This is a genomic window from Actinomadura sediminis (genome assembly GCF_042675525.1).
Classification (GTDB): Bacteria; Actinomycetota; Actinomycetes; order Streptosporangiales; family Streptosporangiaceae; genus Spirillospora; species Spirillospora sediminis.
Map to the genome: position 1 here is coordinate 1 of NZ_JBHTJA010000035.1, position 54,791 is coordinate 54,791.

At 74.3% G+C, this 54,791-nt stretch carries 54 protein-coding genes; 21 read left to right on the forward strand and 33 right to left on the reverse strand.

What is annotated here, in order from left to right:
* Together ACFQ11_RS18530 and ACFQ11_RS18535 are read right to left on the reverse strand one after the other, a co-directional pair.
* On the reverse strand, positions 1-236 hold a 236-nt coding region (locus tag ACFQ11_RS18530; RefSeq protein ID WP_378300152.1), incomplete at its 3' end, for a hypothetical protein.
* The gene (locus tag ACFQ11_RS18535) at positions 233-808 is read right to left on the reverse strand and encodes an RNA polymerase sigma factor (protein WP_378300154.1); all 576 of its coding nucleotides are present in this window, start codon (positions 806-808) and stop codon (positions 233-235) included. The genes ACFQ11_RS18530 and ACFQ11_RS18535, both read right to left, overlap by 4 nt.
* Before the next feature lie 166 nt (positions 809-974).
* Here ACFQ11_RS18535 and ACFQ11_RS18540 point away from each other — a divergent pair, with 166 nt between their 5' ends.
* The 3 genes from ACFQ11_RS18540 to ACFQ11_RS18550 are packed head-to-tail and all read left to right on the forward strand — an operon-like array spanning position 975 to position 4,334.
* Positions 975-2,174 carry a PP2C family protein-serine/threonine phosphatase gene (locus tag ACFQ11_RS18540; RefSeq protein WP_378300156.1) on the forward strand — a complete coding sequence of 400 codons (1,200 nt, stop codon included), beginning with the start codon at positions 975-977 and terminating at the stop codon, positions 2,172-2,174.
* Positions 2,171-3,904: a sensor histidine kinase gene (locus ACFQ11_RS18545; RefSeq protein WP_378300158.1), complete on the forward strand. Its 1,734-nt coding sequence runs from the start codon at positions 2,171-2,173 to the stop codon at positions 3,902-3,904. Before ACFQ11_RS18540 ends, ACFQ11_RS18545 begins: the two co-directional genes overlap by 4 nt.
* Entirely contained in the window at positions 3,885-4,334 is a 450-nt protein-coding gene (locus ACFQ11_RS18550) for a response regulator (RefSeq protein WP_378300160.1), read from the forward strand. Before ACFQ11_RS18545 ends, ACFQ11_RS18550 begins: the two co-directional genes overlap by 20 nt.
* On the opposite strand, the gene ACFQ11_RS18555 is transcribed toward ACFQ11_RS18550, so the two are convergent.
* Positions 4,318-5,505, reverse strand: coding sequence for a PP2C family protein-serine/threonine phosphatase (locus ACFQ11_RS18555; protein WP_378300162.1), 1,188 nt, complete (start codon positions 5,503-5,505; stop codon positions 4,318-4,320). The genes ACFQ11_RS18550 and ACFQ11_RS18555 overlap by 17 nt on opposite strands.
* A 33-nt stretch (positions 5,506-5,538) precedes the next feature.
* Here ACFQ11_RS18555 and ACFQ11_RS18560 point away from each other — a divergent pair, with 33 nt between their 5' ends.
* From ACFQ11_RS18560 to ACFQ11_RS18570, 3 genes are all read left to right on the forward strand, one after another.
* Complete coding sequence (locus ACFQ11_RS18560) at positions 5,539-6,009, forward strand: MarR family transcriptional regulator (RefSeq protein WP_378300164.1); 471 nt, start codon at positions 5,539-5,541, stop codon at positions 6,007-6,009.
* A gap of 194 nt (positions 6,010-6,203) precedes the next feature.
* On the forward strand, positions 6,204-7,007 hold the full coding sequence (locus ACFQ11_RS18565) for a L,D-transpeptidase (protein WP_378300166.1): 804 nt from the start codon (positions 6,204-6,206) through the stop codon (positions 7,005-7,007).
* 28 nt (positions 7,008-7,035) lie between these two features.
* The gene (locus ACFQ11_RS18570) at positions 7,036-7,707 is read left to right on the forward strand and encodes a choice-of-anchor P family protein (RefSeq protein ID WP_378300168.1); all 672 of its coding nucleotides are present in this window, start codon (positions 7,036-7,038) and stop codon (positions 7,705-7,707) included.
* A 99-nt stretch (positions 7,708-7,806) separates the two neighbouring features.
* Here the strand turns inward: ACFQ11_RS18570 and ACFQ11_RS18575 are convergent, their stop codons facing one another.
* Complete coding sequence (locus tag ACFQ11_RS18575) at positions 7,807-8,265, reverse strand: ATP-binding protein (protein ID WP_378300170.1); 459 nt, start codon at positions 8,263-8,265, stop codon at positions 7,807-7,809.
* A gap of 246 nt (positions 8,266-8,511) precedes the next feature.
* Between ACFQ11_RS18575 and sepF the strand changes: the two genes are divergently transcribed.
* Positions 8,512-8,718, forward strand: coding sequence for a cell division protein SepF (sepF, locus tag ACFQ11_RS18580; RefSeq protein ID WP_378300172.1), 207 nt, complete (start codon positions 8,512-8,514; stop codon positions 8,716-8,718).
* A gap of 118 nt (positions 8,719-8,836) precedes the next feature.
* Here the strand turns inward: sepF and ACFQ11_RS18585 are convergent, their stop codons facing one another.
* The 4 genes from ACFQ11_RS18585 to ACFQ11_RS18600 are packed head-to-tail and all read right to left on the reverse strand — an operon-like array spanning position 8,837 to position 11,454.
* Complete coding sequence (locus tag ACFQ11_RS18585; protein ID WP_378300174.1) at positions 8,837-10,015, reverse strand: acyl-CoA dehydrogenase family protein; 1,179 nt, start codon at positions 10,013-10,015, stop codon at positions 8,837-8,839.
* Positions 10,015-10,656 (reverse strand): carboxymuconolactone decarboxylase family protein, encoded by a 642-nt coding sequence (locus ACFQ11_RS18590; protein ID WP_378300176.1) that lies wholly within the window; start codon positions 10,654-10,656, stop codon positions 10,015-10,017. Before ACFQ11_RS18590 ends, ACFQ11_RS18585 begins: the two co-directional genes overlap by 1 nt.
* Positions 10,640-11,212 carry a VOC family protein gene (locus ACFQ11_RS18595; RefSeq protein WP_378300178.1) on the reverse strand — a complete coding sequence of 191 codons (573 nt, stop codon included), beginning with the start codon at positions 11,210-11,212 and terminating at the stop codon, positions 10,640-10,642. Before ACFQ11_RS18595 ends, ACFQ11_RS18590 begins: the two co-directional genes overlap by 17 nt.
* The gene (locus ACFQ11_RS18600; RefSeq protein ID WP_378300180.1) at positions 11,209-11,454 is read right to left on the reverse strand and encodes a hypothetical protein; all 246 of its coding nucleotides are present in this window, start codon (positions 11,452-11,454) and stop codon (positions 11,209-11,211) included. The genes ACFQ11_RS18595 and ACFQ11_RS18600 overlap by 4 nt, the downstream gene beginning before the upstream one ends.
* A 135-nt stretch (positions 11,455-11,589) precedes the next feature.
* Between ACFQ11_RS18600 and ACFQ11_RS18605 the strand changes: the two genes are divergently transcribed.
* From ACFQ11_RS18605 to ACFQ11_RS18620, 4 genes are all read left to right on the forward strand, one after another.
* A complete protein-coding gene (locus tag ACFQ11_RS18605; protein ID WP_378300182.1) occupies positions 11,590-12,225 on the forward strand; it encodes a TetR/AcrR family transcriptional regulator in 636 nt (211 codons plus the stop codon).
* Between the two features lie 83 nt (positions 12,226-12,308).
* The gene (locus ACFQ11_RS18610; RefSeq protein WP_378300184.1) at positions 12,309-13,613 is read left to right on the forward strand and encodes a phosphotransferase family protein; all 1,305 of its coding nucleotides are present in this window, start codon (positions 12,309-12,311) and stop codon (positions 13,611-13,613) included.
* 68 nt (positions 13,614-13,681) lie between these two features.
* Positions 13,682-15,832: a tetratricopeptide repeat protein gene (locus ACFQ11_RS18615; RefSeq protein WP_378300186.1), complete on the forward strand. Its 2,151-nt coding sequence runs from the start codon at positions 13,682-13,684 to the stop codon at positions 15,830-15,832.
* Positions 15,829-16,008 carry a DUF397 domain-containing protein gene (locus tag ACFQ11_RS18620; protein ID WP_378300188.1) on the forward strand — a complete coding sequence of 60 codons (180 nt, stop codon included), beginning with the start codon at positions 15,829-15,831 and terminating at the stop codon, positions 16,006-16,008. The genes ACFQ11_RS18615 and ACFQ11_RS18620 overlap by 4 nt, the downstream gene beginning before the upstream one ends.
* A 4-nt stretch (positions 16,009-16,012) precedes the next feature.
* Here ACFQ11_RS18620 and ACFQ11_RS18625 read toward each other — a convergent pair whose 3' ends face one another.
* Entirely contained in the window at positions 16,013-16,657 is a 645-nt protein-coding gene (locus ACFQ11_RS18625; protein WP_378300190.1) for an HD domain-containing protein, read from the reverse strand.
* Between the two features lie 128 nt (positions 16,658-16,785).
* Between ACFQ11_RS18625 and ACFQ11_RS18630 the strand changes: the two genes are divergently transcribed.
* The 4 genes from ACFQ11_RS18630 to ACFQ11_RS18645 all read left to right on the forward strand — a co-directional run bounded on the left by ACFQ11_RS18630 (position 16,786) and on the right by ACFQ11_RS18645 (position 19,894).
* Positions 16,786-17,124, forward strand: coding sequence for a PadR family transcriptional regulator (locus ACFQ11_RS18630; RefSeq protein ID WP_378300192.1), 339 nt, complete (start codon positions 16,786-16,788; stop codon positions 17,122-17,124).
* Positions 17,121-18,047 carry an HAAS signaling domain-containing protein gene (locus tag ACFQ11_RS18635; protein WP_378300194.1) on the forward strand — a complete coding sequence of 309 codons (927 nt, stop codon included), beginning with the start codon at positions 17,121-17,123 and terminating at the stop codon, positions 18,045-18,047. Before ACFQ11_RS18630 ends, ACFQ11_RS18635 begins: the two co-directional genes overlap by 4 nt.
* A 340-nt stretch (positions 18,048-18,387) precedes the next feature.
* Complete coding sequence (gene cynS / locus ACFQ11_RS18640; protein ID WP_378300196.1) at positions 18,388-18,837, forward strand: cyanase; 450 nt, start codon at positions 18,388-18,390, stop codon at positions 18,835-18,837.
* Positions 18,838-18,997: 160 nt separating this feature from the next.
* Positions 18,998-19,894 (forward strand): formate/nitrite transporter family protein, encoded by an 897-nt coding sequence (locus tag ACFQ11_RS18645; RefSeq protein WP_378300198.1) that lies wholly within the window; start codon positions 18,998-19,000, stop codon positions 19,892-19,894.
* A gap of 82 nt (positions 19,895-19,976) precedes the next feature.
* Here the strand turns inward: ACFQ11_RS18645 and ACFQ11_RS18650 are convergent, their stop codons facing one another.
* Both ACFQ11_RS18650 and ACFQ11_RS18655 read right to left on the reverse strand, forming a co-directional pair.
* On the reverse strand, positions 19,977-20,357 hold the full coding sequence (locus tag ACFQ11_RS18650; RefSeq protein WP_378300200.1) for a hypothetical protein: 381 nt from the start codon (positions 20,355-20,357) through the stop codon (positions 19,977-19,979).
* Positions 20,358-20,427: 70 nt separating this feature from the next.
* Entirely contained in the window at positions 20,428-22,632 is a 2,205-nt protein-coding gene (locus tag ACFQ11_RS18655; RefSeq protein WP_378300202.1) for an MMPL family transporter, read from the reverse strand.
* Positions 22,633-22,753: 121 nt separating this feature from the next.
* On the opposite strand from ACFQ11_RS18655, the gene ACFQ11_RS18660 reads away from it, so the two are divergent.
* Positions 22,754-23,419, forward strand: coding sequence for a TetR/AcrR family transcriptional regulator (locus ACFQ11_RS18660; protein ID WP_378300204.1), 666 nt, complete (start codon positions 22,754-22,756; stop codon positions 23,417-23,419).
* Between the two features lie 19 nt (positions 23,420-23,438).
* On the opposite strand, the gene ACFQ11_RS18665 is transcribed toward ACFQ11_RS18660, so the two are convergent.
* The gene (locus ACFQ11_RS18665; RefSeq protein WP_378300206.1) at positions 23,439-24,311 is read right to left on the reverse strand and encodes a hydroxymethylglutaryl-CoA lyase; all 873 of its coding nucleotides are present in this window, start codon (positions 24,309-24,311) and stop codon (positions 23,439-23,441) included.
* A 77-nt stretch (positions 24,312-24,388) separates the two neighbouring features.
* Here ACFQ11_RS18665 and ACFQ11_RS18670 point away from each other — a divergent pair, with 77 nt between their 5' ends.
* On the forward strand, positions 24,389-25,036 hold the full coding sequence (locus ACFQ11_RS18670) for a GntR family transcriptional regulator (RefSeq protein WP_378300208.1): 648 nt from the start codon (positions 24,389-24,391) through the stop codon (positions 25,034-25,036).
* A complete protein-coding gene (locus tag ACFQ11_RS18675; RefSeq protein WP_378300210.1) occupies positions 25,020-26,207 on the forward strand; it encodes a CaiB/BaiF CoA transferase family protein in 1,188 nt (395 codons plus the stop codon). Before ACFQ11_RS18670 ends, ACFQ11_RS18675 begins: the two co-directional genes overlap by 17 nt.
* 3 nt (positions 26,208-26,210) lie before the next feature.
* Here ACFQ11_RS18675 and ACFQ11_RS18680 read toward each other — a convergent pair whose 3' ends face one another.
* Positions 26,211-27,773, reverse strand: a complete 1,563-nt coding sequence (locus tag ACFQ11_RS18680) for a serine/threonine-protein kinase (RefSeq protein ID WP_378300212.1) — start codon at positions 27,771-27,773, stop codon at positions 26,211-26,213.
* Positions 27,774-27,907: 134 nt separating this feature from the next.
* Complete coding sequence (locus ACFQ11_RS18685) at positions 27,908-29,647, reverse strand: serine/threonine-protein kinase (protein ID WP_378300214.1); 1,740 nt, start codon at positions 29,645-29,647, stop codon at positions 27,908-27,910.
* A gap of 110 nt (positions 29,648-29,757) precedes the next feature.
* Between ACFQ11_RS18685 and ACFQ11_RS18690 the strand changes: the two genes are divergently transcribed.
* Together ACFQ11_RS18690 and ACFQ11_RS18695 are read left to right on the forward strand one after the other, a co-directional pair.
* Positions 29,758-30,708, forward strand: a complete 951-nt coding sequence (locus tag ACFQ11_RS18690; protein ID WP_378300216.1) for an ATP-binding cassette domain-containing protein — start codon at positions 29,758-29,760, stop codon at positions 30,706-30,708.
* The gene (locus tag ACFQ11_RS18695) at positions 30,705-31,526 is read left to right on the forward strand and encodes an ABC transporter permease (protein WP_378300218.1); all 822 of its coding nucleotides are present in this window, start codon (positions 30,705-30,707) and stop codon (positions 31,524-31,526) included. Before ACFQ11_RS18690 ends, ACFQ11_RS18695 begins: the two co-directional genes overlap by 4 nt.
* Here the strand turns inward: ACFQ11_RS18695 and ACFQ11_RS18700 are convergent.
* From ACFQ11_RS18700 to ACFQ11_RS18780, 17 genes are all read right to left on the reverse strand, one after another.
* The gene (locus tag ACFQ11_RS18700; protein WP_378300220.1) at positions 31,508-34,546 is read right to left on the reverse strand and encodes a BTAD domain-containing putative transcriptional regulator; all 3,039 of its coding nucleotides are present in this window, start codon (positions 34,544-34,546) and stop codon (positions 31,508-31,510) included. The two genes, ACFQ11_RS18695 and ACFQ11_RS18700, sit on opposite strands and share 19 nt — an antisense overlap.
* A gap of 83 nt (positions 34,547-34,629) precedes the next feature.
* Complete coding sequence (locus tag ACFQ11_RS18705) at positions 34,630-35,127, reverse strand: carboxymuconolactone decarboxylase family protein (RefSeq protein ID WP_378300222.1); 498 nt, start codon at positions 35,125-35,127, stop codon at positions 34,630-34,632.
* Positions 35,128-35,213: 86 nt separating this feature from the next.
* A complete protein-coding gene (locus ACFQ11_RS18710; protein ID WP_378300224.1) occupies positions 35,214-36,659 on the reverse strand; it encodes an MFS transporter in 1,446 nt (481 codons plus the stop codon).
* 10 nt (positions 36,660-36,669) lie between these two features.
* Positions 36,670-37,809, reverse strand: a complete 1,140-nt coding sequence (locus tag ACFQ11_RS18715) for a serine hydrolase domain-containing protein (protein WP_378300226.1) — start codon at positions 37,807-37,809, stop codon at positions 36,670-36,672.
* Positions 37,810-37,888: 79 nt separating this feature from the next.
* Complete coding sequence (locus tag ACFQ11_RS18720; protein ID WP_378300228.1) at positions 37,889-38,644, reverse strand: SDR family NAD(P)-dependent oxidoreductase; 756 nt, start codon at positions 38,642-38,644, stop codon at positions 37,889-37,891.
* Between the two features lie 92 nt (positions 38,645-38,736).
* Positions 38,737-39,519, reverse strand: a complete 783-nt coding sequence (locus ACFQ11_RS18725; protein WP_378300230.1) for an ATP-binding protein — start codon at positions 39,517-39,519, stop codon at positions 38,737-38,739.
* A 450-nt stretch (positions 39,520-39,969) separates the two neighbouring features.
* Positions 39,970-40,167 (reverse strand): DUF397 domain-containing protein, encoded by a 198-nt coding sequence (locus ACFQ11_RS18730; RefSeq protein ID WP_378300232.1) that lies wholly within the window; start codon positions 40,165-40,167, stop codon positions 39,970-39,972.
* Positions 40,168-40,183: 16 nt separating this feature from the next.
* Complete coding sequence (locus ACFQ11_RS18735; RefSeq protein ID WP_378300234.1) at positions 40,184-41,056, reverse strand: helix-turn-helix domain-containing protein; 873 nt, start codon at positions 41,054-41,056, stop codon at positions 40,184-40,186.
* A gap of 49 nt (positions 41,057-41,105) precedes the next feature.
* A complete protein-coding gene (locus tag ACFQ11_RS18740) occupies positions 41,106-41,330 on the reverse strand; it encodes a hypothetical protein (protein WP_378300236.1) in 225 nt (74 codons plus the stop codon).
* A gap of 49 nt (positions 41,331-41,379) precedes the next feature.
* Positions 41,380-42,204: an SAM-dependent methyltransferase gene (locus ACFQ11_RS18745; protein ID WP_378300238.1), complete on the reverse strand. Its 825-nt coding sequence runs from the start codon at positions 42,202-42,204 to the stop codon at positions 41,380-41,382.
* Between the two features lie 388 nt (positions 42,205-42,592).
* Positions 42,593-44,074 carry an ABC transporter ATP-binding protein gene (locus ACFQ11_RS18750; RefSeq protein ID WP_378300240.1) on the reverse strand — a complete coding sequence of 494 codons (1,482 nt, stop codon included), beginning with the start codon at positions 44,072-44,074 and terminating at the stop codon, positions 42,593-42,595.
* Complete coding sequence (locus ACFQ11_RS18755; RefSeq protein ID WP_378300242.1) at positions 44,068-44,934, reverse strand: ABC transporter permease; 867 nt, start codon at positions 44,932-44,934, stop codon at positions 44,068-44,070. Before ACFQ11_RS18755 ends, ACFQ11_RS18750 begins: the two co-directional genes overlap by 7 nt.
* Entirely contained in the window at positions 44,924-45,943 is a 1,020-nt protein-coding gene (locus ACFQ11_RS18760; protein WP_378300244.1) for an ABC transporter permease, read from the reverse strand. The genes ACFQ11_RS18755 and ACFQ11_RS18760 overlap by 11 nt, the downstream gene beginning before the upstream one ends.
* A complete protein-coding gene (locus tag ACFQ11_RS18765; RefSeq protein WP_378300246.1) occupies positions 45,944-47,506 on the reverse strand; it encodes an ABC transporter substrate-binding protein in 1,563 nt (520 codons plus the stop codon).
* Between the two features lie 59 nt (positions 47,507-47,565).
* Entirely contained in the window at positions 47,566-48,141 is a 576-nt protein-coding gene (locus ACFQ11_RS18770) for a DUF1707 SHOCT-like domain-containing protein (RefSeq protein WP_378300248.1), read from the reverse strand.
* A gap of 227 nt (positions 48,142-48,368) precedes the next feature.
* Positions 48,369-48,587, reverse strand: a complete 219-nt coding sequence (locus ACFQ11_RS18775) for an EF-hand domain-containing protein (protein WP_378300250.1) — start codon at positions 48,585-48,587, stop codon at positions 48,369-48,371.
* Positions 48,588-48,795: 208 nt separating this feature from the next.
* A complete protein-coding gene (locus tag ACFQ11_RS18780) occupies positions 48,796-51,306 on the reverse strand; it encodes an ATP-binding protein (RefSeq protein WP_378300252.1) in 2,511 nt (836 codons plus the stop codon).
* A gap of 99 nt (positions 51,307-51,405) precedes the next feature.
* Here ACFQ11_RS18780 and ACFQ11_RS18785 point away from each other — a divergent pair, with 99 nt between their 5' ends.
* A complete protein-coding gene (locus ACFQ11_RS18785) occupies positions 51,406-52,920 on the forward strand; it encodes an MFS transporter (RefSeq protein WP_378300254.1) in 1,515 nt (504 codons plus the stop codon).
* Positions 52,921-52,959: 39 nt separating this feature from the next.
* On the opposite strand, the gene ACFQ11_RS18790 is transcribed toward ACFQ11_RS18785, so the two are convergent.
* Complete coding sequence (locus ACFQ11_RS18790) at positions 52,960-53,409, reverse strand: winged helix-turn-helix transcriptional regulator (RefSeq protein WP_378300256.1); 450 nt, start codon at positions 53,407-53,409, stop codon at positions 52,960-52,962.
* Positions 53,410-53,497: 88 nt separating this feature from the next.
* Positions 53,498-54,520 carry a class II fructose-bisphosphate aldolase gene (gene fbaA / locus ACFQ11_RS18795; protein WP_378300258.1) on the reverse strand — a complete coding sequence of 341 codons (1,023 nt, stop codon included), beginning with the start codon at positions 54,518-54,520 and terminating at the stop codon, positions 53,498-53,500.
* Positions 54,521-54,791: the final 271 nt, after the last annotated feature.

Genomic DNA, 54,791 nt, shown 5'->3' on the forward strand with positions numbered 1-54,791 from the left:
GCCCTGCGCACGGCCCTGCGCACGGCCCTGCGGCGCAGGGCCGTGCGCAGGGCCGTGCGCAGGGCCGTGCGGGGGGCCGTGCGGGGGGCCGTGCGGGGGGCCGGCACCGCCCGTCCGGACGGCGTGCCCGCCATCGCCCGCGCCAGCTCGGCGCGCCGGACCTCCGGGTCGACCGGCGCGTCCGGGGACAGTTCGTCCGGGCGCGCCTCGCGCAGCGTCCGCAGCACGTCGCTCATGACAGCTCCTCCCTGATGATCCCCACCCGCGGACGCTCCTCCGGCCCCGTCCGGTCCGGTTCGGCGCCCTCCTCGACCGCGCGGACGAGCCGGCGCCGCGCCCGGTGCAGCCGCACGCGCAGCGCCGCCGCCGAGCAGCCGACGACCCGGGCCGCCTCGCGCGGGGCGAGCCCCTGCCAGGCCACCAGGATCAGCACCTCCCGGTCGGCGTCCGGCAGCGCGGCCATCGCGCGCAGCACCGCGAGGCGCTCGGCGACCTCCTCGGCGACGTCGCCGCCGGGGCGGGCCGCCCGGCGCTCCAGTTCCGCCGCGAACGCCGCGCGCCGGGCCTCGGCCCGGTGATCGGCGCGCAGCACGTTCCGCGCGACGCCGAGGAGCCACGGCAGCGGCGGGTCGGGCACGTCGGCCAGGCGCCGCCACGCCACCGTGAAGGTCTCGCTCACCACCTCGTCCGCGATCTGCCGCCCGGCGCGGCTCGCCGCGTACGCCCACACGCGCTGCCGGCACGCGTCGTACATCGCGGTGAACCGCCGCCGGTCGGCGGCGTCATGATCGGGGGCTTCGTCGGCCACCGTGGGCTCCTCCGTCCGCCGGGTGTGTTCCGTCACGAGGTAGTGGCGCGGGAGGCATCATCGTTACGGGTGTGTCCCGGGCTCACGCGGACTGCCTCTAATATTTGCTCGACTGCAAGGAAGAGCACTGTTCGCAAGTCCTCCCCTGGGGCTAAGGAGCTGAGCCATGACCGCGATACCCAGTCGCGGTGCCGAACGTCTTCTCGGCGTCACCGGCTCCCTGCGCCTGCTGCTCGTCGAGGACGACCCGGGCGACGCGCTCCTGTTCGAGGATCTGCTGACGGAGGTCCGGCCGGGCGTCGAGATCACCGTGGCGCGGACGCTCGCCGAGGCGCTGGAGGGCATCCACCCCGGCCTGGACTGCGTCATCGTCGACCTGTCGCTGCCGGACGCGCAGGAGCTGGACGCGCTGCGGCAGGTGCTCGACCGCGCCCCCGACACCGCCGTGCTCGTCCTGACCGGCCTCGCCGACACCCACGTCGGCGTGGAGGCCGTCGCCGCCGGCGCGCAGGACTACCTCGTCAAGCAGGACGTGGACGGCGCGCTGCTCAGCCGCGCGATCAGCTACGCGATCGAGCGCAAGCGGGCGGACGAGTCGGAGAAGCAGCTCGTCGAGGCGCGGGTGGTGGCGCGGGAGAACGCGCGGCTGGAGCGGGGCCTGCTGCCGGTCCCGATCCTGAAGGACGCGTCGGTGCGGCACCACACCCGCTACCGGCCGGGCCGCGACCGCGCGCTGCTCGGCGGTGATTTCCACGACACGGTGGAGACCGGGGACGGGACGATCCACGCGATCATCGGCGACGTCAGCGGGCACGGCGCGGACGAGGCGTCCCTCGGGGTGCGGCTGCGCATGGCGTGGCGGACGCTCGTCCTCGCGGGGCACGAGGGGCAGCGGCTCCTGGAGACGCTGGACGCGGTACTGGAGCACGAGAGGTGGGGTGACGAGATCTTCACGACGGTGTGCATGCTGACGATCGCGCCCGACCGCCGCTCGGCGCGCGTTCACCGGGCCGGGCATCCGCGCCCGCTGCTGTTCGGGCCGGACGGGGTGCGGGCGCTCCCGGAGGAGCCGCGGGGCCCGGCGCTGGGGCTGCTGCCCGGCCTGGAGTGGCCCGCGCTGGACCTCGAACTCGGGGACGCGTGGGGCCTGATGCTCTACACCGACGGGCTGATCGAGGGCTGCGTCGGGGACGGCGGCGAGCGGCTCGACCTCGAGGGGCTGCTGGACCTCGCGGCGGCGGCGCACGCGCGCGGCGAGCGCGGCGAGACGCTGATCGACGGGCTGGCCGCCGAGGCCGAACGGCTGAACGGCGACGTCCTGGCCGACGACCTCGCGGTGCTGCTGCTCAGCCGGGGAGAACTGTGACGGACCGCGCGACGAACGACACCGCGACGAACGACACCGCGACGAACGACACCGCGAAGGACGACACCGCGAAGGACGGCACGGCCCCCAGCCCCGCGGACGGCGCGCGCGACGGCGCGCACGGGGTCGAGGGCTTCGGCCCGCCGGTCGTCCTGCCGGACACCGAGTACCCGAAGCCGCAGGGACTCAGCCGCGTCAGCCTGCGGAACCTCTACCGGACGGGCGCGCTGGTCCTCAGCCTGCTGCTGGCGGGCGCGTTCGCGCTCGCGGGCGCCGCGCTCTACCAGAACGACCGGGCGCGGGACGAGCTGGTCGGCAAGGTGTCGCAGGGGACGTTGCAGCAGTTCGAGGTCACCTCGTCGCTGAACGCCCAGGACACCGCGATCCGCTCGTTCGCGGAGGACGGCGGGCGGGAGGCGCTCGCCGACTTCCGCGCCGCCGTCGAGCGGGAGACCGCGGCGGCGTCCCGGATGCGGCGGCTGCTGACCGGCGTGTCCGGCGGCGAGGACGTCGTGGCGCTGCTGGACCGGACCCGGGCGGAGGCGGCGGCCTGGCGGTCCGGGTTCGCGGCGCCGCTGATCGAGCGGGGCCCCGGAGCCGGGCTGTCCGACGCGCAGCAGGACCGGGGGCGGCTGCTGTTCGACGCCGTCCGCACCGACGTGCAGCGGCTCCAGCAGGCGATCACGAAGCTGTACGGGGACGCGGTGGACCGGCTCGACGCCCGCGGCCGCGCGACGCTGTGGGGGACGGGCTTCGCGCTCGGGCTCGTCGCCGTGGCGGTCGCCGCGGTGGCGATGCTGATCCGCCGCACGGTGCTGAAGCCGGTCTCGACGATGACCGACCGGGTCCGCGCGGTGGCGCAGGGCGACTTCGCGCATCCGCTGGACGTGTCGGGACCGGCGGAGCTGCACGAGCTCGCCGCGATCATCGACGCGATGCGGCGGCGGATCATCGACGAGTGGGGCACCAGCGTCCGGGCGGCGGGGCAGCTCAACGAGCAGGCCGAGGAGCTGCGCCGCTCGAACGCCGAGCTGGAGCAGTTCGCCTACGTGGCGAGCCACGACCTGCAGGAGCCGCTGCGGAAGGTCGCGAGCTTCTGCCAGATGATCGAGCGGCGGTACGGGGACCAGCTCGACGACCGGGGCCGCCAGTACATCGAGTTCGCGGTGGACGGCGCGAAGCGCATGCAGGCCCTCATCAACGACCTGCTGCAGTTCTCGCGGGTCGGCCGCATCACCCGCGTGGAGGACGCGGTCGACCTGAACGAGGTGGCCCGGCAGGCGGTGTCGAACCTGGACGCGCTGATCGAGGAGACCGGCGCGACCGTGGACGTCGGCGACCTGCCGTCCGTCCCGGGGGACCGCAGCCAGCTCACGCAGCTGTTCCAGAACCTCACCGGGAACGCGATCAAGTTCGCCCGCGCGGACGTCCCGCCGCGCGTCGTCCTCGGCGCCGAGCACCGCGACGGCGAGTGGGAGTTCCACTGCTCCGACAACGGCATCGGCGTCGAACCCCGGTACGCCGACCGCATCTTCCTGATCTTCCAGCGGCTGCACCAGCGCGACGAGTACTCCGGTACCGGCATCGGCCTGGCGCTCTGCAAGAAGATCGTCGAGTACCACGGCGGCCGCATCTGGCTCGACACCGACGCGCGGGGCGATGACGACCCCGGCACCACGTTCCGCTGGACGCTTCCCGAGGGAGATTCCGATGACCGACGGCACGACTGACGGCCCCCGCCCCATCGAGGTGCTGCTCGTCGAGGACGATCCCGGCGACGTCCTGCTCACCACCGAGGCGTTCGAGCACAACAAGGTGCAGAACTACCTCCACGTGGTGGAGGACGGCGAGAAGGCGATGGCGTTCCTGCGCCGGGAGGGCGAGTACGCCGACAAGCCCCGCCCCGACCTGGTCCTGCTCGACCTGAACCTGCCGCGCAAGGACGGCCGGGAGGTGCTGAGCGAGATAAAGGACGACGAGGAGCTGCGCAGCATCCCGGTCGTGGTGCTGACGACGTCGGAGGCCGACGAGGACATCCTGCGCAGCTACCGGCTGCACGCGAACGCGTACGTGACCAAGCCGGTCGACTTCGAGCGCTTCGTGTCGGTAGTCCGCCAGATCGACGACTTCTTCGTGTCGGTCGTCAAGCTCCCCCGCTGACCCGCCGCCCGGTCCAGTCGACGCAGGCGACGACGGCGTCGTCGTCCGGCTCCTGGCCCTCGTGGAACTCGACATAGCCGCGGAGCACGGTGCCGACGGCCTCGGGCGCGGCCTGCAGGCGCGTGTCGCGCAGCGCGTTCAGCAGCGGGGGGCCGCCGAACTGGTCCCCGGACGACGGCGACCGCGCCGAGTGGACGCCGTCGCTGACGACGACGAGGCGGTCGCCGGGCTCGACGGTGAACTCCTCGACCGTGTACCGGGTGTCGCCGAACATCCCGAGGGGGAGCTGCGCGTCGAACCCGATCAGGTCGGCGGACGTCCCGCGCAGTCGGTAGATGCGCGGGGACCCGGCGTCGATCGTCCGGACGCGTCCGGTGGCGTAGTCGAAGTCGAGCAGCAGCGTCGACACGTACCGCTCGCCGCGGTGCCGCGCGTACAGGGCCTGGTCGGCGAGCGTCGCCTGCTCGGCGATGTCGCCGCCGGAGCGGCGCGCGTTGCGGAGCGCGCCAACGGCGAGGTGGGTGAGGCTCGCGGCCTCGGTGCCGGTGCCCATCCCGTTGGTGACGGTCAGCAGGAACCCGTGCTCGGACGCCGACCAGTCGAAGTGGTCGCCCCAGACGGCGTACGCGGGTTCGAGCCGCCCCGCGAACCCGATCTCGGCGGACGCGAACGCGGACGCGGGCAGCAGGTCCCACTGCATCTCGGCGGCCACGGTGAGCCGCGTCCGGCGGCGGAGCCACCGGTACAGGTCGGTGCCGCCGTCCGCGAGGCGCAGGGCCCGCGCGAGGGCGTCGGCGAGTTCGTCCAGCCGGTCCGGTTCGGGCGCGCCGGGCGGCAGCGGGACGGTCAGGACGCCGACGCGGTCGCCCTGCACGGTCAGCGGGACGTGCAGGGCGTCGCCGTCCGTCCCGTCCGCCGCGTCCCGGACGGGGCGTTGCGCGGCGAACGCGCGGCCGGGCGAGGTGTTCGCGATCGGGGTCGCGTCGCCGTCGGGGGCGACCAGCGCGGACTGCCGGTAGTCGGGCAGCAGCACCCTGGCGTCACCGCCGCCCGCGTACCGGCCGAACGCCCGGCCGGCCACCGCGAGCAGCTCGTGCGGGCGCGCTCCCCAGACGGCCCGCTCGACCTCCGCGAAGCCGTCCGGGCCGGTGCTCCGGTCGTCGCCGTTCATCGGGTCGTTCCTCGGGCACCTACAGTAGACGACATGGTCGGCACGCCGGGTGACGAAGCCGCGGAGGACGCGGCCGCCCTCGATGACGCCGCCGCGGTGCTGATGACGGTGTGGTCGCGTGCGCACAACGCGCCGGACGTCCCGATCCCGGCGACGCAGTTGCGGGCGCTGCTCGTCCTGGAGCGCGGCCCGGTCAACGTGAGCAGCCTCGCCGAGCGGCTCGGCGCGCTGGTGTCGTCGGCGAGCCGGCTGTGCGACCGGCTGGAGGCGTCCGGGCTGCTGATGCGCGACCCCGGCCGGGACCGCCGGGAGGTGACGGTGCGGCTCACCGCGGACGGCCAGGAACTGCTCGACCGGCTGCGCGTGCGGCGCCGCGAAGACCTCGCGCGGGTGCTGGCGTCGATGCCGACGTCCGCGCGGGCGGCGCTGCTGTGGGGGCTCACGGAGTTCCACGAGGCGGCCTCGAAGGCCGGGCCGGGGGGCCCGTTCTCGATGCCCGCCTGACTCCCGGGGCCCGGGCGGTCCGCCCGTTCCACCGCACCCGTCACGATACCCACCTTCCTCCCTTAACCCCATTGCCTCCGACAAACCAGAAATAGCCACCTCAATACGAGCGGAATAACCGCTCCGGCGTGGCATTTTCCGAATTCCCGCTACGCGCGCCCTTCCCACTACTAGCATCCCGCACCATGGCGACGATGACTGCGTTACGGAAGCGGGCGATCACGGTGAGTGCGCTCGTCCCGGCCACGGCGCTGCTGCTGGCCGGCTGCGGCGGCGGCCCCGGCCGCGGGTCGGCCGCGGAGCCGTCCGGCGGCGGCCCGTCCACCGGGACGTCCGCGAAGGCGGCCGCGGGCGACGCGGCGGTGCCCGAGGCCACCACGTTCACGACCGTCGAGGGCGCACCCGCCGACGACGGACGGGACGCGACCGACGGCCTCGTCGTGCGTCCGGCGAAGCCGCTGCCGGTGCTCGACCGGCCCGGCGGGCACCGCGTCGCCACGCTCCCCACCGAGCAGCTCGGCGGCCCCACCTGGGTCCCGGTCGTGGAGAGCTCCGGCGACTGGCGGCGCGTCCTGCTGCCCAGCCGCCCCAACCGGGCGTCGGGGTGGATCTCCGCCGCCGGGCTGCGCACCGCGCGCTCGCCCTACCTCGTCACCGTCGAGCTCGGCGAGCGGCGGCTCACGCTGCGCAGGTCGGGCAGGACGGTCGGGCGGTGGCGGGTCGCCATCGGTGAGGCCGCCACGCCGACGCCCGCGGGCCGCACGTTCGTCATGGCCCAGCTCGCGCCGGACGGCAAGAAGCTGGTGCTGCCGCTCGGCGCGCACTCCGACACGCTCGACACCTTCGGCGGCGGCCCGGGCACCGTGGCGCTGCACGGCTGGCACGACCCGGCGGTGTTCGGCCGGGCGGTCACGCACGGCTGCGTGCGGGTGCCGGACGACGCGCTGCGCAAGCTGTCCCGGGTGCCGCTCGGGACGCTCGTCCTCATCAACGACTGATCATCCGCTCCCACGATCGGAGTCTTCCATGCGAGTTTCCTTCAGACGCCTCACCACCGCGGGCCTGCTGGCCACCGGCCTCGCCGCGGCGCTCGCCCCGGCGTTCGCCGCCCCGGCGCTCGCCGAGCCCGGCTCCGGCGGCGCCGCCGGGTCCGCCTACGGGCTCACCCTCAGCGGGCCGCTCGACATCGCGCCCGTGCCCGCCGTGTCGTCCGGCGGCGAGCAGGTCGAGAAGAGCCTGCTGCGCGAGAAGGGCACGAAGTTCGTGCGGGCCGAGGCGCTGGACGTCCGCGCGTCGGCGTCCCGCGCCCGCTCGAAGGTCGCCCGGCTGAGCGTCCCGTCCGCCGACCTGCTGGCCAGCGCGGTCGCGGCCAAGTGCGACGGCGGCCGCGGCTCGGCGCACCTCACCGACGCCCGCATCGCCGGCCGCCGGCTCGACGCGACCCCGCCGCCCAACACCCGCATCCCGGTGAAGGTCGAGGGGGTCGGCGACGCGACCCTCACGCTCAACAAGCAGCGCCGGATGCCCGACGGGCGGATGAACGTCACCGCGATGGAGCTGGCGATGCCGCTGACCGAGGCGACGACGCTGCGCGTCGCGTCCGCCACGTGCGGCCGCGCGGCACCGGACGTCCGGCAGCAGCAGCCCGAGGCGCCCGCGCCCACCCCGGTGCGGCGGGACCTTCCCGTCACGGGCTGACCCCCGACGCCGGCCCGGCGGCGCGCGGCGCGTCCGCCGCCGGGCCGGACCACACGTCCGGCCCCGCCATTCACGCCGGCCTTTCCGGCCGGTGATTCCTCAGCTCGCCGGAACCTCTTCGACGGCCCCGCCGACGGCCTCTTCGACGGCCTCTTCGACGGCGTGTTCGGCCGTCCCGGCCAGCGACTTCTCGAAGTGCACGATCGCGCCGTCGCGATGGGCGCGATCGCTGATCCGGACGTCTTCGGTGAAAGCCCGCATCAACTGCAGGCCCCGCCCGGACTCGGCGAGGGGCGGCGCCGGTGCGCCGCCCCACTGCGCGGGGTCCGCCGCCCCGCCCTCGTCGACGACCTCCACCACGCATCGGGACCCGTCCATCCGGGCCCGCACTTCGTATTCCATCCCCGCCGCCGCGTGCTGCACCACGTTCGCGCACGCCTCCCCGAGAGCCAGCGCGATATCGGCGCGTATCTCGGAGGTGACCCCGAGGCCGCGGAGCGAGGCGTCGAGCGTCCGCCGCACGAGAGGCGCGCTCTCCGCGCTCCTCGGCAACGTCATTTCGAGGACGACCTCCATGGCCAACCGCCTCCGTTCCCTCTAACCTCCAGATTTCCCACCGTCACCACCGGGAAACTCCCGCCCGTCCCGTATCCCGTGCCGCGACCCGATTGGCGCGGGCGCCGACAAATCTTTTTCCTCTCTGCTTCCCTCTCCGTGAAAGAGCCGCCCAATCGCGCGCCGGGCGACCCGCCCGCGAACGTCCTCGCCTGGCGGCCACCGCGCCGCTCGGGGCAGACTGGGGCGGTGGTGAAGACGCTGCGTCCGCAGAACTACAACGAGGTGCTTTACGTCGCGCACTACTTCCGCAAGGGCGTTACCGTGCTGATGGATCTGAGCGATCTCTCCCACGACGAGGCGAAGCAACTCGTGGACTTCGCCGCCGGTCTCGTCTTCGCCCGCCGCGGCGCCCTCGGCCGCGTCGACCGGAGGCTGTTCCTGCTCCAGCCCTGAGAACCGCCCGTGAATGCGGCGGCCCCGCCCGCCGGGGTGCGCGCGGGCGGGGCCGGACGGCCCGGGGGACGCGCCGCGACCGGGCCGCCGGCCGGCCCGGACGGCAGCGTCCGGCGTCTCACCGCATCGCCTTGAGGATGCGGCGGGCGGTGCTCTGGACGTGGACCTCGTCGGGCCCGTCGTAGATGCGCGCCTCGCGGGCGTGCCGGTACATGCGCGACAGCGGGAAGTCGTCGGTGAGCCCGGCGGCGCCGTGCACCTGGATCGCGCGGTCGATCACGTTGTGCAGCATCTTCGCCCCGACGACCTTGATCGCGCCGATCTCGACGCGGGCTTGCGAGCCCGCGTCGATCTGCTCGGCGGCCTGGAGCGTCAGCATCCGGGCGGCCTGGATCTCGGTGTAGGAGTCGAACACGTGCTGCTGCATGAGCTGCTTGGCGGCGAGCGGCTCCCCGAACGCGACGCGGGAGTCCAGCCGGGCGCACATCAGCTCGAACGCGCGCTGCGCCTGGCCGAGCCACCGCATGCAGTGGAAGATCCGGCCGGGGCCGAGCCGGTCCTGCGCGATGACGAACCCGTGCCCGCGCGGGCCGAGCAGGTTGTCGGCGGGCACGCGGACGTCCTCGTAGGCGACCTCGTAGTGCCCGCCGTGCCCGGTGCCGCCGCCCAATCCGAGGACGGGCGTGTCCCGGACGATCCGGTACCCGGGGGTGTCCGTCGGCACGATGATCATGCTGAACGCCCGGTGCGGCGACTCGGCGTCGGGCTCGGTGCGGCACATGACGGTCGTGTACGCGGCCGCGGCGGCGTTCGTCGTGAACCACTTGCGCCCCCGGACGACCCAGTGGTCGCCGTCGAGTTCGGCGGTCGTCTCCATGCCGGTCGGGTCGGAGCCCGCGACGGCCGGTTCGGTCATCGCGAAGCTCGGCGACAGCTCCCCCGCCACCATCGGCGCCAGGTAGCGGTCGCGCCAGCGGGGGCTCGCGTACTTGTGCAGCATCAGCGAGTCCTGCAGCGTGAACGTGCCGAGGGCGATCTGCCCCCACTCGCTGCGGCCCTGCACCTCGTTGACGTACACGTAGTCGAGGAACGGCAGGCCGCCGCCGCCCAGCTCGGCGGGGTGCCCGAGCGCCCACAGCCCGGCGTCCTTCGCCTCCCGCTGGAGCCCCGCGATCGTCTCGCGGGCCGCGTCGCCGCCCGCGTTCAGGACGTCCTCGGCCGGCTCGACCCGCTCGGTCATGAACGCGTGCACCGCGTCGCGGACGTCCCGGACCCGGTCGGGCACCGCGAACAGCATCAGCGCCCCCCGGCGAGGTCGTCGGAGATGTCCCGGTCGCCGTAGCCCTCGGGCGCGGCGATCTCGACGACCGGCTCGGGACGGTCGTCGTACTCGACCCGCAGCGCCTTCGACATCACGGCGTGCATGTCGTACATGCAGGTGATGTAGGTGAACTGGAGGATCTCCCGGTCGGACAGGTGCTCCTTGAGGATCTCGAACACCCGGTCGGGGACGCGGCCGCCGTCCAGGACGAGCCCGTCGGTGTAGGCGAGCAGGGCCCGCTCGAGCGGCGAGTAGCAGTCGGCCGTCTGCCAGTGCGGGATCGCCTCGATCTTCTCCTCGGGCATCTTCAGCGCCCGCATCTGCTTGCAGTGCTGCGAGAAGACGAACTGGCTGCCGCGCGCCCACCCGGCCCGGCACTGCCCCAGCTCCCGCAACCGCGGGTCGAGGGACGCGCCCCGGTACAGCGCGAAGCCGCGGACGGCGTGCCGGAAGACGTCCGGGTCCTGCGCGAACACGGTCCACCAGTCGCCGGGCGTGCCGGTGGCGGTGCCGTGGTCGACGGCCGGGTCGCGGTCGGGGGCGAACAGCCGGTCGTAGAAGAACAGGATCCGTTCGTCGGTGACCTCGGCTCGGGGGACCTCACGCAGGCGCGGCATTGCTCTCCTTCGCGGGCCGCCGGTCGGCGGCCGTCTTCGGGGTGTGGGAGACGTCGGCATCGGTGAAGGCCCGCGTCCAGCACGCGAACTCCAGAAGGATGCCGTCCGGGTCCTGGAAGTAGAACGAGCGGACGAACACCCCGTCCCGCATCTTCGGGGCGACGCCGAACTCGCTGTCGTCGTGGTTGAGGATCGGGCTGACCTCGACGCCCTTCTCCTTCAGCCGCGTCCGGTACTCCTCGAACCTCTCGACGGGGACGTGGAACGCGACGTGGTTCATCGACCCGACGGCGCTGAGCAGCTCGCCCTGTTCGGGGCGGGTCTTCGGCGCGGAGACCCCGGGGACGGCGTCGGGCGCGTCCGGGAACCAGAAGAACGCGACGCAGTCGCCGCCGCCGCAGTCGAAGAAGAAGTGCTGGCCCATGCCGCCCGGCAGCTCGATCGTCTTGATCAGCGGCATGCCGAGCACGCCGGAGTAGAAGTCGATGGTGCGCCGCATGTCGGAGCACACCAGCGCCAGATGGTTGATGCCGCCCAGCTCGAATTCGCGGTTCATGACACCTCCTGAGGCTCGTGGTGGCGGGCCCGCAGGTCCCTCTCGGGGACCTTGCCCGCGACGTTGCGCGGGAGCCCGGGACCCGTCCGGGGCCCCCCACGCGACGCCGGCGACGAGCGCGGCGATCTCCGCCGGGCGCGGTCGCGCGGCCCGGCGGACGTGAGCGCCTCGTCCTCGAAGCGGAGCGCGATCCGGCCGGGGTGCTCGCGCGCCGGGCACTCGACGATGTCGCCGATCAGCATGGGCGACCCGGCGCGCAAGCGGCCATGGCGGCCTCCCGTACTTGACTTGACAGTCATGTCATTTCGCTCGATGCTCGGATCCTGATCCTGAGAGCATGCGGATGTCAAGGGTCCGGGCGAACGGGAAGAAGGAACATGGCGAGCGAGAGCGGAGCGCCGGGCGGGGACGCGGCCGGCGCGGGCGCGCCGCTGACCGAGCGCGGCGCCCGCACCCGCGAGCGCCTCCTGACCGCCGCCCGCGAGGTGTTCGAGGAGCGCGGCTTCCTCGACACCCGCGTCGCGCACATCACCCGGCACGCCAAGGTCGCCTACGGCTCCTTCTACACGTACTTCCCGTCCAAGGAGGCCGTGTTCCTCGAGGTCGCCGACCGGCTCTTCGCCGACATGACGCAGCACGACCTCGTCCCGCTGGAGGGCCCGTCGCCCGCCGCGCGCGTCCGCCGCGCCAACCGCGCCTACTACGAGGCGTACCGGCGCAACGCCAAGATGATGGCCATCATCGAGCAGGTCTCCACGTTCAACGTCGAGTTCCAGGAGATGCGCCGCAAGCACCGCGCCGTCGCGGTCTCCCGCTCCGCCAAGGCCATCCGCCGCTGGCAGGCCGCCGGCCTCGCCCCCGCCGACATCGACCCCGAGATGGCGTCCCGCGCCCTCGCCGCCATGGTCGACCACTCCCTCTACCTGTGGCTCGTGCAGGGCGAGGAACCCGACGACCGCCTCCTCGACACCCTCGACACCCTCTCCATCCGCGCCCTCGGCCTCGACCCCTAGGAGCCCCCCTTGGACCTCGCGGACCGCTTCCTCGCCGCCGCGCGGCGCGCCGCCCGCACGGACGCCCGCACGGACGCCCGCGCATGAGCGGCCCCGGCGACGCGCTCGCCGCCCGGCTCGGCGCCGAGATCGCCGACCTGCACCGGCTGTCCGGCGGCGCCAGCCGCGAGACCTGGTCGTTCACCGCCGGCGGACGCCCGCTCGTTCTCCGCCGCGACCCGCCCGCCGCCCCCGACCCCGCCGCGATGGCGCGCGAGGCAGCACTGCTGTCGTCCGCCGCCGCCGCGGGCGTCCCCGTCCCGGCCCTGGTCGACCACGGGGCCGACCTCGGCGGCGTCCCGTACATGATCATGGAGCGGCTGACGGGCGAGACCATCCCCCGGCGGCTGCTGCGCACCCCGCGCCCCGGGCTCGCCCGCGACCTCGGCGCGATCCTCGCCCGCCTGCACACGATGGCGCCCGTCGACGGCCTGCCCGACACCGATCCCCTCGACGCGCTCGCCGGGTACTACGACGCGTTCGACGAGCCCCGCCCCGCCGTCGAGCTCGCGTTCCGGTGGCTCCGCGAGCACCGGCCCGCCCCGACCGGCCGGACCGTCGTGCACGGCGACTTCCGCAACGGCAACCTCATGATCGACGGCACGGCCGTGACGGGCGTCCTCGACTGGGAGCTGGCGCACGTCGGCGACCCGGCCGAGGACCTCGGGTGGCTGTGCGTGAAGGCGTGGCGGTTCGGGTCCCCGCACCCCGTCGGCGGCTTCGGCCCCCGCGCGGACCTCCTCGCCGGCTACGCCGACGCCGGCGGCACCCCGCCCGCCCCCGAGGTCCTGCACTGGTGGGAGGTCTACGGCACCCTCCGCTGGACGATCCTGTGCCGCCACCAGGCCGAGCGCCACCTCAGCGGCGCCGACCCGTCGATCGAGTACGCCGTCCTCGGCCGCAAGGTGTGCGAGCAGGAACACGACCTGCTCCTCGCCCTCGGGCTGACCGAGCCCGTCACCGTCGCCGACCCCCTCGAGGCCGCGGGCGACGCGGCGTCGGGGGAGTCGCCGCCGCACGACCGCCCGTCCGGCCCGGCCCTGCTCGAGGCCGTCGAACGGTTCGTCCTCGACACCGACCACGGCGACGACCGGCTCCGGTTCCACGCGCGCGTCGCCGCGTCCGCCCTCCGCATCGCGCGCCGCGAACTGCTCCTCGGCGACGCCCACCGGACGGCCCACGCCGCGCGCCTCGCGTCCCTCGGGTGCGCCGACGACGCCGAACTGGCCCTCGGCGTCCGCGCGGGCCGCTTCGACGACCGGACGGACGAGGTCGTCGCGGCCGTCCGCGCCTCGATCGTCGACAAGCTCACCGTCGCGAACCCCCGCCACCTCGCCACCCCGCCCTGACGCCCGCGGCCCGTGTCCGCTTCGGTCGAGTCCGAAAGGCCGGGATCACAGCGACTTATGATCTGGGCATGGACCTCGAACCGGTGATCGGGGCAGCCGGCTTCGTCGTGACCTCCGCCGCCGCGGTGATCGCCTGGGCGCAGCTGCGCCGGACGCCCGCGGCCGGCCGCGCGCTGCCCGCGCCGCCGGGCGGCGACCGGTCCCAGGCGGTGCTGCGGCCGCCGACGGGCCGGCTCCCCGGCCGGGTCCGCGGGCGCGCGGACGTCCTGCGCACCATCGACGCCGCCGCCCGCCGCCCCGACGGCACCGTGCACGTGCTCGGCGGGCTGGGCGGCACCGGCAAGACGACCGTCGCCCTGCAGGCCGCCGACGCGGCCCTCGCCGCGGGCCGGCGCGTCTGGTGGACCTCCGGCGCCGACACCGGCGCGCTCACCTCCGGCCTCCTCGAACTCGCCCGCTCGCTCGGCGCCTCCGCCCAGGACATCGAGGACGCCGCCCAGGGCCGCCGTAACGCCGCCGACGTGGTCTGGGAGTTCCTCGAAGCCCAGCGGGACTGGGTCCTCGTCATCGACAACGCCGACGACCCCGGCGCGCTCACCGTGGACGGCCGCACGGCCGCCGACGGCTCCGGCTGGATCCGTCCGAGTTCGTCCGGACTCGTCCTGGTCACCAGCCGCACCGTGGACCCGCTCGTCTGGGGGCGGCACGCGGTCGTCCACACCGTCGGCCGGCTGCCCGCCGGGGACGGTGCCCGCATGCTGCTCGACCTCGCGCCGCGGGCGGGCACGGAAGACGAGGCACGCGCCCTGTCCGAACGGCTCGGCGGCCTGCCCCTCGCCCTCCACCACGCGGGCCTGCACATTGCGTCCCCGTTCAACCGAGAACGATCCTTCACCGCGTACGCCGATGCGCTCCGCGACCGCTTCCCCGAGCTGATGCGCGCCGGGACGGACGACCGGACGACCGTCGCGCGCACGTGGCGGCTGACCCTGGACGCTCTCGCGGACGACGGCCGTCCGGACGCCGCGGGCACCATGCACGTCCTGGCCCGGCTCGCGGGCGGGCCGCCGTTCCGCTGCGACCTGCTCGACCACCGGACGCTCGGCCCCCGTGCCGCCGAGAACCTGCGCGCTCTCGCGAACACCGGGATGATCACCCTCGCGTCGCACGGTGACGACGGCGCGGAGGCCGTCACCGTGCACCCGCTCGTCGCCGAGGTCCTGCGGCACGAGGACCCCGACCGCCGCGCCCATCTGGAGGCCGCCGCCGGCCTGCTGGCCGCCGCGACCGAACGGCTGGAGCCGCGGAACCCCGACCACGCGGCCGCCTGGGCCTCGCTCGTTCCGCACGTGAGCGAACTTCTGCAGGCCGCCGCCCCCCGTCCCGGCGAGCCGGCGTTGGAGCGGACGGCGGAGACGGCGGCCCGGGTCGCGCAGGCTCTCGGGTGGGCCAGTCAGTACTTCGCCGCACGGAACATCATCGAAGAGGCGATCGGCGCCACCGTGCCGCTGGGGCCGGATTGCCCCGCCGTCCTGGAGCTCAACCTGACCTTGGCGAAGGTGGTCCGGCTACTCGGCGATCCGGAGGGTGCCGAACCGATCGCGCGGGAAGTCTGCGAAGCGCGCGTCCGCCTCTCCGGTTTCGAGGACACGGACACTTTGGCCGCCCACCACGAACTCGGTCTGTGCCTCGCGATGCAAGAGAAGGCGACCGACGCCGAGCAGGTCTACGAAGCGGTCCTCAGGGCCCGGCAGACGATCCTCGGAGACACACATCCCGACACGTTGCAGACCCTCTCGGTGATGGCCCGCATCCCCTATCGCCTCGGGCGGCTGGACGAGGCCGAGCAGGCATTCCGCGAGGTCCATGCGGCACAGACCCGTGCGCTGGGCGCCGACCATCCGAACACTTTGATCACACGCAAGAACATCGCCATGATCCTCGCCGGGAAGCACCTGCTCGACGAAGCCGACGACGAGTTCCGGGCGATCCTGCCCGGTCTTTCCCGTGCCCTCGGCCCGGACCACGGCCACGTCCTGTCGACTCGCCAGCAACTGGCGATGATCCTCGCGGCGCGCGGCAAGACGAAGGCGGCGAAACGGGAGTTCGAGCGGCTCCTCTCGGTACAACGACGTGTACTCGGAGCAAGTCACCCGGGGACGCTCACCACGGAAAGCGCATTGGCCGACATAGGAGTCGACGTGAGGGGCCGCACGTGACCCGTAAGGAACCTTTCCGCAAATCCCGGCGCTCCGCCATGGACGACGAGTGCGTCGAGGTCGGACGGTCCGGCGACGTCGTCAAGGTGCGGGACTCCAAGGCGCCCGGCGCCGGAACCGTCGATCTCCCGGTCGACGCGGCCCGCCGCCTGTTCCGGGCGCTTCGCGGGCGGTGACGGGTCACGCGTCCGCGGCCGGGAGCCACTCGCGGCGGGTGCCCTCGGCGATGAGGGTCCGGGCGTAGCTCCACAGGTCCGCCGAGGCGTCGCCGATGACGGACTTGCGGCGGCGCACGTCGGCGTCGGTGACGCCGGGGGTGCGCCAGGTGCCGCCCTTGTTGTTGTAGTTCAGCAGGAGGGGCTGGAGCCGGTCCATCGCCTTCGCGAACCTCGCCTCCGGCGTGCGCCGCTCCTCGAACTCGTCCCACAGGGCGCGGAACCCGGCGCACTGGTCGTCCGGGAGGAGCGCGAACAGGCGGTCGGCCGCCTCCCGCTCCCGCGCCTCCTGCGTCGCCGCGCCCTCCTCGTCGTACAGGAACGTGTCGCCCGCGTAGATCTCCACGAGGTCGTGCAGCAGGACGAGCTTCAGCGTGCGGCCCACGTCGATCGGCTCGTCGGCGTACTCGGCGAGGACCGTCACCATCAGCGCCAGGTGCCACGAATGCTCGGCGTCGTTCTCCCTGCGGTCGTCCGCGACGAGGACGCTGCGGCGGAGCACGGTCTTGAGCCGGTCGACCTCGACGATGAACGCGATCTGCGCGGCGAGCCGGGACGGGACGTCCGGCGGCTGCGGCACTCGGTCGATGAGGCGGTCGTCGTCGGTCATCGCGTCCTCCGTGATCGTCGTCTCCGGCGAACCTACAACCCGGCCGGCCCGGTACGACACCCATCGGTGCGCCACGCACGTCAACTCGCGATGGACATTAGTGTGCGGCGCACACTATGGTGTGACACGTGACCCCAGACGAGTTGATCCTCACCCAGGCCCAAGAGCTCCGCCGCGGCACGGTCGTCCTGGCCTGCCTGGCGTTGCTGGAGGACGCACAGTACGGCTACGCGCTCCTGGAGACGCTCAACGAGGCCGGGGTCACGGTCGACGGCAACACCCTCTACCCCCTGCTGCGCCGGCTGGAGAAGCAAGGGCTGCTCACCAGCGAGTGGAACACCGACGAATCCCGGCCGCGCAAGTTCTACCGAGTCAGCCCCAAAGGTTCACTCGTACGCGAAGGACTGATGCACGAATGGCAAAGCCTGGTCACCTCGATGTCGCGGCTGACGAAGGAGATCCGGTGAGCGCGCTGACCGAGAGCTACGTGCAGGAGGTCGTCCGGCGGGTCCCGGCCGACCAGCGCGACGACATCGCGAACGAGCTGCGCGCCACGATCGCCGACGCCGTCGACGCGCACGACGCGCCCGACCCGAAGGCCGCGGAACGGGCCGTCCTCACCGAGATGGGCGACCCGATCCGGCTCGCCGCCCGGTACGCCGACCGCCCGCTGACCCTGATCGGGCCCGAGCTGTACCCGACGTACGTGCGGGTCCTCACGGTGCTGCTGGGCGTCGCGCTGCCCGCCGTGACGGCCGTGTCCGTGGTCCTGGACGTCCTGGACGGCGGGGGCATCGGCCCGGCGATCGGCACCGCCGTCGGGACGGTGCTGACGGTCGGCGCGCAGATGATCGCGTGGCTCACCCTCGTGTTCGCCGGCGTGGAGCGGTTCGGCGACCGGCGCCTCGCCCGCCCGTGGACCCCGGACGACCTGCGCGAGGCGTCCCGCCCGGACGCGGTGACGCGCGGCGCCGTCGCGGTCGTGGCGTGGGACGCGCTGCTGCTCGGCCTGATCGTCTGGCAGCGCGCCGCCGAGCCGTACCGCGTGGACGGTGAACGCATGCAGGTCCTCGACCCGGCCCTGTGGTCCGGCTGGATCTGGCCGATCATCGCGGGGTTCGTGGCGCTGATCGCGGTGAACACGGTGCCGATCGTCCGCCGCCGCTGGACCGTCCCGCTGGCGTGCGGCCACGCCGCCGCGCAGGCGCTCGTCACGCTGCCGCTCGCGTGGGTCGTCCACCGGCACGAGATCTTCAACCCCGACCTGCTGGCCGCCCTCGACGACAAGGACTGGACGATCCCCGACACCTCCTACACCGTCATGACCGTGATCATCCTGGTGATCGGCGCGAGCGACACCTACGGCGCCTTCCGCAAGGCGCTCCGCTGAACCCGCCGGGAGGCTCCCCGGGGCGCCTCCCGGCCGAGAACGACCCCATGGAGATCCCCGAAAGCCTGCACCGGCTCCTCGGCCCCGGCACCGCGTGGACGGACGAGCACGAGGGCGCGAGCGGCACGGCGCTGCGGGCGACGTCCGGAGCGGGGACCTTTCCGGGCCGTCCCGGCGGGCCGCCCGTTTCCGTTATGTTGCGGCGGAATTAATAGGGTCCCCCATTTTCAAGCAAGCGTTTCTTCGGCGTTAATAGTTCGTGTCGCGGCACGCATGTAATTGCCGATTCGCGGCGCAGAACGGCACCCTGGCGGAAATCACACTTCTGCAGGGAGCACGAATGACCCCGATCATGAGCAAGTCCGAGGCCGCGCGGCACGTCGCGTCCGCCAGGGTGCGGCGCGGCCTGAGCTGGGCGCGGATCGCCGCGGAGATCGACGCCCCGCTCGTGTGGACGACGGCCGCGCTGCTCGGGCAGCACCCGATGACCCGCGAGCAGGCCGAGCGGGTGTGCGACTTCCTCGACCTGGACGCGGCGGTCGCGGAGAGTCTCCAGCTCCAGCCCACGCGGGGCGCCGATCCGGCGGTGCTGAGCGACCCGACGATCTACCGGTTCGCCGAGGCGCTCTCGGTGTACGGGCCCGCGCTCAAGGAACTCGTGCACGACGAGTTCGGCGACGGGATCATGAGCGCGATCAACTTCCGCGTCGACTTCGCCCGCCGCCCGGACCCCGACGGCGACCGCGTCGTCATCACCTTCGACGGCAAATTCCTCGACTACCGCTGGTGACCTGACAGCCGCCGCGCCGGGCGTGTGAGGCGAACGTAACGCGCCCAACTCGGACCCGTCATACGGCGGGCATCAACGCCGCCGAGACTCAGGTGGTCGGTCCGAATACCCGGAACGGGTCGGTGCTCTTCCGGGCCGTCCACGGCAGAGGAGTGGATTCGTGTCCTATGTGAAACCGCCCGAGCTCGTCCGTTCGATGGTCGACGCGGGCGAGGCGAAGGTCTTCATGTCCGCGCGCGACACCGTGATCCGGGCCTTCATGGCCGGCGCGATCCTCGCGCTGGCCGCGGCGTTCGCCGTCACGATCACCGTGCAGACGGGCGAGGCGCTGCTCGGCGCGGTGCTGTTCCCGGTCGGGTTCTGCCTCCTGTACCTCATGGGGTTCGACCTGCTGACCGGCGTGTTCACCCTGGTGCCGCTCGCGCTGCTGGACAAGCGGCGGGGGGTGACGCTCCGCCTCATGCTGCGCAACTGGGGGCTCGTCTTCCTCGGCAACCTCGCCGGTGCGATCACCGTCGCCGTCCTGATGGCCGTCGTCTTCACCTACGGCTTCTCCACGGACCCGAACGAGATCGGGCAGCGGATCGGCACCATCGGCGAGGGCCGGACGGTCGGGTACGCCGACCACGGCGCGCCCGGGATGCTGACGCTGTTCGTGCGGGCGGTCCTGTGCAACTGGATGGTCTCCACCGGCGTCGTCGCCGCGATGATGTCGAAGTCGGTCTCCGGCAAGGTGATCGGCATGTGGATGCCGATCATGCTCTTCTTCTACATGGGGTTCGAGCACTCGATCGTCAACATGTACCTGTTCCCGTCCGGCCTGATGCTCGGCGGCGACTTCTCGATCATGGACTATCTCGTGTGGAACGAGATCCCGACCGTGATCGGCAACCTGGTCGGCGGCGTCACGTTCGTGGGCCTCACGCTCTACGCGACCCACGGGCGCCCCGGCCCGGAACGCCCGCGGGCGGGCACCGGGAAGGCCGCGGCGGACGAGCCGTCCGCCCGGAAGCCGGCCGCCGACGAGACCGGCGTCCCCGTCAGCGTCGACGCGTAGGACGCCCCGCCGAGCCGTGCGGCCGCCCGCTCCCGGCGTCCGCACGGCTCGGCCCTCCCCGGCCGCCGCCCGCTGCGGCGCGTCAGGCGCCGATGCCGGTCGGCGGCCCCTCCGGCGCCCAGCCGCCGTCCACCTGGCCGATGGACGAGCAGAGCAGGCACGCGAGCGCGAACAGCAGCATCGGCAGGAGCATGAGCAGGCCGAGGACGGCGGTCACGGTCACCGCGCGGTGCCCGGGGTGGCCGCGCCGCAGCCGGACGTGGGCGCCGCGCGCGGCGACGCCCATGGAGGCCAGCGCGAGCGCGGGCGGCGTCCAGTACAGGGGGACGAGTCCCGGGTTCACCGTGACCGTGATGTGCTCGGGTCCCACCTGCCAGAGGACCCAGGCCAGGACGGGCGGCGGCAGCAGCACGAGCGCCGCCAGGACGGCCGGGGGCAGGGGGGCGCGGGTCGTCGTTTCCATGACCGCCAGCGAACCAGCGGCGGCGGCGACCCGGTATCCGGTCACGTACTCGACCGCGGCGCGCGGATACTCACCCCCGGGCCTCCTCGGGGACCTGGGCCCGGACGGGCGCGGGGGGCGGTTCCTCGGCCAGGCCGACGCGGCGGTGCAGGCGGCGCAGCGGGCGCGGGGCCCACCAGTTGGCGCGGCCCGCGAGCCGCATGAACGCGGGGAGGAGCACGCCGCGGACGAGGGTGGCGTCGACGAGGACGGCGAGGGCCATGCCGATGCCGAGCTGCTGGAGGAAGACGACGTCGCCGGTCGCGTAGGTCGCGAACGCGACGGCGAGGATCAGCGCGGCGGCCGTGACGAGGGGGCCGCTGCGCGCGATGCCGAGCGGCACCGAGGCCGCGGCGTCGCCCGTCCGGTCGTACTCCTCCTTGATGCGCGAGAGGAGGAACACCTCGTAGTCCATGGAGAGCCCGTAGGCGATGCAGAACATCAGGATCGGGACGCTGGGCTCGATGGAGCCGGTCGGGGTGAAGCCGAGGAGGCCGGACAGGTTGCCCTCCTGGAAGACCCACACGAGCGCGCCGAACATGACGGACAGGCTCAGCAGGTTGAGGACGGTCGCCTTGAGCGGGGCGAGGACGCTGCCGGTCATCAGGAACAGGACGACGACGGTGACGGCGACGATCAGCCCCGCGACGACCGGGAGCCGGGCGGTGACGGCGTCGCGGTAGTCGGCGAGTTCGGCGGGGTAGCCGCCGACGAGGGCGGGTCCCGGGGCGGGGAGGGCGCGGACGTCCTCGACGAGCCCGACGGCGTCGGCGGCGAGGCGTTCGGACGACGGCACGGCGACGACGCGGGCGCCGCCGGCGGACGTGTAGCGGGCCCCGGCGGGCGCGGGGACGGGGCCGCCGTCCGCGAACGATCCGGCGGGCGAGTCGACGCGGACGATCCCGTCGACGCGCGACAGTTCGGCCGCGTAGGGGCCCGCGCCTTCGGCGTCCCGCAGCACGATCTGCAGGGCGTCGGCCTCCTCGACGGGGAACGAGGCGCGGATCTCGTCGTACATCTGCCGGACGGGCGCCGAGGTGTTCAGCACGCGGTCGTCGGGGAGTCCGAACCGGACGCCGAGGAACGGGGCGCCGAGCAGCAGGACGAGCGCGAGCGCGGTGCCGCCGAGGACGAACGGGCGGCGCATGACGGCCGTCGCGAAGCCGTGCCAGCGGGCGGCGGAACGGTGCGCCGGGGTGCGGCGGGCGACGCGGCGGCCGAGGAGGGCGAGGGCGGCGGGGAGCGGCACGGTCGCGGCGACGACGGCCGCGGCGACGACGGCGACGCCCGCGTAGGCGAACGACGCGAGGAACGGGAACGGGAAGACGAGCAGGACGGCGAGGGCCGCGGCGACGGTGACGCCGCTGAACAGGACCGTCCGTCCGGCGCCCCGGACGGTCGCGACGACCGCCTCCCGCACGTCGTCGTCGCCGTCGCCGCGGGCGGCGAGCTCCTCCCGGAACCGGAAGATCATGAACAGCCCGTAGTCGACGCCGAGGCCGATGCCCATGACGAGGGCGATGTTGGACGCGAACGTGGAGATCTCGGTGAAGGCGAGCGGGATCCGCAGCAGGGCGAGGGAGCCGAGGACGGCGAACAGGCCGGTCGCGAGGGTGACGAGCGCGGCGGCGAAGCGCCGGTAGACGAGCCAGAGCAGCAGCAGCGTCAGCGGCAGGATGATCAGCTCGGCGCGGACGAAGTCGGCGCGGGCCTGCTCCATGACGGTGCGGAACACCTCGTCGCCGCCGCCGACGGTCACCTCGACGGCCCCGTCGGTGCGGGTGAGGTCGGCCGCGAGGTCGGGCAGGACGCCCGTCCGGACGTGGTCGGCGTCGCCCGGGACCCAGGCGAGGACGAGCGCGTGCCGCGCGTCCTCGCTGCGGAGCGTCTCGGTACCGCCCCGGGTCCAGTACGACCAGGCGTCGCCGACGCCGTCGCGGGCGGCGAGCTCGGCGGTCAGCGCACGTCCGGCGGCCGCGGCGGCGGGGTCGTCGACGGTGCCGGTGCGGGCCGTCACGAGGAGCGCGACGTTGGGGCTGCCGGTGCCGTGGTCGCGGGCGAGGGCGTCGCGGGCCCGCATCGACTCGGAGCCGGGCGCCTCGAAGCGGTTGAGCGACAGGGCGCCGATCGTGCCGGCGCCGACGATCCCGGCGAGGACGAGCGCGGCGAGGCCGATCGCGCCGATCAGCCGGGGCCTTCGGGCGACGAACCGGCCGAGGCCGTTCGGTGTGAACACGTGCTCCCCCAGGGGCGACGTTAATATGCGAGTGCCTACTCGTATTTCCTGGGCATAATACGAGCGACTACTCGTATTTGCAATACTCGACGGGTCGCAGGCGGCACGGCGGGAGGACGCGATGAACGGGGACGGCGGGTCCGGCGCGGGCGCGCGGCAGCCGGTGCGGCGGCAGGCGCGCGGGGAGCGCCGCATCGCGCAGATCCTGGACGCGGCGGCCGGGGTGCTCGCCGAGTCGGGCTACGAGGCCGCGACGACGAACCGGATCGCCGCGGCGGCGGGCATCTCGCCCGGCTCGCTCTACCAGTTCTTCCCGAACAAGGAGGCGATCGCGAAGGCGCTCGCCGACCGGTTCACGGCGCAGATGGGCGGCGCCCACCGGACCGCGTTCGAGGCCGCCGACCCGGCCGCGGTGCCGCTCGCCGAGCTGATCGACCGGGTCGTCGACCCGCTGATGGCCTTCAACCTCGCCAACCCGGGCTTCAAGGCGCTGTTCGCGCGCCCCGACATGCCGGCCGAGCTCACCGCCGCCACGCGTCCGATCCAGGACGCGCTGCTCGGACGCGTCGAAGCCATACTCGCCGCGCGCGCACCCGGCCTCGCGGGGGACGACCGGACGCGCGGCGCACGCGTCCTGATCCAGGTGTTCAAGGCGCTCGTCCCCCTGGTGGCGCAGGCCGGGTCGCAGGACGAGCGGGACGCGCTGACGGCCGAACTGAAGCGCGTCCTCGCCGGGTACATGACCGCGCTGGAGGCCCGGGGCGGCGCCCGGACGAGCGGCTCCTGACGGCCGGCGGCCGGCCGCGTCACCCCGGGAAGCCCCCGGCGCGCCCCAGCAGCGCCGGAACCGGCTCGCCGAGCAGCCCGCCCAGCCATGCCCCGGTCGCGGCGACCCGCTCCATGTCGATGCCGGTCTCGACGCCGCCGCGGTGGAGCGCGTAGAGCAGGTCCTCGGTGGCGATGTTGCCGGTGGCGGCGGGCGCGAACGGGCAGCCGCCGAACCCGCCCGCCGACGCGTCCAGCGTGGTCACGCCCTCATCGACCGCCGTGAGCGCGTTGGCATATCCGGTGTTGCGGGTGTTGTGGAAGTGGAACCGCAGGGGGATCCCCGGGGCGGCCTCGCGCGCGCGCCGCGTCAAGTCACGGACCTGAGCCGGGACGCCCACCCCGATGGTGTCGGCCAAGGCGATCTCGGACGCGGCGTGCGCGCGGCGCGCGATCTCCGCGACCCGCTCGGGCGGCGTCTCGCCCTCGAACGGGCAGCCGAACGCGACGGCGATCGTCATGGTCGCGGGCACGCCCGCCTCCGCCGCCGCGGCGGCGATGCCGTCCCACGCGTCCAGCATCTCGGCGACGGTCGCGCCCTGGTTGCGGACGCCGAACGCGTCCGACGCCGGAACGACCACGTTGACCTCGTCCACCCGCGCGTCCAGCGCCCGGTCGAGCCCCCGCCGGTTCAGGACGAGCCCGCTGTAGGACACGTCCTCGCTCCGGGGCACCCCGGCCATGACCTCCTCGGCCCCGGCCATCTGCGGGACGCGCCCGGGGGCGACGAACGACACGGCCTCGATCCGGCGCGTCCCGGCGTCCGCGCAGCGCGCGATGAGGGCGATCCTGTCGTCGGGGTCGAGCACGCGGCTCTCGTTCTGGAGCCCGTCGCGAGGACCGACCTCCACCACCGTTGTATGCAATTCGGCTCCAGACTTGCGGACTTAGCGGCGAATGCGACTATATTGCATGCAACCAAGGAGGCGGCATGGCGCGTGCGGCGGACGTCGCGTACGACGCGGTGCGGCGGATGATCCTCTCCGGGGACGCCGCCGCCGGTTCACGGCTCGGGGAGGCCGAACTCGCCGAGACGCTCGGCCTGTCCCGCACGCCGGTGCGCGAGGCTTTGCAGCGGCTCGGCTCGGACGGCCTCGTGGAGGTCCTCCCCCACCGCGGCGCGCGCGTCGTCGAATGGACCCGCGAGGACCTCGCGGAGATCTTCGAGCTCCGCTCGCTCCTGGAGCCCTACGCCGCCGCCCGCGCCGCGCGCCTCGGGCAGGACCCGGCCGTCCTCGCCGACCTGAACGCGCTCTGCGACGCCATGGAGGCCGCCGCGGCCATCCGCGACCTCGGCGAACTCGCGCGGCTGAACTCCCGCTTCCACGCCGCCCTGATCGACGCCTCCCGCAACAGGCGGCTGCCCGGGATGCTGACGTCCGTCATGCACGCCCCGCTGATCGTCGGGACGTTCCGCCGCTACGCCCCCGCCGAACTGGACCGATCCATGCAGCACCATCGGGAGATCGTCGCCGCCGTCGCGGCGGGCGACCCCGACTGGGCCGAAGCGGTGATGCGCGCCCACATCCGCGCCGCCGCCGGCCGGCTCCGGAAGGACGACGATGAACGCACTCGGTGACCTGCGGGTCGTGGAGATGGGCCAGCTCCTCGCCGGCCCGTTCTGCGGGCAGCTCCTCGGCGACTTCGGCGCCGAGGTCATCAAGATCGAACCGCCGGGCACCGGGGACCCGATGCGCGAGTGGGGCCGCGAGAAGCCGCACGGCAAGTCCCTCTGGTGGCCAATCCTCGCGCGCAACAAGAAGTCGGTCACGCTGAACCTGCGCACGTCCGAGGGCCAGGCCCTCGCCCGCCGCGTCATCGCGCGGGCCGACGTCCTCGTCGAGAACTTCCGCCCCGGCACCCTCGAACGCTGGGGCCTGTCCCCGGACGAGCTCCGCGCCGAGAACCCCCGCCTCATCGTCACCCGCGTCACCGGCTACGGCCAGGACGGCCCGTACGCCCCCCGCGCCGGGTTCGGCTCCATCGGCGAGGCGATGGGCGGCATCCGCTACGTCACCGGCGACCCCGGCAACCCCCCGTCCCGCGCCGGCATCTCCCTCGGCGACGAACTCGCCGGGACGTTCGCCGCGCTCGGCACCCTCGTCGCCCTGCACGCCCGGCACCGCACCGGCCGCGGCCAGATCGTCGACTCCGCCCTCTACGAGGCCGTCCTCGCGATGATGGAATCGCTCGTCCCCGAATGGGACATCGCGGGCTACCAGCGCGAACGCACCGGCTCCGTCCTCCCGAACGTCGCCCCCAGCAACGTCTACCCCACCAAGGACGGACCCGTCCTCATCGCCGCCAACCGCGACACGATCTGGCGCCGGCTCGCCGCACTGATGGGACGCCCCGACCTCGCCGACGACGAACGGTTCGCCACCCACGGCGCCCGCGGGGCGAACGCCGCCGAACTCGACGACCTCATCGGCGCGTGGACGTCCACGCGGGACGCGGACGAACTCCTCGGCCTCCTGCACGAGAACGGCGTCCCCGCGGGCCGCACCTACCGCGCGAAGGACATGCTCGCGGACCCGCACTACAAGGCCCGCGAGGCGATCATCCGGATGGCGCACCCCGAGTTCGGCGACTTCCCGATGCAGAACGTCTTCCCGAAGCTCTCCGACACCCCCGGCGAGGTCCGCGCCCTCGGCCCGTCCCTCGGCGAGCACAACCCCGACGTCTACGGCACCCTCCTCGGCCTGACCCCCGCCGACCTGCAAGCCCTCACGGACGCGGGCACGATCTGACGCCTACTCCCCGACCTTGCGGTAGATGCGGGGATACGGCCCGGCTCCCCTTTTCAGCGTCCCGTCCTCCTGGACGCTGAAGACACGACGGGTCGGCGGGCCGCTGCAGTCGCCTCCGGCCCCGACGCTCCGGACGTCGCGCACGCTCAGCTCGATGACGTGCGGGGCGGCCTCCGTCAGCTCGCCCCTCTGCACGCACAGCGAGCCGGAACCGGTGGTCGTGACCTCCATGACGTCGCCGCCCCGGGGCCCCTGCGTGACGACCACCCGCTGGGAGACCGGCCCGCCGTCGGTGGTCTCGCCCTCCCAGGTCCACGTACCGAGGAACCTCTCCGGAACGTCCCCCGCCCCGGCGGTGCCGACCGTCCCGTCACCCGAAGGCGACGGGGAGGACGTCTCGACGCTATCCCGCGGCGACGGCGCCCCGCCGGCGCTCCACGTGGGCTCCGGCGCCGGGTCGGTCGTCCCCTGCGCGCGCCGCTCCCCCTCGCCGTCCGTCCCCAGGGACCTCACCGCGACGACGAAGAACAAACCGAAGCTCAGGGCGGCCACGGCGACCATCACCAGCACCACCGTCGACCTGCGTCCGGGCGCGAACGGACCGGCATACCCGGTCGGCGGCGCGGTGGGCGGCGCGCCCACGGCCCCCCGGACGCCCGGCCCCGGCCGCTCGTCACCGCGCTCCAGGTCGAGGAGTTCGACCGCGCGCCGCCCCACGGCCTCGACGACCCCGCCGGGCAGCCACGACCCGGAGGCGTCGGGCACCTCGACGGCCGCGGCGATCTCCGCGGGCGACGGCCGCCCGCCCGGGTCCTTGGCCATGCAGCGCTCCGCGAGGTCGCGCAGCTCGCCCGTCATGCCGTCCAGGTCCGGCGGCTCGTTGACGACGCGGTACAGCAGCGCCGCCGCACCGCCCTCGCCGGAGCCGAACGGGTGCCGCCCCGTCGCCGCGTACGCGAGGACGGCGCCGAGCGAGAAGACGTCCCCGGCCGCGGTGACGCGCTCACCGCGCACCTGCTCGGGCGGCATGAAGCCGGGGGTGCCGACGACCATCCCGGTCCCGGTGAGCACGCTGCCGTCGCCGGCGCGCGCGATGCCGAAGTCGATGACGCGCGGGCCGTCCAGCGTGAGCATGACGTTCGACGGCTTGAGGTCCCGGTGGATCACGTCGCGGTCGTGGATCTCGCGCAGCGCCTCGGCGAGCCCGGCGGCCAGCGCGCGCACCGACCGCTCGGGCAGCGGCCCGTACAGCTCGGCGACGGTCTCCTGCAGCGTGGGCCCGGCGACGTAACCGGTCGCGACCCACGGCGTCTCCGAGTCGGTGTCGGCGTCCAGGACGGGCGCCGTCCACGGCCCGCTCACCCGCCGGGCCGCCTCGACCTCCTGCCGGAACCGCCGCCGGAAGTCGGCGTCTCGCGCCAGTTCCGCGTGGACGAACTTCACCGCGACCGTGCGTCCCGACGGAGCCCGTCCGAGGAACACGCTGCCCATCCCGCCCGCGCCGAGCCGGGCCAGCAACCGGTAAGCGCCGACCTGGTGCGGATCGTTCGGCCGCAGATTCTCCATCGGCGGACAACGGTTCCAGCACGCACGATCACGGTCAACCCCGGCGCCGCCGCCGCTGCGGCTGGCCATGACCGAAAGCCTGCGTCATCGTGGGCAGACCGACACCGGGAGAACCATGACCCCTCGGTCCGACCTCACCCGCCGATCTTGTGGAGGGTGTAGGGCCCGCCCCCGAACAGGCTCGGCTTGCTCCTCTTCCATTTCAGGGTGCCGTCGTCCTGGAGGACCAGGGACTGCCTGCCGACCGACGCGCACAGGTCCGACGGGACGCTCTTGGTCACCCGGGTGGTGACCTCCAGGACGTTCGGCGCGGCCGCGACCATCTTCCCCTTGCCCTCGCAGTAACCGTTGGGCCCGGTGGTCCGCGTGGTGACGATGTCGGTGCCCTTCTCGCCCTGCTCGATCACCATCCGCCGCGTCTGGTCGCCCGAGACCTCGCCCTCCCAGGTCCCGATGAACGCCGCCGGGACCGGACCGGCCTCCACCGCACCCGCGTCCTCGTCGTCCGAGGCCGGGGGCGAGGAGGCGGGCGGGGAGGAGGCCCCGCCGGACGGTTCGCCGTTCCCGCCGGCCCGCGGAACGGAGCCGGTCGTGGCCCCGGCGGAGGACGGCCCCGCCTCGTCGTCCGAGCCGGAGAACGACTTCGACAGGAGGACGATCAGCGTCACGATCACCGCGGCACCGGCGATGGCCAGCGGCACCGCCGCCGGGTTGCGGCGGCGGTGCCGGACGGGACCGGGCGGGTGAGTACCGGGCGGATAGGCACCGGGTGGGTAAGTGCCCGGCGGATAGGTACCCGGCGGAGGCGTCCCGGGGGGCACGGCCCCCGGTGGGGGCGTCCCCGGATGCATCGCACCGTGCCCGGGGCCGCCATGAACCCACGGCGAGCCGGGCGGCGGCTCCTGCGAGCGCATCTCGGGCGCGGGCGTGGTGGGCGCGGGCGTGGCGGGCTCTGCCGTCGTTGGGCCCGGTGCGGGCGGATCGTCCCCGCGTTCGAGTTCGAGGAGCTGGACGGCGCGGCGCCCCACGTGCTCGACGAGCGCGCCGGGCAACCACGATCCGGACTCCGTCGCCTCCATGGCCGCGGCGATCTCCGCGGGCGACGGCCGCCCGCCCGGGTCCTTGGCCATGCAGCGCTCCGCGAGGTCGCGCAGCTCGCCCGTCATGCCGTCCAGGTTCGGCGGCTCGGTCGCCACCCGGTACAGCAGGGCGGGGACGCTCGCCTCGCCGGTGTCGAAGGGCTGCCGCCCCGTCGCCGCGTACGCGAGGACGGCGCCGAGCGAGAAGACGTCCCCGGCCGCGGTGACGCGCTCACCGCGCACCTGCTCGGGGGACATGAAGCCGGGGGTGCCGACGACCGCCCCGGTCCTGGTGATCATGGTGCCGTCGGTGGCGCGCGCGATGCCGAAGTCGATGACGCGCGGGCCGTCCAGCGTGAGCATGACGTTCGACGGCTTGAGGTCCCGGTGGATCAGGCCGCGGTCGTGGATCTCGCGCAGCGCCTCGGCGAGGCCCGCCGCGAGCGCCCGCACCGAGTGCTCGGGCAGCGGCCCGTACAGCTCGGCGACGGTCTCCTGCAGCGTGGGCCCGGCGACGTAACCGGTCGCGACCCACGGCGTCTCCGAGTCGGTGTCGGCGTCCAGGACGGGCGCCGTCCACGGCCCGCTCACCCGCCGGGCCGCCTCGACCTCCTGCCGGAACCGCCGCCGGAAGTCGGCGTCTCGCGCCAGTTCCGCGTGGACGAACTTCACCGCGACCGTGCGTCCCGACGGAGCCCGTCCGAGGAACACGCTGCCCATCCCGCCCGCGCCGAGCCGAGCGAGAAGCTGGTAAGCGCCGACCTGGCGCGGGTCATCGGTATGCAGTTCTTCCATGGTGCCCGAAAGATTTCCAGGGCCGTCGCGAAGCGGTCAAGAGGCGTACGGGGCGGGGCGGCGGGCGACGGTGTGAGCGATCTGTGAGGGGGGGTGGGGAGGGTCGGGGTATGGGAGATGCGATCTGGGCCGAGGGCCTGGTCAAACGATTCGGGAAGACGGTCGCGCTGGACGGCGTCTCGCTGTCGGCGCGGGCCGGGACGGTGCTGGGGCTGCTGGGGCCGAACGGGGCCGGGAAGACGACGGCCGTGCGCGTGCTCGCGACGCTGCTCCGGCCGGACGCCGGGACGGCGCGGGTGGACGGGCTGGACGTCGGCCGCGACGCCGCCGCGGTCCGCAGGAAGATCGGCCTGACGGGGCAGTACGCGTCGGTCGACGAGGACCTCACGGCGACCGAGAACCTCGTGCTGATCGGGCGGCTGCTCGACCTGCGGAAGTCCGACGCGCGGGCCCGGGCCGCGGAGCTGCTGGACCGGTTCGAGCTGGCGGACGACGCGGGGCGGCGGGTGTCGACGTTCTCGGGCGGGATGCGCCGCCGGCTCGATCTCGCGGCCGGCATGATGGGCCGTCCCGAGGTGGTCTGCCTGGACGAGCCGACGACCGGGCTGGATCCGGGGCGCCGCGAGGACGTGTGGCGGATGATCCGGGCGATGACGGCGGACGGCCGGACGGTGCTGCTGACGACGCAGTACCTGGAGGAGGCGGACGCGCTCGCCGACCAGATCGTCGTGGTCGACCGGGGGCGGGTCATCGCGGACGGCACCCCGGCGGAGCTGAAGCGGGTCGCGGGCGGGCAGACGATCACGGTGCGGCCCCGGGATCCGGCGCGGCTGGTGGAGGTGGCCGCGATCCTGAACGCGGTGTCGGGGCGCGCGGCCGAGTCGCCGCGCCGGGACGTCCTGACGGTGCCGGTGGACGGCGAGGACGCGCTCGGCGAGACCGTGCGGCGGCTGGACGCGGCGGGCATCGGCGTCACCGAGCTGTCGCTGCGGCTGCCGAGCCTGGACGAGGTGTTCTTCACGCTCACCGGCCACGGCGTGCGCAAGGAGGAGGCGGCATGACGGACACCGTCGTCGGCACCGGCCCGAAGGCGCGTGCGGCGGAGCCGGACGCGCGGCCGTTCGCGCTCGTGCGGCACAGCCTGCTGCTCGCCGGGCGCAGCCTGGTCAAGACGCGGCGCAACCCGGGGATCCTGCTGGACGCGCTGCTCATGCCGATCATGTTCCTGCTGCTGTTCGTGTACCTGTTCGGCGGCGCGGTGTCCGGCTCCACCCAGGAGTACCTGCAGTACATCTTCCCGGGGGTCCTGGTGATGACGATGGTCCTCGCCGGGATGATCTCGGTCGGCGTCGCCATCAACGTGGACATCAAGAAGGGCGTGTTCGACCGGTTCCGGAGCCTGCCGATCGGACGGTCCGCGCCGCTGGTGGGTCTCGTGATCAGCGACGGCCCCCGGTACGTCGTCACCGGCGTCGTACTGTTCGCGACCGGCTACCTGATGGGGTTCCGGGTCGAGACGGGCGTTCCGGCGGCGCTCGCGGCGGTGGGGCTGAGCGCGGCGCTGGGGTTCGCGTTGAGCTGGGTGAACGTGCTGATCGGGGTGCTGATCAAGGAGGAGACCGTCGTGCAGACGGTGGCGTTCCTCGGGATCTTCCCGCTGACGTTCGGGACGAGCATGGCGGTGCCGCCCGAGACGCTGCCGGGTTGGCTGCGGGCGTGGGTGGACGTCAACCCGGTCGATCGCGCGGTGGAGGCCTGCCGCGGGCTGCTCGTCGGCGGTCCGGTCGCGGACGCGGCGACGGCGACGCTGCTGTGGGCGGCGGGCTTCCTCGCGGTGTTCGCGCCGCTGGCCGTGTACGCCTACCGGCGCCGGAGCTGATCTTCGAGGAGGGCGAGCGCGTCCGGGAGGGCGAGGGCCGCGCCGCGGGCGCGGGCCTCCTCGAAGGCGCGCTCGCCCAGGGCGGCCCGCAGGTCGCGGGTGAGGTGCGCGAGGTCGAGGTCGGATTCGTCCGGCCCGCCGCGCAGGACGGACGCGGCGCCGAGCGTCTCCGCGGCGTCGGCGGGGCGGTCGGCGGCCCGCAGCCGCGCGATGCCGGTCCCGGCGGACGCGGCGACGGGCATGTCGGGGCCCTCGACGGCCTCGGCGAGCGCGGTCCGCAGGTGGCGGCGGGCCGCGGCGGTGTCGCCGTCGCCGATCGCGAGGTGTGCGCGCGCCGTCGACAGCAGGGACCGGTACTGGGGGCCGGAGGACGTGTGCTCCAGGTCCCGTTCGGCGGCGGCGTAGTGCCGCTCGGCTTCGGCGCGGTCGCCGCCGTGCCGGGCCAGGTCGCCGAGCGCGAGCCGAGCCCCCGCCAGGTACCGGGCGGGGGTCGCGGCCTCCGGTTCGAGCAGGGCGGTCAGCTCGTCGCGGGCGCGGCGGGCGTCGCCCGACCTGGCCAGCACGACCGCGAGCATGATCCGCTGCTGCGCCGCCTCGCGGTCCTGGCCGAGGACGCGCAGCAGGCCGATCGACTCCTCCAGCGCGGCGACGGCGGCGTCGTAGTTCCCCGCGCTCATCTCGGTCGAGGCCGCGAACAGCAGCGCCATCGCCAGGCCGCCGCGCTCGCCGCTCTCCCGGTACGCGGCGACGGCGGCGGCCAGGTTCCGGTGCGCGGCCGCCATGTCGCCCGCGTTCCCGTTGAGCATCGCGCCGATGACGTGCAGCGTCGCGCGCGTCCAGGCGTCCCGGCCGGGCAGGAGGCGGTCGATGGCCGCGAGGCCGCCCGCGGTGTCGTCCGCCAGCAGCGCGACGCCGGGCCCGGCCAGGACCGCGAGCGGACGGGCGCCGCGCGCGGGCGCCGTCAGCAGCGGGTCGTCGCGGGCGGCGCCGCCGGACAGCACGGTGTTCAGCACGTACCCGCCGAGGGCGGCCCCTTCGGCGTCCGCCGGGACGGGCGTGCGGCGCGGCGTCTCCAGGGCGTCCCGGAGGCGCCGCGCGACCTCGGCGTGATCGCCCTGCAGCATCCAGAACACGGCGAGCGCCGCCGCGAGCCGGACGGCCGAGCCCGCGTCCCCGTCCGCCTCGGCGGTGTGCAGCGCGGCGAGCAGGTTCTCCTGCTCGGCCGTGAGCAGCGGGAGCCAGTCGAGCTGCTCCGCCCGGCACAGGTGCGGCTCGGCCCGCTCCGCCAGCTCCAGGAAGTACGCCAGGTGCGCGGCCCGGGCGCCGTCGAGTCCGCCGCGCTCGGCCAGGCGTTCGCGCCCGTACTCGCGGATCGTCTCCAGCATCCGGAAGCGCGGCTCCGTGCCCTCCACGGCCTGCAGCAGCGAACGGTCGACGAGCGCGTCGAGGTCCTCCAGTTCGGCGCCGGCGACCCGGTGCGCCGCCTCGGGCGCGATCGTCCCGGCGAACACCGCGAGCCGTTCGGCGACCCGCCGCTCGCGCTCGTCCAGCAGGTCCCAGCTCCACGCGACGACCGCGCGCAGGGTGCGGTGCCGCGCCGGGCGGCGGTCCCCGCCGAGCACCCGGAACCGCCGGTCGAGGCGGTGGGCGAGCTGGTCGAGCGTCATCGCGCGCAGCCGCGCCGCGGCCAGCTCGATCGCGAGCGGCAGCCCGTCCAGCCGCCGGCAGACCGCCCCGACGGCCGCGTCGTCCGCGGTGAACCCCGGGCGGGCGGCCGCCGCGCGCTCCGCGAACAGCCGCACCGCGGCGGGCTCGTCCAGCGGCGGCACCGGGCACAGCGCCTCGCCGTCCACCCCCAGCCGTTCCCGGCTCGTCGCGAGCACCCGCAGCCCCGGGCAGGCCCCGAGCAGCTCGCCGGCCAGCGACGCCGCCGCGTCGAGCACGTGCTCGCAGTTGTCGAGGACGAGCAGCGACTCCACGCCCGCGAGCGCCTCGGCCAGCCGTTCCGGGCCCCGCACGCCCAGCGCCGCCGCGGCCGCGGCGCGCACCCCGTCGCGCGCGCCGTCGCCGGCGGCGACCGCCGCCAGCTCCACCAGCCACACCCCGCCCGGGAACCGTTCGGCCAGCCGTTCCCCGACCGTCGTAGCGAGCCGCGTCTTGCCCGCGCCGCCCGTGCCGACGAGCGTGACGAGCCGCCCGTCCCACAGGCGGCGGGCGATCCACGCGCATTCGTCCTCCCGGCCGACGAACCCGGTCGCGGGCGCCCGCAGGTTCCCGCGCGGCCGCGTCCGCGGGACCCGCAGGACGTCGAGGTAGGCCGCGCGGAGCCCGTCCCCGGGGTCGGTGCCCAGCTCGTCGGCCAGCACCCGCCGGAACTCCTCGTACACGGCGAGCGCCTCCGCCGACCGCCCGGCCCGGTGCAGCGCCTCGATCAGCAGCGCCCGGACCCGTTCCCGCAGCGGGTGCCGCGCCGCGAGCGCCTCCAGCTCGGCGGCGAGCCCGCCCGGGTCGGCGCCCGCCGCCAGCTCGGCGGCGACGCGGTCCTCGGTCGCCGCGAGCCGCAGTTCGCGGACCCGGACGGCCCCGGCCGCCGCGAACGGCGCGTCCGCGGCGTCCGCCAGCGGGTCGCCGCGCCACAGCGCGAGCGCCTCCGCCAGCGCCTTCGCCGCCCGCGCGTGGTCCCCGTCGCGCAGTGCCCGCGCGCCTTCCCGCGCGAGCCGCTCGAACCTGTGCGCGTCCACGTCGTCCTTCGGGACGTCCAGGACGTATCCGCCCGGCGCCGACCGCACCCGGCCGTCCGGGAGGCACCGCCGGAGCCGCGACACGAGCGCCTGCAGCGCGTGCCCGGGATCGCCGGGCCCGCCGTCCGGCCAGACGGCCCGGACGAGCGCCTCGTTCGTCACCGTCCGTCCGGGTTCCAGTGCCAGCCGCGTCACCAGCACCCGCAGCCGCGCCCCGCCGACGGGCACCCGGGCGCCGCCGTCCGTGACCGCCAGCGGCCCGAGAATCCCGACGAACATGGCTCCATTGTGGGTCAGCGGAGCGGACGGCCGCCCGTGGCCGTCCGCTCCGCACCACCGCCCTCAGCCGGGGCGGGCCGGGATCAGTGCCGCCACTGCTCGGCGGGCGCCGCGCCGGGGAGCGGCTTGCCGATGAGGGCGAGCGGGGTGAAGAAGCCGACCTGGCCGATCGCCATGCTCAGCGTGGCGAGGGCCTTGTCGTCGTAGTGGGCGGACGCCCGCGCGTACAGTTCGTCCGGGACGCGCTCGCCGTGCGGGTTCGGGGTGAGGACGGCCTCGGCGAGCGCGAGCGCGACCCGCTCGGCCTCGGTGAAGTACGGCGCGTCCTGCCAGGACGCCACGGCGGTGATGCGCTCCTCGGACTCCCCGGCCTTGCGGAGGTTGCCGGTGTGCAGGACGGTCAGGTAGGTGTTCCCGACGATCTGGCCGACGCGGAGCTGCACGAGGCCGATGGTGGTCTGGGGGACCGAGCCGTTCCCGGTCGCCTTGAAGAGCGCCGCGCCGATCTCCGCGAGTTCGGGGACGAGCACGGCGGGGTTGGGCAGACGCGACTGCGACCGCTCCTGGACGGTGGTGCTCATGATGCGTTTCCTTTCGTTGTGTCACTTCGTTGACGGGTGCCGAGCGGCGGATGCGACCGGCGGCCGGCACCGGATCCGGGGCCGTGTCACACGTGGGAGCCCTGCGGCTTCTCGGGCGCGGCCGCCTCGGGGGCGCTCCGGTCGGCGGGGCGCGGCCGCATGAGGGCGACGGCGGTGAGGACGGCGGCGAGGTAGAACGCGGCGGCGCCGAGCAGCCCGGCGGTGTAGCCGCCGGTGAGCGCGTCCGGCACCGCCTCCGTCGCGAGCCGTCCCTCCGTGACGGTGACGGCGACGCTCGCCAGGATCGCCAGCCCCAGGGCGCCGCCCACCTGCTGGCTGGTGTTGATGAGCCCGGAGGCGATGCCCGAGTCCTCGGCGGCGACGCCCTGGACGCCGCCGATGGTGGCCGCCACGAACCCGATGCCCAGCCCGATCCCGCCGGCGAGCTGCGCGGGCAGCAGCACGAACAGGGCGTTCTGGTCCGGGCTGAGCAGGCTGAACCAGACCATCGCGATGGCCGCCACCGCCATGCCGGTCGCCAGGACCGTCCGGGAGGACGTGCGGGCCTGCAACCGGGGGCCGACCACGCCGGAGCCGATGCCGATGCCGATCGCGAACGGCAGGTAGGCCAGCCCGGTGACCATGGGCGAGTAGTCCTTGATCGACTGCATGTAGAGGGTCAGGAAGTAGAAGGTGGCCAACTGGCCCGCGCCCATCAGCAGCATCACCAGGTTGGCGCCGAGCCTGCCCCGGTCGGCGAGCACACCGGCGGGCAGCATCGGGGCGCGCACCTTGCGCTGGATGAGGACGAACGCCGCGCCCAGCACCAGCGCGCCCGCGCCGAAGGCCAGGGTCTGCGCGTCGGCGAGGCCGTCGGATCCGGCCCGGTTGATCGTGTAGACCAGGGAGCCGAGGGCGAGGGTCACGGTGATCGCGCCGGGCAGGTCGATGCCGCCGCGTTCGCGGGTGCCGGGAACGAGGACGAGCGTCCCCGCCAGCACCACCAGCGCGATGGGCACGTTGATGAACATGATCCAGCGCCAGCCCAGGTACTCGGTCAGCGCGCCGCCGAGCAGCAGGCCGACCACCGAGCCGAGGCCGCCCATCGCCCCGTACACGCCGAGCGCCTTGTTGCGCTCGGGCCCGGCGGGGAAGGTGTCGGCCAGCAGGGACAGCGCGGCGGGCGCGATGATCGCGCCGCCCATGCCCTGCAGGACGCGCGCGGCGATCAGCGTGCCGCCGTCCTGCGCGACCCCGCCCAGCAGGGAGGCCAGCAGGAACACCACCAGCCCGGCGCGGAACAGGCGGCGGCGTCCGAACAGGTCGCCGGCGCGGCCGCCGGCCAGCAGCATCCCGCCGAACGCCAGCGCGTAGGACGTCAGGATCCAGTCCAGGTCGGACTCGGCGATGTTCAGGCCGGAGCCGATGACGGGCAGGCCGACGGTCACGATGGTGCCGTCCATGACGATCAGCAGTTGCGCGGCGGCGATCACCAGCAGGGACGGGCCGCCGCTTCGAGTGTTCACGGACATTCGGGCGTCCTCAGGAGGCCGTGGCCGCGGCGTGGACGGCGGCGGCCAGCCGGTCGTGTTCGGGGTAGGACCAGTTGAAGGAGAAGCGGCGGCGGGTATAGCCGAACGCGATGCCGCCGTGAGGGTCGGCGAAGGCCTCCGAGCCCGCCGATCCGCCGTGGCCGAACGCCCGCGCGCTGAGGAACGGGTACCGCAGGCCCTTGGCCTGGAACCCCAGCGCGTACCGGCCCTCGGGGCCGGTGACCAGGTCGCCGTCGGTCGAGTGGAGCATCGCGAACTCGCCGATGGTGTCGGGCTTCAGCAGCGGGGCGTGACCGTCCAGTCCGGAGACCGCCGCCGCGTACATCGCGGCGAGCCCCCGTGCGCTGCCCACGCCGCCCGCGGACGCCTGGCCGAGCGCCCGCACCCGCCGGGTGTTGACGAACGCGACCTGGTCCAGTGGCGGGGTCGAGTTGAGGCCGTACCCGATGCCGGTGATGCTGTGCGGGCCGGGGACGTTCGCCCAGAACGCGGCCAGCTCCTCCGGGCTCGCCAGGCCCGGCAGCACCTCCCGGTACCTGTCCTCGAGCGCCTCCGGCAGGCCCAGGTGGACGTCCAGCCCGTGCGGCGCGCGGATGCGCTCCTCGAACAGCTCCTGCAACGTCCGTCCGGTGACCCGGCGGACCACCTCGCCCACGATCGCGAACGACACGAACCCGCCGTAGCCGCACGCCGTCCCCGGCCGCCAGTACGGACGCTGCCCGGCCAGCCGCTCGGCGATCACCCGGTCGTCGGCGAGTTCGGCCGCCGTCAGACCGCCGTCGACGCCGATCACACCGGACCGGTGCGACAGGACGTCCCGCAGCGTGATCCGGTCCTTGCCGGCGACGGCGAACTCCGGCCAGGCCGCCGCGACCGGTTCGTCGAGGTCCAGGACGCCGTCCTGCACCAGCAGCGCCACGACCAGCGTGGCGGCGCCCTTGGTCGAGGAGTACACGCCGGTCAGGGTGTCGCCGGTGACGCCGTCCCCGGCCCACAGGTCCACCACCTTCCGGCCGCCCGCGTAAGCCGCGAGCTGCGCGCCGGACGCACCGTCCTCCGCCACCGCGGCCGCGAACTCCTCGCGCACCGCCTCGAAACCGTCCGCCACCGTCCCCTGGACATCGCCCATGGTTCTCGCTCCTTTTCGTCACTGTGCTGCGGACATGACGAACGGAACGCGGGGAATGTGACCGGAGGCGCCCGCCCCTCTACCCGCCGGACTCCTCGGGGTCGCGGCCGAGGACGGCGCGGCCGCCGTCCACGGGCAGGATCGCGCCGTTGACGAAGCTCGCGCGGTCGGAGAGCAGGAACGCGACGGCCTCGGCGACCTCGGCGGGGCGGCCGACGCGGCCGAGCGGGTGCAGCAGCCGCATCTCGTCCTCGACGCGGGCGGCGTCCCGGCCGGCGAGGAAGGTCTCGTAGCGGTCGGTGGCGATCGAGCCGAGCGCGACGGCGTTCGTCCGGACGCCGCGGGGACCGTAGTCGACGGCGAGGGCGCGGGTGAGGCCCTCGATCGCCGCCTTGGCGGTCGCGTACGTGAGCGAGCCCCGGACGGGACGCGCGGCCTGGTGGGACGAGACGTTCACGATCGCGCCGCCCGTTCCGGCGTCGAGGAAGCGGCGGACGGCCGTCATGCAGCCGACGACGGCCGGGTCGAGGTTGAGCGCCACGAGGTCGCGGACCTCGCGGGGCGAGGGCACCGGGGCGGGGTCGCGGAAGACGGCCGCGTTGTTGACCCAGCCGGTGAGGGCGCCCGCGCGGGCGGCGAGGTCGGCGGCGCGCCCGGCGACGTCGTCGGCGGCGGCGTCGCCGGTGACCGAGGTCAGGCGCGGGTGACCGGCCCAGGCGAGGACGGACGGGTCGCGTTCGACGATCGTGACGGCGTCGCCGTCCGCGAGGAGCCGCTCGACGATGGCGCGGCCGACGCCGCGGCCGCCTCCGGTGACAACGTGGGAGCGTCGCATGGGCGGAACGTAGCACCGCGCGGGACGGGCGGCGGTCTCCGCGGCGGGGACGAGCGGCCCGTCTCCCCCCTCCTGGAGACGGGACGTGCGGGTCAGGCGGGTCGTTGCGGGGTGCGGGCGGCGGCACCGCCCTCGCGGGCGGTCTCGTGGAGCCGGACGAGCTGCTCGGAGACCTCGGTGATGTCGGCGACGGGCATGCGGGCGAGTTCGCCGTCGAGGTCGCACCAGTGGAAGGCGGAGCGCTCGCACCAGACCGTGAGGTCGCCGACGGAGAGCCCGGCGGGGGCGACGGGGACCGGGGCGGGAAGGCCGCGGTCGGCCAGGAGGGCGCCGAGTTCCTCGAGGGCGTGCGCGGGGTCGGCCGAGAGGGGACGGCCGCGGGCCGCGCGGACGGGGACGGCGAACCAGGTGGCCTTTCCGGACACCTGGGGGGAGCGCAGCCGGGAGCGGGACGCGTGGTGGCCCCAGCGGCCGCCGGACAGCATGTCGATGATGTCGAGGCCGCGGCCGTGTTCGGGCATCGGCCCGGCGGACGGGCGGCGGCGCCAGCAGCGGAGCTCGTCGAAGATCTTGACGACGAGCTCCTGCCGGCCGCGGCCGTCGCCGCGGCGGTAGACCCACAGTTCGGCGCCGGCGGACGGCTTGCGGCTGCCGTCGGCGGAGCGGGGGGTGCCGTGCAGGAGCGCGTTGGTGGCCAGCTCGCTGACCATCAGGGTCACGTCGTCCGCGTCCTGGACGCCCGCCTCGGGGAGCAGGTTCGCGACGTGTGCGCGCGCGACACCGGCGATCGTCTCGTCGGAGGGCAGGGGCAGGGCCGTGCAACCGCCGTTCTCGAGCGTCCAGGGGACCCCGCACACCGTCGCCGCCTTCGTCATGGTCGCCACCTCGGTGAAGTCGATTGAGTTCTTCCGTGGCTACCGCCCACCGGCGCGTGAGAGCGGTAGGCGATCCGGGAGCGGCACGGCCGAAATGATTCCGACAATCGCGACATAAGCCCTGCAGTTCCCGACTCGCTACCTGTGAATCACAGATTCAGTGTTGCACATGCGACCGGACAAGGCCCTGAACATGGGCAAGGAGATGTGCCGGCGAACGGAATGGTCGCCAATACGGACCCGAACCGGCAGAATCCCGCGCGGTCGTCATCGGACGAACGCGTAACGGCGGGCATCTGGGACGAGCACGGCATGCGCTGTAGCGTGGAGAACGCCTGAGAGGGGCCGCACACGGAAGATCCCCCAGGGGGTGCAGCCCTGGGGGATCTCGTGTGCGGCTTCGGGTGGTCTCCGCCCGGGACCGCCCGCGCCGCGAGCCCGGGTCAGCGGCTACCGGTCGTACCGGCCCGCCTTGACGTCGGCGAGGAACGCGGCGAAGACCGGGCGGGCGACGACGTGCGCGCCCGCCTCGGGCGTCACGCTGTCGCGCACCCCGGTGGACGCGTCGAGGTCGGCGACCTCGACGCAGGCGCCGTTGCTGCTGGCGCTCGCCGAAGCCTTGAACCACTGTGCCTGAGAGAGGTCCATCTCTGTCTCCTTGAGGTCACTCAAGTGTCACCATGAGCGTGCTGATGTACTCGGCGCTGTCGGCCGGGCCGAGCGCCGCCTCCATGATCTGCTCGTAGATCAGCTCATACGCCTCCACGTTGTCGGCGGGATCGATGTCCTGTATGGCCGCGTCGGTCTCGAGGTAGACCATGGGCGGTTCCCCGCCGGGGAACCGGAAGATGTGGAAGACCATCGCCATGCCGGGGTGCAGGCCGTCCCGGAAGCGGAGCAGCCGCAGCTCGACGTTGGGGCGCTCCGCCATCTTGAGCAGGTGCGCGAGCTGGCCGCGCCGGTCGTCGCCGCGCCCCCACTCGTACAGCAGCGCCGCCTCGGTGATCAGGGCCGTGAGCCGGGGCGCGGTGTCGTCGCCGCGCTCCAGGATCTGCTGGCGGCGCAGCCGGGCGCGCAGGGCCACCTCGCGCCATTCGGGGGGCCTGGACCCGTACGACAGGAGCGTCTGCATGTACGGGACGGTCTGCAGCAGCCCCGGGATGAGCAGCGGCGTGTAGACGAGGATCTCGGACGCGTCGTTCTCGAAGCCGGGGAACTCGACGTTGCCGAACACCTCTCCGTACTCGCGCCACCAGGCGCGGCGCCGGGCGCTGCGCGCCAGCTCCTGGAGCCGGTCGACGGTCTCGTCGTCGGCCTCGTAGAGGCGGGCGAGGTCGCGGATGTCGCTGAGCTCCGGCCGGACCCACGTGTTCGCCTCGAACCGGCCGACCTTGCCGCGCCCCCAGTTGAGGCGGTCGCAGACCTGGTTGGCGGTGTAGCCGGACGCGTCGCGCAGCTCCTTCAGCCGCCGCGCCAGCGTCCACTTGGCGATGGTGGCCCCGTACGCGTCGCCCACGGGCGTCGTCTCCCTCCGCATGCCCGCACCCGGCCGCCCGGCCGATCTGTGGATCACGGATCGCGCGGGTTCAGTCCGCGACCCGGTCGAACTCCCCCTTCTTCGCCCCGTCAAGGAAGCACGCCCACTCGCGCTCGTCGAACACCGACACGAGCGCGCCGGGCCCGCCGCCGGTGCGCAGCAGGGTCCACTCGCCCGCGAAGGCGACCTCGATGGCGCCGTCCGGCGTCTCGGAACGTCTCCAGTCGAGGGCGTCGAGGTCGACGCCCAGGTCGGCCGCGGAGGGTTTGCGCACGTTCGATCTCCTGTCTGGGGGCGGCGGGGGGGCACGCGTCCCGTCCGGGCTAGGGCACGCGGGCGACGGCGCAGTAGCTCCACCGGGACCCGTCGCTGTCGGCCTCCTCGGCGTCCTCGGCGCCCCAGAAGCCGACGTAGGTGACCTCGGCCTTCGCCCCCTCGTACGGCGGGACGATCTCCAGCCCGTCGAAGTACCGCTCGATCTGCTCCCGGGTGCGGGTGTGCACGCCGGTCGACGACCTGGCGTAGATCTCCTGGACGGCCCTGACCCGCCACTCCGGCTGGAAGTCCTGGGTGCCCGCGGAGAGGATCAGGTGGCTCCCGGGGACCAGCCGCCGCAGGTAGCGGGCGACGAGGCCCCACGGGTCCTCCTCGTCGGACAGGAAGTGGGTCACCGCGACCAGCATCATCGCGACCGGCTCGGAGAAGTCGATCAGCCGCCGCGTCGCCGGGTCGTCCAGGACGGCCTCGGCGTCGCGCAGGTCGCGCAGGACGACCGCGGTCTGCTCGTCGCCCGCCAGCAGCGCGTTCGCGTGCACCTGGACGATCGGGTCGTGGTCGACGTAGACGACCCGGGCGTCGGGGCGCACGGCCCGCGCCACCTGGTGGGTGTTGTTCTGCGTGGGGAGCCCGGCGCCGATGTCGACGAACTGGCGGACGCCCTGCTCGGCGACCCAGCGGACGGCCCGCTGCAGGAAACCGCGGTTGGACCAGGCGACGTCCCGGATCTCCGGCACCTTGCGGACGACCTCTTCGCCGGCCGCCCGGTCCGCCGGGTAGTTCAGCTCGCCGCCGAGGTAGTAGTCGTACAGCCGGGCGGCGCTCGGGACGGAGACGTCCACGCCCGGCGGGGCCTCTTCGGTGCCGCTCATCGCATCGCCTCCGGATCCCGTTCCGTGTCGCGATCGGCCGCTCGCTCCGCTTCAACTTGTGATGCACAAATTATGAAGCATGAATCGGTCGCCTGTGCAGTGCCCGCGGGCATCTGTTTTACCTTCCGCCCGGTCCGGCAACTTACCGCACAGCGACTATTACATAACGCAGCGGAAAGTTCTGAGTGAACTATCGAATTGATGTGCGAACGCCGCGCCGTAGAGTCCGTGAATTACCCGGGAGAACGCTTCGACGACCCGGCCTCCATTCCATCGAGAACCCATTCGAGTCCGTCGGCGAATTATTCGTCGTGTTATCGCTCCGGATCCCGCCGTCTCCGCGCCCCGAACCGCGCACGGCCGTGGATCCGCCCGGAGGCGCGGCGGGTCAGCCGGGAGCGGGAGCCAGGACGGTCGCCTCCAGCAGGCTGCGGGTGCGCGGGTGCTCCGCGCCGTCGAGGCCGGCGGCCGGGACGTCCTCGACGACGCGTCCCTCGTGCAGGACGACGACGCGGTCGGCGACGCGGCGGGCCACGCGCAGGTCGTGGGTCACGAGGACGATCGTGAGCCCGTCGTCGCGGCGCAGTGCGGTGAGCAGGTCGAGGATGCGGTCCCGGGTGAGGACGTCGAGGCCGCTGGTGGGTTCGTCGGCGAGCAGGACGCGGGGCCGCTGCGCGAGGGCGCGCGCGATCGCGACGCGCTGGCACTCGCCGCCGGACAGGGTCGCGGGGCGGCGGGACGCCACGGACGGGTCGAGCCCCGCGCGGCGGAGCAGCTCGTCGTCGTACGGGCCGGCCTCGGCGACGACCTGCCGCACGGTGTGCCGGGGGTCGAACGACGCGAGCGGATTCTGGAAGATCAGCCCGGTACGGCGGCGGACGCCGCGCCGGTCGCGGTCGCGCAGCCGCCACACGTCCCGGCCGTCGCGCAGGACGGTCCCGGCGGCGGGCCGGTCGAGCGCGGCGAGGGCGCCGATGAGGGTGGACTTGCCGGATCCGCTCGGGCCGACGATCGCGACGGCATCGCCGGGCGCGACGTCGAGGTCGACGCCGTCCAGCGCGACCGTCGTCCGGCGGCGGGACCGCAGCACCCGGCTCGTCCCGCGCAGGGACAGGCTCCCCTCGGACGGACGGGCGGCGGGTGCGGGCGGCGGGTCGGCCACGGCGGTCGCGGCGGCGGCCAGGTCGCGGGCCAGGCCGGTGCGGGGGGCGGTGAGGATCCGCCCGGCGGGACCGTGCTCGACGATCCGGCCGTCCCGCATGACGGCGATGTCGTCGGCCCAGCGGGCGGCGGCCGCCAGGTCGTGCGTGATGAGCAGCACCGCCCGCTCCCGGCCTTCGGCGCGGGCCTCGGCGCGGACGAGGTCGAGGACGGCGGCCTGCGCGACCGGGTCGAGCGCGGTGGTGACCTCGTCGGCGATGAGGACGGGCGGTTCGTGCACGGTCGCGAGGGCGAGCGCCACCCGCTGCGCCTGCCCGCCGGACAGCTCGAACGGGTAGGCGGCGGCGAGCGCCGGGTCGAGGCCGAAGCGAGCGAGGGCGGCGTCGGGGTCGCCGGTGCCGTGCGCCCGGACGGTCTCGGTGAGGTGACGGCGGACGGTGACGGTCGGGTTGAGGGACGCCGACGCGTCCTGGAACGCGTAGCCGACGTCGCGCCCGCGCTCCGGCGGGCGCCCGTCCACCCGGACCGTCCCGCCGTGCGGCTGGAGCCCGGCGATCGCGCGGGCGGTGAGGGTCTTGCCGCTGCCGCTCGGCCCGACGAGCGCGAGCACCCGCCCGGCGGGGACGTCCAGGTCGAGGCCGTGCACGACGCGGCGGCCGGGCACGTCGACGGTGAGCTTCTCGACGGTCAATCCCGTGGACTTCACCATGAACCGCCTTCGTCGGACGGGCCGGCGAGCGCACCGGCGACGACGTTCACCGCGATGATCGTCACGACCACGGCGGCGGCCGGGATCGCGACCGTGTACCAGGCGCCGGTCAGCAGGTGCGACTGCGCCTCGGTGAGCAGGTTGCCCCAGCTCGGATTGTTCGGCGGGATGCCGAGGCCGAGGAAGCTGAGCGTCGACTCGGCGAGGATCGCGTGCCCGACCTCGAACGCGGCGATGGACGCGACGGGCGGCAGCGCGCCCGGCAGCAGGTGCCGCCGCAGCACCTGCCACCGCGACAGCCCGAGCCCGTACGCGGCGCGCACGTACAGCCGTTCGCGGCGGCCGCGCAGCTCGGCGCGGACGATCAGGGCGACCGGCATCCAGCTCGACACCGCGATCGCGACGATCACCGTGCCGAGGGACGGCCCGGCGACCGCGGCGAACGCGAGCACGATCACCAGCAGGGGCAGCGACAGCAGCACGTCGGCGGTGCGGGCGATCAGCGCGTCCAGCCAGCGGGGCGCGACGGCGGCGAGCCCGCCGAGCAGCATCCCGACGCCGACGGTGATCGCGGCGGCGGCGAGCCCGACCAGCAGGGACGTCCGGGCCCCGTAGAGCATGCGGGTCAGCAGGTCGCGGCCGAGCTGGTCGGTGCCGAGGAGGTGGCCGGACGAACCGGGCGGCAGCGACGTCGCGGACGTGTCGGTCGCGATCGGGTCGAGCGGCGTCAGCCAGGGCGCGAGCAGGGCGGCGAGGCCGAGCGCGGCGAGCACCGCGACCGCGGCGGCCAGGGCGGGCCGCCGGGGGCGCACCCGGACGGCGAGGAGCCCCCGCGGGGCGCCGGTCGTCTCAGCCGACAACGGTCGCCCCCTCCTTCGCCGGGGCCGCCGGACCGGACGCGCCGCCGCGGCGGGCGCGCGGGTCGAGGGCCGCGACGATCAGCTCGGCGAGCAGGTTCGCCGCGACCACCAGCAGCCCGGTGACCAGCACGACCGCGACCAGCAGCGGGTAGTCCTGGGCGCGCGCGGCCTCGATCGCCGCGCGGCCCATGCCGGGCCACGAGAAGATCACCTCGGTCGCGTAGACGCCCGCGACGAGCGTCCCGACGCCGACGCCGAGCCGCGCGGTGAACGGGACGAGCCCGGGCCGCATCAGGTGCCGCGCGACGACCGTCCGGCGCGGCAGTCCCCGGACGCGCGCGTTCTGCACGTGCGGCGCGTCCCGGAGCCGCCCGACGCCGCTCTCGACGAGCCGGACGTAGATCCCGAAGTGGTGCCCGAACGCGAGCGCGCACGCGGGCAGCGTCAGGTGCGCGAGCAGCCCGTACGCGGTGACGTCCTCGCCGGGGCGGCTCACGCCCCCGGACGGCATCAGCTGCGTCGACGCGGCGAACACGTAGAGGAGCAGGAGCGCGACGACGAACCCGGGCATCCCGCCCATCACGAACAGGATGAGGTCGATGCCGCGCCGCAGCCACGCGCGCCGGGTGAGCGCCGCGACCAGCCCGACGGCGAGGGCGGCGGAGAAGCTGAGGACGGTCGCGGCGGCGGCGAGCAGCAGCGTCCACGGGACGGTGTCGCCGAGGACCTCCGTCACCGGCGTGCCGGACATGTACGACGTGCCGAGGTCGCCGTGCAGGGCGTCCGACACCCACCGCGCGTACCGGACGTGCACGGGGTCGTCCAGGCCCATCTCGGCGTGCAGCTCCGCGACCGCCGCCGGGGACGGCGGCCGCCCGCCCGACCGCGCCTCCAGGATCGACGCCGCCGGGTCGCCGGGCGCCGCGTCCAGCAGCCCGAAGCACACCGCCGACAGGGCGGCGACGACCAGCACGGCCGTCGCCGCCCGCCGGGCGATCCGCAGGACCATCTACTCGTAACGCCAGGTCTGCGCGTTCCAGAAGAACCCGTAACCGTGGTGGCCCATGGTGCGCTGCCGGGGCCCGGCCAGGTTCTCCGGGACGGCGTTGACGGCCTTCAGGTACGCGATCCACGCGAACGGCGGGTCGTCCTGCAGCGCCTTCTGGAAGTCGGTGTAGGCGGTCTTGCGCTCTGCCGGGTCGAGCGTGGAACGGCCCTTCTCCAGCGCCTTGTCCGCCTCCTCGTTGCTGTAGCTGCCGAGGTTGGAGCCGCCGTCGCCGATGGCCTCGTCGCTGTGGAACACCCCGTACACCGACGAGTCCGGGTCGTACGGCGTCCCCCAGCCGACCACGGCCGCGTCCAGGTCGCCCCAGTGCTTGCGGACCCAGTCGGCGGAACGCGGGGCGGGCTTCACGTCGAATCCCTGCTTCTTCAACTGGGTCGCGGCGACGTTCAGCATGGCGACGCGGAGCGAGTCCTCGGCGAACGTCGTCAGCTCGAACGACACCGTCTTCCCGTCCTTGACCCACAGGCCGTCGCCGTTCTTGGCGTAGCCCGCCTCCTCCATGAGCGACTCGACCTTCGCGGGGTCGAACGTGAAACCCTCGGCGGCGGCGAACTCGCTCATGTCGAGCGGCCCCTTCGCCGGGGCCCCGTACCCCATGACGACGCTGTCGACGATCGCCTTCCGATCGAGCGCGTGGTTCATCGCCTTGCGCACCCGGGCGTCCGCGAAGACGGGCTTCTTCATGTTGAAGCCGATCGCCCGGTAGTCGGCCGTCGGGTACTCCTCCAGCCGGTGCCCCTTCACCTGCTCCACCTGCTTCGGCCGGACGAACGCGCCGTCGACCTCGCCGCCGTTGAGCTGGATCAGCCGCGCCGAGTCGTCCGGCACGTACTTGATGACGATCTTCCGCAGGCCCGGCTCGCCCTCGTAGTACCGGTCGAACGCCGCCAGCTCCGCGTACTGCCCGTGCTTGTACGTCGAGATCTTGAACGGGCCGGTGCCGATCGGGTTCCGCCCGAACTCCGCGTCGGTGATCTTCTTGCCGGCCAGGACGTGCTTCGGCAGCATCCCCATCGACAGGGCCCCGAGCATCGGCGCGAACGGCTCGTCCAGCTCCAGCCGGACGGTGTTCGCGTCGGGCGTCGCGACCTCCTTCACCATCTCGAAGTTGCGCGACAGCGGCGCGTCGGCGCCCGCGTCCCGCACGGTCTCGATCGTGAACTCGACGTCCTCCGAGGTGAACGGCTTCCCGTCGTGCCACGTCACGCCCGAGCGGAGCTTGAACGTGTACGACTTGCCGTCCTCGGCCACCTCCCACGACTCCGCCAGCGCCGGGACGATCTTGTTGTTGGCGTCGTGCCCGGTCAGGCCGCGGAAGACCAGCTCGGTGACGGGGTCGGTGTGCCCGTCCTGGAGCCCGGGGTTGAACGTTTCCGGTTCGTCCCCGACGGCGTAGGTGAACACGCCGTCCTTACCGGAGGCGGAGGTGCCGCCCTGCCCGCAGGCGGACGCGAGCGCGGCGGCGAGGACCGCGGCCAGCATGACCAGAACCGGACGTTTCAACATGGAGCACAGTATTGCAAACGTTTCGCAATAACGATGCCCCCGCACCTGCCCGAGGGTGGTCAGCCGGTGCGGCGCAGCCGCTCCCGCAGCGTCCGGCGCGGCCCGGTGACGACCACGTTCCCGTACCGCACCTCGCCCTCCAGCCGCACCCGCAGACGCACCGGCCCGCCCTCCGCGCGCCGCCGCTGCCGGACGCCCCCGCCCCGCACCGCGACGCTCCCCACCTCGACCGCGACGTCCGGCGGCGCGATGATCCGCACGTTGCCGTGCGCCACCGCCACCTCCACGTCCAGCTCGGCGTGGACGGCCACCGCCCGCGTCAGGTCGATGGTCGCGTTGCCCCCGTGGACGTCCACCAGCAACCGGCGCGGCAGCGTCCACGCCCCGGATCGCTCGGCGTTCCCGTGCCTGGCCCGGAGGCTCAGCTCGTCCTCGGCCGGGACGGGAAGGTCGCGCAGGACGTCCCGCAGCTCGCCCCGCGTGGTCGCGGTCAGCGCCCGCTCGACGCGCTCGTCCAGGTCGGCGGGCCCGAGCCGCCCGTCCCCGGCCGCCACCCGCAGCCGCTCCACCGCCAGCTCACGATCGTCGTGCGACGCCCGCACATCGGGCTCCACAGGCTCCAGGCTTCCGCTCATGCCCCGAGGCTAACCCGATATATCTCGACTCGCGAGGGCGTCGGCCCGGCACCAACTCCCGCCCGGCGAGATGCGGCAGCGCGTGCGGGTGCCGCGCCCGCAGCGGCTCGCCGCGGCGCAGGTCCTGCCCGACCCTCCCGTCCCACGTGGACGCGTCGAGCGTGATCTCGGCGGCCGCGTCGTCGTCCCCGGACACGAGCGCGAGAGCGAGGTCGAGCGCCGGGCGGTCATCCGTTCCAGGCGACCAGGAACTCCTGGAGGGAGATGCGGCCGTCGGCGTCGCCGTCGCGGGCGTCGGCGGACTTGAAGATCGAGTCGAGGTCGGCGGGCGTGACCTCTTCACCGCGCGCGTTCATGGCGGCCACGAACTCCTCGCGGGTGATGTAGCCGTCGCCGTCACGGTCGAACTCCTTGAACGTGGCGGTGGGGTCGTCGGAAACCGGCATGGGGACCTCGCGATCGATGGTTCGGGCGGGGTGCGGGCAATGCGTCGAGCCCGATCCTGCACCCCGGACACACCGGTCGTCCAGATGCGCGTCGCGGTGCGGGCCGTCCGGTGACGTGCCCGATCGGCCGCTTCGACGCCGGTGCGCCGCTCCGGGGCCGCACGCCGGGGTGGAGGAGGGGCGCGGATACGGCGCGCTCGGCGGCCCGTCAGCGCTCGGCGGCCGGTTCGGCCGGAGACCGGGCGCGGCCCGCCTCGTAGGCGGCGGGGAAGGCGGTGCCGAGGGCGGTGCGGGCGGCGGCGAGGAGGCGGGCGGTCTCGCGGGACGGGACGGACTCGGGCGGTGCGGCGGCCTCGCGGACGGCCGCGGCGGCGCCGAGGAGCCGGGCGGCGCGGTCGTCGCGGCCCGCGAGGAGTTCGGCGCCGGCGAGGCCGTCGAGGGCGGACGCGATGGCGGGCGCGTCGCCGAGGACGCGGGCGGCGGCGAGGCCGTCGAGGTGGTGCGGGCGGGCGGCGGCGGCGAGCGCGGCGCCGAGGGAGCGGCCCGCGTGGCCGGTGCGGCCGCGTTCGATCCAGTACCAGGCGAGGGACGACGTGAGCCGGAGCGCGAGGCGGGCGTCCCCGCGGCGGGCGGCGCTCTCCAGGGCGCGGCGCAGGTTCGCCGCCTCGGCGTCGAGGCGGGCGAGCCACCGCAGCCGGGCGGGGCCGGTGCGGTACGCGTCGGCGCACTCCGCGACGCGGGCGTAGTAGTCGTCGTGGCGGTCCTGGACGGCCGCGGTCTCGCCCGCGTCGGCGAGGCGGTCGAGCGCGTAGGCGGCGACCGACTCCAGGAGCCGGTAGCGGACGCCGCCGGGGTCGTCGGCCAGCTGGACGAGCGAGCGGTCGACGAGCCGCACGATGACGTCCATGACCTCGGCGCGGTCGACGTCCCCGCCCGCGCAGGTCTCCTCGGCGGCCTCCAGGGTGCAGCCGCCGGCGTGGACGGCGAGGCGGCGCAGGACCGCGCGTTCGGCGGGGGCGAGCGGCTCCCAGCTCCAGTCGATCGCGGCGTGCAGGGTCCGCTGGCGGGGCGGGACGTCGCGGCGCTGCGAGCGCAGCACCCGGAAGCGGTCGTCGAGGCGTGCGGCGAGCGTCGCGGGGCCGAGCGCGCGGACGCGTGCGGCGGCGAGTTCGAGCGCGAGCGGCAGCCCGTCGAGGCGGCGGCAGACGGCGGCGACGGCGGCCGCGTTGGACGCGTCGAGGGCGAACCCGGGATCCGCGGCGGCCGCACGCGCGACGAACAGCCGGACGGCGGGGACGTCCGCGAGCCTCCGCACCCCGTCACCCGGCACGGGCGCCCCCACCTCCAAGAACGCGGCTTCGGAGCGCACGGCCTCGACGGACGCGGTCTCGGGAGGGGCGGTGTCGGACCTGGTGGCACCGAAGGGGCCGGGACCGGAGAGTCCGCCGTCGAGGGAGGTGAGGTCGGCGGGTGGGACGGGGAGGGGGGCGACCGGGTACAGGTGCTCGCCGGAGATGCCGAGAGGTTCGCGGGCGGTGGCGAGGACGCGCAGTTCGGCGCCCGTGGCGAGGAACGCGTCCGCGAGTTTCGCGACGGGTTCGATGACGTGCTCGCAGTTGTCGAGGACGAGCAGCGCGCGGCGTCCGGCGAGGCCCTCCACCGGGTCGGCGGCGCGCGTCCCGCCGGGCTCCGGCAGGCCCGCGGCGGCGGTCACCGCCTCGGCGACCCCGTCCGGGGCGACGCCCGCCAGCTCGACGAGCACGATGCCCTCGGGGAAGGCGTCGCCCGCCCGCGCGGCGGCCTCCAGCGCGAGGCGCGTCTTGCCCACGCCGCCCGGCCCGGTGACGGTCACCAGCCGGGACGCGCGCAGGGCGGCGACGATCGCGTCCGGTTCGCCGTCGCGGCCGACCAGCTCGGTGCGGGGGACGGGGAGCCGCGCGGGCGCGAGGGGCGCGGCGGCGACGGCCCCCGGGACGTCCAGGGACGGGTCCTGGCGGAGGATCGCCTGGTGCAGGGCGGCGAGTTCGGGCCCGGGGTCGAGGCCGAGCTCGTCGCGGAGCCGGTTCCGGACGCGCTCGTAGCACTGCAGGGCCTCGTGCTGGCGGCCGGAACCGTACAGGGCGCGCATGAGGGCGGCCTGGAGGCGTTCGCGCAGCGGGTGGCGGCCGGCGAGATCGGTGAGGTCGGCGACGAGGGCGCGGTGCTCGCCGAGCGCGAGGCGGGCCTCGGCCAGGTCCTCGCGGGCGGTGAGGCGGCGTTCCTCGAGGCGGGCGGCGGCCGCGACGGCGAACGGGACGTCGGCGAAGTCGGCGAAGGCGGGGCCGCGCCACAGTGCGAGCGCCTCGGTCAGGACGGACGCGCGCGACGCGGGGGCGGGCTCGGCGCGGGCCGCGAGGGACTCGAAGCGGAGCGCGTCGACCGCGCCGGGCGCGGCGGCGAACGCGTACCCGGGGGCACGGGCCGCCACGAGTGCGCGCGCGCCGGGTTCGGCGTCGTCCAGGGCCCGGCGGAGCTGCGAGACCTTCGCGCGGAGCGCGGCGGCGGGCCGGGCGGGGAGGGCGTCGCCCCACAGGTCCCGGACCAGCCGCTCGGCCGGCACCGGCCGCCCCCCGGCGGCCAGCAGCGCCGCCAGCAGCAGCCGGACCTTCAGCTCCGGTACCCGGACGGGGCGGTCGTCGTCCGTCCGGATCTCCAGCGGGCCCAGCACCCCGAAGCGCATGGGTTCACCGTAACCGGACCCGAATCCCGTCCGAACCCCGCCAGAACACCCGGGACGCAGGCTGTGCGCATCACCTTGCAACCGAGACGGAGAAAGATCATGACCGGAACCGCCGCGCCCGAACGGCCCGCCCGGGCCGGGACGCGCGCATGGCTCGGACTGGCCGTGCTGGCGCTGCCCACCCTCCTGCTGTCCGTCGACAACACCGTGCTGTTCCTGGCGATGCCGCACCTCGCCGCCGACCTGGACCCCGGGCCCGTCCAGCTCCTCTGGATCATGGACGTCTACGGCTTCATGATCGCGGGCTTCCTGGTGCCGATGGGGGCGCTCGGCGACCGCATCGGCCGGCGCAGGCTCCTGCTGTACGGCGCGGTCGCGTTCGGCGCGGCCTCGGCCCTCGCCGCGTACGCGAGCAGTGCCGAGATGCTGATCGCCGCCCGGATCCTGCTGGGCCTCAGCGGCGCGACGCTGATGCCGTCCTCGCTCGCGCTGGTCAGCACGATGTTCCGGGACGAGCGGCAGCGCACGCTCGCGATCGGCGTGTTCACCGGCTGCTTCATGGGCGGCGCGGCGCTCGGCCCGGTGGTCGGCGGCGCGCTGCTGGAGCACTTCTGGTGGGGGTCGGTGTTCCTGATCGGCGTCCCGGTCATGATGCTGCTGCTCGCCGCCGCGCCGCTGCTGCCCGAGTCGCGCGCCCCGGGAGGCGGCCGCATCGACCTCGCGAGCGTCGCGTTGTCGCTGGCCGCCGCGTTCCCGGTCGTGTACGGGCTGAAGGAGTTCGCCGAGGACCCGGCGCGACCCGCCCCGTACGCCGTGCTCGCCGCCGGGACCGCGTTCGGGTACCTGTTCGTCCGGCGGCAGCGCGCCCTGGCCGACCCGCTGCTCGACCTGCGGCTGCTGCGGTCCCGGACGTTCTCGGTCGCCCTCGGCGTCCTGCTGGCGACGAACGTCCTGTCGGGCGGCCTGTACCTGTTCGCCAGCCGCTTCCTGCAGACGGGCGAGGGGCTGTCGCCGCTGGACTCCGGGCTGTGGCTGACGCTCCCGGCGCTCGCGATGGTCGCGGGCTCGCTGCTGGCGCCGCTCACCGCGCGGCGCGTCCGTCCGGGGACGCTGATCGCGGGCGGGATGGTCCCGGCGGCGGGCGGGTTCCTCGTGGCCGGCTTCGGGGACGGCATCGGGCCGTTGATGGCCGGGCTCACGATCGGGTTCCTCGGGCTGTCCCCCGTCGCCGCCCTCGGCATCGCGCTGGTCGTCGGCGCGGCGCCGGACGAGCGCGCCGGCGCGGCGTCCGCGGTGGCCGAGACGTCCGGGGAGTTCGGCATCGCGTTCGGCATCGCCTCCCTCGGCAGCATCGGCGGCGCCGCCTACACCGCGCTGGTCGCCCTGCCGCCGGGCGCCCCGGAGGCCGCCGGGGAGTCGCTGGAGGGCGCCGTCGCCGCCGCCGAGGGGCTCCCGCCCGAGCCCGCCGCCGCGCTGCTGTCGGCCGCCCGGGACGCGTTCCTCGGCGGGTTCGGCGTCGTCACCGTCGTCGCGGCCGCCATGCTCGCCGGGCTGGCCGTCCTCGCGGCGACCGCGCTGCGGCACCTCCCCCCGATCGGCGCCGGCGATCACTAGCCGCACGGCGGACGGGAGCGCGCCCGGGGCGGACGGGCGTCAGGCGCCGGGGCCGCGGCGGGGTTCGACGTCGGTCGGGCCGAGGTGGGCGCCGCACGCGTCGCAGGTGAAGCCGAGCGTGAGCGTCCCGGCGCAGCCGCGATGCCCGACGATCACCGGGGCGCCGTCCGGGGCGTAGTGGCGGTCGCCCCACAGCAGCAGCGTCATCATCGCGGGCCACAGCTCGACGCCCTTGCGGGTGAGCCGGTACTCGTACCGTTCCGGCCGCTCCTGGTAGGGGACGCGGCGCATGATGCCCTCGTCGCACAGCCGGGTGAGGCGGTCGGTGAGGATGTTGCGGGCGACGCCGAGCACGTCCTGGAAGTCGTCGAAGCGGCGGATCCCCTCGAACGCGCTACGGATGATCAGCAGCGTCCAGCGGTCGCCGACGACCTCCAGCGAGCGGGCGATCGAGCAGTTCTGCGAATCGTAGGTGCGGGGCAGGGCCACACTGTCGAGAGTAGCGGAGCATTGTGGTGATACGCCGGGCCCGGGACGGCTCGTTCCGTCCCGGGCCCGGCGGCGGCGGAGACGCCGGTTACTTCAGCTTCTTGCCGGCCGACTGGAGGCTCTCGCACGCCTCGACGATGCGGGCGGCCATGTTCGCCTCGGCGGCCTTGCCCCACGAGCGCGGGTCGTACTGCTTCTTGTTGCCGACCTCGCCGTCCACCTTCAGGACGCCGTCGTAGTTGCGGAGCATGTGGTCGGCGACCGGGCGGGTGAACGCGTACTGGGTGTCGGTGTCGATGTTCATCTTGATGACGCCGTAGGAGACGGCCTCGCGGATCTCCTCGAGCGTGGAGCCCGACCCGCCGTGGAACACCAGGTCGAACGGCTTGTCCTTGCCGTGCTTGGCGCCGACCGCGTCCTGGATCTCCTTGAGGACCTCCGGGCGCAGCTTGACCGAGCCCGGCTTGTACACGCCGTGCACGTTGCCGAACGTCGCCGCGAGGATGTAGCGGCCCTTCTCGCCGACGCCGACGGCCTCGGCGGTGGCGAGCGCGTCGCCCGGGGTCGTGTACAGCTTCTCGTTGATCTCGTTGGCGACGCCGTCCTCCTCGCCGCCGACGACGCCGATCTCCATCTCCATGATGATGCGGGCCTTGGCGCACTCCTCGAGGAGCTCCTCGGCGATCCGCAGGTTCTCGTGCAGCTCGACCGCGGACCCGTCCCACATGTGCGACTGGAACAGCGGCTCCTCGCCGCGCGCCACCCGCTCCTGCGAGATCTTGACGAGCGGCCGCATGAAGCCGTCCAGCTTGTCCTTCGGGCAGTGGTCGGTGTGCAGCGCGATGTTCACCGGGTACTTGGCGGCGACGACCTTGGCGTACTCGGCGAGCGCGGTCGCGCCCGTCACCATGTCCTTCACCGTCGGACCGGACAGGTACTCCGCGCCGCCCGTCGAGACCTGGACGATCCCGTCGCTCTCGGCCTCGGCGAAGCCGCGCAGCGCCGCGTTCAGCGTCTGGCTCGAGGTGACGTTGATGGCGGGGAAGGCGAAGCCGTCCCGCTTCGCACGGTCGAGCATCTCCGCGTAGGTCTCGGGCGTTGCGATGGGCATTTCAGCGTCCTTTCATACGCAGCGGTGCCGCCGGGCATCCGGCCGGGCGGCAGCACCCGGGCACCCGCCGGACGGGCGGGGACGCCGGGTCGGGCATGCCGTCCACGGTCAGTATCGCGGTCGCGACGCTCGCCCAGCTCACCAGGGGGCGCCGCGTGGTGCCAGTATCCCGGATTTCGCGTCCGGAACCAGCGGGGACGCGCGCCGCGCGGCGCCCGATCGCGGCGCGCTTCCGGCCGTCCGAAACGTCCCCGGACGCCCGGCGCCGCCG

What these genes read in the sequence shown, in the direction of transcription:
- ACFQ11_RS18685 (WP_378300214.1), bottom strand. Translation starts at nt 29,647, where the DNA reads ATGGAAGAACTGCATACCGATGACCCGCGCCAGGTCGGCGCTTACCAG.
- ACFQ11_RS18730 (WP_378300232.1), bottom strand. Translation starts at nt 40,167, where the DNA reads ATGGACCTCTCTCAGGCACAGTGGTTCAAGGCTTCGGCGAGCGCCAGC.
- ACFQ11_RS18585 (WP_378300174.1), bottom strand. Translation starts at nt 10,015, where the DNA reads ATGCTGTTCGCGGTGCCCGACCGGGTCCGGGACGTCCGCGACGCGGTG.
- ACFQ11_RS18710 (WP_378300224.1), bottom strand. Translation starts at nt 36,659, where the DNA reads ATGTCCGTGAACACTCGAAGCGGCGGCCCGTCCCTGCTGGTGATCGCC.
- ACFQ11_RS18775 (WP_378300250.1), bottom strand. Translation starts at nt 48,587, where the DNA reads ATGCCGGTTTCCGACGACCCCACCGCCACGTTCAAGGAGTTCGACCGT.
- cynS (WP_378300196.1), top strand. Translation starts at nt 18,388, where the DNA reads ATGACCCCGATCATGAGCAAGTCCGAGGCCGCGCGGCACGTCGCGTCC.
- ACFQ11_RS18595 (WP_378300178.1), bottom strand. Translation starts at nt 11,212, where the DNA reads ATGAACCGCGAATTCGAGCTGGGCGGCATCAACCATCTGGCGCTGGTG.
- ACFQ11_RS18780 (WP_378300252.1), bottom strand. Translation starts at nt 51,306, where the DNA reads ATGCGCTTCGGGGTGCTGGGCCCGCTGGAGATCCGGACGGACGACGAC.
- ACFQ11_RS18650 (WP_378300200.1), bottom strand. Translation starts at nt 20,357, where the DNA reads ATGGAAACGACGACCCGCGCCCCCCTGCCCCCGGCCGTCCTGGCGGCG.
- ACFQ11_RS18725 (WP_378300230.1), bottom strand. Translation starts at nt 39,519, where the DNA reads ATGACGAAGGCGGCGACGGTGTGCGGGGTCCCCTGGACGCTCGAGAAC.
- ACFQ11_RS18745 (WP_378300238.1), bottom strand. Translation starts at nt 42,204, where the DNA reads ATGAGCGGCACCGAAGAGGCCCCGCCGGGCGTGGACGTCTCCGTCCCG.
- ACFQ11_RS18560 (WP_378300164.1), top strand. Translation starts at nt 5,539, where the DNA reads ATGGTCGGCACGCCGGGTGACGAAGCCGCGGAGGACGCGGCCGCCCTC.
- ACFQ11_RS18750 (WP_378300240.1), bottom strand. Translation starts at nt 44,074, where the DNA reads ATGGTGAAGTCCACGGGATTGACCGTCGAGAAGCTCACCGTCGACGTG.
- ACFQ11_RS18765 (WP_378300246.1), bottom strand. Translation starts at nt 47,506, where the DNA reads ATGTTGAAACGTCCGGTTCTGGTCATGCTGGCCGCGGTCCTCGCCGCC.
- ACFQ11_RS18610 (WP_378300184.1), top strand. Translation starts at nt 12,309, where the DNA reads ATGAGCGGCCCCGGCGACGCGCTCGCCGCCCGGCTCGGCGCCGAGATC.
- ACFQ11_RS18540 (WP_378300156.1), top strand. Translation starts at nt 975, where the DNA reads ATGACCGCGATACCCAGTCGCGGTGCCGAACGTCTTCTCGGCGTCACC.
- ACFQ11_RS18770 (WP_378300248.1), bottom strand. Translation starts at nt 48,141, where the DNA reads ATGAGCGGAAGCCTGGAGCCTGTGGAGCCCGATGTGCGGGCGTCGCAC.
- ACFQ11_RS18670 (WP_378300208.1), top strand. Translation starts at nt 24,389, where the DNA reads ATGGCGCGTGCGGCGGACGTCGCGTACGACGCGGTGCGGCGGATGATC.
- ACFQ11_RS18715 (WP_378300226.1), bottom strand. Translation starts at nt 37,809, where the DNA reads ATGGGCGATGTCCAGGGGACGGTGGCGGACGGTTTCGAGGCGGTGCGC.
- ACFQ11_RS18760 (WP_378300244.1), bottom strand. Translation starts at nt 45,943, where the DNA reads ATGGTCCTGCGGATCGCCCGGCGGGCGGCGACGGCCGTGCTGGTCGTC.
- ACFQ11_RS18575 (WP_378300170.1), bottom strand. Translation starts at nt 8,265, where the DNA reads ATGACGTTGCCGAGGAGCGCGGAGAGCGCGCCTCTCGTGCGGCGGACG.
- ACFQ11_RS18695 (WP_378300218.1), top strand. Translation starts at nt 30,705, where the DNA reads ATGACGGACACCGTCGTCGGCACCGGCCCGAAGGCGCGTGCGGCGGAG.
- ACFQ11_RS18680 (WP_378300212.1), bottom strand. Translation starts at nt 27,773, where the DNA reads ATGGAGAATCTGCGGCCGAACGATCCGCACCAGGTCGGCGCTTACCGG.
- ACFQ11_RS18705 (WP_378300222.1), bottom strand. Translation starts at nt 35,127, where the DNA reads ATGAGCACCACCGTCCAGGAGCGGTCGCAGTCGCGTCTGCCCAACCCC.
- ACFQ11_RS18570 (WP_378300168.1), top strand. Translation starts at nt 7,036, where the DNA reads ATGCGAGTTTCCTTCAGACGCCTCACCACCGCGGGCCTGCTGGCCACC.
- ACFQ11_RS18690 (WP_378300216.1), top strand. Translation starts at nt 29,758, where the DNA reads ATGGGAGATGCGATCTGGGCCGAGGGCCTGGTCAAACGATTCGGGAAG.
- ACFQ11_RS18550 (WP_378300160.1), top strand. Translation starts at nt 3,885, where the DNA reads ATGACCGACGGCACGACTGACGGCCCCCGCCCCATCGAGGTGCTGCTC.
- ACFQ11_RS18600 (WP_378300180.1), bottom strand. Translation starts at nt 11,454, where the DNA reads ATGCTGATCGGCGACATCGTCGAGTGCCCGGCGCGCGAGCACCCCGGC.
- ACFQ11_RS18605 (WP_378300182.1), top strand. Translation starts at nt 11,590, where the DNA reads ATGGCGAGCGAGAGCGGAGCGCCGGGCGGGGACGCGGCCGGCGCGGGC.
- ACFQ11_RS18785 (WP_378300254.1), top strand. Translation starts at nt 51,406, where the DNA reads ATGACCGGAACCGCCGCGCCCGAACGGCCCGCCCGGGCCGGGACGCGC.
- ACFQ11_RS18700 (WP_378300220.1), bottom strand. Translation starts at nt 34,546, where the DNA reads ATGTTCGTCGGGATTCTCGGGCCGCTGGCGGTCACGGACGGCGGCGCC.
- ACFQ11_RS18660 (WP_378300204.1), top strand. Translation starts at nt 22,754, where the DNA reads ATGAACGGGGACGGCGGGTCCGGCGCGGGCGCGCGGCAGCCGGTGCGG.
- ACFQ11_RS18735 (WP_378300234.1), bottom strand. Translation starts at nt 41,056, where the DNA reads ATGCGGAGGGAGACGACGCCCGTGGGCGACGCGTACGGGGCCACCATC.
- ACFQ11_RS18615 (WP_378300186.1), top strand. Translation starts at nt 13,682, where the DNA reads ATGGACCTCGAACCGGTGATCGGGGCAGCCGGCTTCGTCGTGACCTCC.
- ACFQ11_RS18565 (WP_378300166.1), top strand. Translation starts at nt 6,204, where the DNA reads ATGACTGCGTTACGGAAGCGGGCGATCACGGTGAGTGCGCTCGTCCCG.
- fbaA (WP_378300258.1), bottom strand. Translation starts at nt 54,520, where the DNA reads ATGCCCATCGCAACGCCCGAGACCTACGCGGAGATGCTCGACCGTGCG.
- ACFQ11_RS18675 (WP_378300210.1), top strand. Translation starts at nt 25,020, where the DNA reads ATGAACGCACTCGGTGACCTGCGGGTCGTGGAGATGGGCCAGCTCCTC.
- ACFQ11_RS18625 (WP_378300190.1), bottom strand. Translation starts at nt 16,657, where the DNA reads ATGACCGACGACGACCGCCTCATCGACCGAGTGCCGCAGCCGCCGGAC.
- ACFQ11_RS18590 (WP_378300176.1), bottom strand. Translation starts at nt 10,656, where the DNA reads ATGCCGCGCCTGCGTGAGGTCCCCCGAGCCGAGGTCACCGACGAACGG.
- ACFQ11_RS18720 (WP_378300228.1), bottom strand. Translation starts at nt 38,644, where the DNA reads ATGCGACGCTCCCACGTTGTCACCGGAGGCGGCCGCGGCGTCGGCCGC.
- ACFQ11_RS18555 (WP_378300162.1), bottom strand. Translation starts at nt 5,505, where the DNA reads ATGAACGGCGACGACCGGAGCACCGGCCCGGACGGCTTCGCGGAGGTC.